The following is a 55,659-nucleotide window of genomic DNA, read 5'->3' as shown; positions in this document are numbered from 1 at the left end:
CAGAGCTGCGCAACTGGATGCAGAACCTCAAGGTGCGCAACGCGGCCGAATCGATCAAGAACGGCCTTGATCTGGCGCGCATGGAGGCTTTGCGGCGAAATGCCCGGGTCGGGCTGTGGCTGGTCGCCGACAGTGCCAAGGTGCCGACAGACAACTGTTCTCTCTCTTCCTCGTCGCCCGCCTGGGTTGTTGCCGTGGACAGCCCAGAAGGAAAGTGCGGGGCGCAGCCCTCGGTGTCTGATTCGCCTCAGCTGGTGCAGCGTTCCGGGGCGCTGGAGAACGCCGCAGGGTTGACAGTGTCTGCTGCGGACGCAGGCGGCGCCGCCGCCAACCGCGTGATCTTCAACGGGCTGGGTCAGGTGCAGCCGGTGGCCGGAGCCGTCAGCATCCAAACCGTCGATATCGAAGGCGCGAGCGGCGGCACCCGCCGGCTGCGCGTGGTGGTCGAGGCGGGCGGCGCGATCCGCATGTGCGATCGCGATGTCGCGGCTGGCGATCCCAGAGCCTGTCCGGCCCTCTGAAGGGAACACCCTGCCATGCGTCATCTTCAGTCAACTTCGACTCGCAGGCCCCAGAGGGGCATTGCGCTGATCGAGGCCTTGATCGGCATCCTGATCTTCGCCTTCGGTGTGCTTGGGCTCGTGGGTCTTCAGGCCTCGATGACCGCCGCCCAGACCTCCGGCAAGTTCCGCGCCGACGCGGCCAACCTGGTCTCGGACCTTTTTGCATTGATACAGACCGACCACTTCGCGAACATGTCCCAGTACGACAACGCCAACTGCGCCGGCTACGCGCGCTGCAGCGACTGGAAGCGCAAGGCCGAGGCGGCCCTGCCCGATGTGGAGGTGGCAACCATCGTCAACGCGGCCGCCGGAACGGTGACGGCGACGGTGAGCTGGCGCCAGGGACAGGAGGGGCGCAACAGCTTCTCCTCCACGATGAGCTGGCAGCAATGAACGGCGACGGAGCGACCATGTATCAGCGATCCAGCTTGCGCATGAGGACCCGGCCACAGCAGCTGGCCGGATTCACCTTGATCGAGCTGATGGTGGGCGTCGTGGTCGGCCTGCTGGCCACGCTGGTGATCAGCAATGTGTTGTCCTATTCCGAGGGGCAGCGGCGCAGTTCGACTTCCGGTTCCGACGCGCAGGTCAGCGGCGGTCTGGCGATTCACGAACTTCAGCGGAATCTCAAGATGGCGGGCTATGGCCTGAGCACCGAGGGTCGCACCCTTGGCTGCCTGCTACAGGCCCGCTACAAAGGGGGTGCTGCGCCCGCCTCCATGCCACCCACCCTTGCCCCGGTGATCATCACCGCGGGTGCAAGTGGGGCGCCCGACTCGCTGCGAATTTTGTCCAGTTCGAAGCCGACGTTCTCGCTGCCGGTGAGCGTCACCGGTGCCTATGACCCCGATGTACCCGCCAACGCCAACCGCTTCCAGGTGGCTACGACCATTGGTGCAGCGCAAGGTGATTTGATGGCCCTGGTCTATGGTGCCGATCAGGCCTGCCAGATCTTCCAGGTCAGCGCGGCACCTGCCGTGGCCGGGCGCATCGATAGGCTCGACGCCGGCGACTGGAACGATGTGAAGTTTCCCAGCATGGCATTGGGCGCCAACAGCGGCACCTACCTGGTCAACCTAGGTGCGCTCAACGATGTCACCTACTCGCTCACGGCTGATTTCAGGCTCCGTCAAACCTCGACGCAGCTTGCCACGCAGAACAGCGTGACGCGTGATCTGCAGTCCAACATCGTGTCCCTGCGGGCCTTCTACGGCAAGGATACTGATGGCGACGATGCTGTAGACACCTTCGACGCCGTTACCCCGGTCAATAACGCCGGCTGGCTGCAGGTGCGAGCGATACGCGTGGCGGTACTGGCTCGCAGTGGCCAGTTCGAGAAAGAAGAGGTCACCACCGCGCTGCCCCAGTGGGATGTGGGCACCTTCGCCAGCGTGACCGGTAGCGTGACCTGCGGTAGCAGCCGTTGCATCGAGCTGAAGGCGGATGTGACTGACGACTGGAAACACTATCGCTACAAGGTCTTCGACATGCTCGTGCCCTTGCGCAACCAGATCTGGCGCGCCGATTTCGTGGCTGGCACTGCCTCGGCGGCCTCAGCACCCTAGGAGCCGCGTCATGAAGGCACGCGACATGACCCAATTGAATTCCCGCGCAAGAACGCTGCAGCGTTTGGCCAGGCGCGAAGGACAGCGCGGCATCTCTCTGCTCTTCTCACTGATGGGGCTGGTGGTGCTGACTCTAGGCGCCGTCGCACTGATCCGTTCCGTGGATACGGGCTTGCTGGTGCTGGGCAATCTGGGCTTCAAGCAGGACTCGCTTTCCGCCACCTCGGCCGGAACAGAGGCGGCCATTTCTTGGCTGCAGACGCAGTCCGCCGATGCTCTGGCCAATGACAACGTGCCGATGGGCTATTCATCGGTTGCGATCGAGGCTCTGGAGCCCACTGGTCCTCGCGCAGGCATGCCGGCAAACACGCCCGCCATTCTGGTGGACTGGACGGACAAGGGCTGTGCCAGCCAGCCTGGCCTCAACGGCCGGGCCGTGTCGGCCTGTCTGACTGCCTCTGCGCCCATCTCCGTGGCGGGCGGTAACACGGTGCGCTATTTCATCACCCGCCTTTGCGCGGCCACTGGCTTGGCAGGGGGCAATGACTGCATGAAGGCCGTGGTGCTCAGCTCCGGCACGTCCACCTCGCAGCGCGGTACCGTGAGCTACGGGACGAACCAGCGCTTCGTGGAGATCAGCGCCGGCACCTACTACCGCATCGTGGTGCGGGCCGAAGACAGGCGCGGCACCGTGAGTTTCTCCGAGACCCTGGTGCACTTCTGACGCGCATCGCGCAGTCACCGTTCAGCGAGGTTCAACCATGAACGCAAAGATCCACCGCATCACCGGGCTGCTCAGCGTCATGCTGGCGTCCTTCCTGTCGCTCGGGGCCTCAGCGCAGCAAACCGAGATCGCGTCCTCACCGCTGTATACGACGCAAGTCACCAAGGTCAAGCCCAACGTGCTGTTCGTGCTCGACGATTCGGGCTCGATGGCCTGGGACTTCATGCCCGACGATGCCGAGTTCAGCGACAGCGGCCGCAACTACAGCTACGGTCGCCGGTCCATCCAGTGCAATGGGCTGGCCTTCAATCCGGACGAGAACGACGGCAAGTACACGCCCCCGGTGGACGCCAGCGGTGCTTCGGTCGGCAATGCCAGCATGGCCTTCCTGTCTGGAACCTCGACCTCGTCCGGAAGCCCGAACTACCTGTCGAGCGGGTCGGTGACGCGTACAGCGAACATCACGGCGGTGAGTAGCCCCAGTTCGCTCAGCGTCGTCAGCAGTGGCTCGGTCGCTGTCACCATGTCCAGCGGCTTCAATGACTACCACAGCGGCATGGTGGTGAGCCTGTTCGGCGGCAGCAGTGGCAGCTACAGCAGCACCCGCTACATGATCGGCAAGGTCTCGAATTGGAATGCGAGCACCCGGGTGCTGACGATCGACATTGCGATGTCTGTCGGCTCGGGCACGCTGAGCAGCCCGTACAACGTGGGCGTCGGCTCGCCTATCGACAATGTCTACTACACCTACACGGGCGACAAGACCGTCACTCCCCCGCGCAGCTTCGACTACAGCAGCGGTACGCTGAACAGGGAAGCCGACTTCTTCAAGGAATGCAATAGCGCGCTGGGTTCCGATCCGGGCAAGTCGAAGTTCACCGCCACCATCGTGACGCCGGGCTCGGCGGACGCGCAGCGCTACGCGAACTGGTTCTACTACTACAGCACCCGCATGCGGATGATGAAGACCAGCCTGACGCATGCATTCAGCGGCATCGGCGACAAGTTCCGCGTCGGCTTCAGCACCATCAACGAGAACACCGGCGGCATCCTCGACGTCAAGGACTTCGACAGCACGCAAAAGACCACCTTCTACTCACGGGTCAATGGCGCCAGTGCCGATAACAGCACGCCGCTGCGTCGGGCGCTCTCGAAGGCGGGTTCCTACTACGCCAAGAAGGTCAGCGGTCAGACCTATGACCCGGTGCAGTACTCCTGCCAGAAGAACTTCACCATTCTTTCGACGGACGGCTACTGGAACAGTTCGGCCGGCTACAAGCTCGACGGCACCGCTGTCGGCCAGCAGGACGGGGGCGCGACGGCGCGGCCGATGTACGACGGAGGTTCACAGAAATCGACCACCGTCAGAACCTGGACCACCACCGACACCGGCACGCGGACGGCGGTGACGCAGCGCACGACCGTGAGCTCGACCACCTCGCGCGCGGTGCAGACGACCTCGACGCCGCGCACGGCGACGAGCTACCGCAAGCTGTTCACCGCCAATATCAGCAGCGTCAGCCGCTGCGGAGGCGGCACCTTTGGCCCCTGCACGATCACGGTCAATACCGGCATCAATCATGGCTATGCGACCGGGGACCGCATCACGGTGGACGCCTCGATCAATGCCTACGACGGCACCTTCCCGATCACGGTGATCGATGCCAACACCTTCACCTATGTCTTGCCCAGCCGGCCGAGCAGCCCGAGCGGCATTTCCGGCACGGTGCGCCCGGAGAACAACAGCTGTGCGACGGCGGGTCAGGGTCAGCTGATCACGACGCAGCAGACCTATACCGCCACCAGCACGCAGAACACCGACACCACGGTGACGACGACGACCCCCGGCACGTCGACCACGGTCTACAACCTGACTCGCACGACGCCAAAGACTCGCACCATTGTCTATGTCGACGGTGTCCTGCAGTCGGACAACACCGCGACGGGCACGGCGACGGTCACGGTCGGCTCGGTCGTCAGCGGCCCCACGGTGGTCAACGGAACGCCCAACCCCCAAACGACCACAACCGTCTCGACATCCACCGTCAACAGCGCGCGGGTGACGAGCCCGGGGTTCCCGACCTATGGCTCCTGCGGTACGGGCGCTGTGCCTGCCGATACCGATGTGGCCGGTACCAGCACGGTCACGAACAGCGGTCCGACACAGATCGGCACCACCGGGCCGACCACCACGAATGGGGCAACCACAAACACCGATAGCTACGCCAGCACTACGGACGGCACGCCTACCGAGACGACCACAGTGACCAACACCGGCGGCAGCGAGGACTCGCTGGCTGATGTGGCCATGTACTACTACCAGACCGATCTGCGCGATCCGAGCCTGTCCAACTGCACCGGCTCGCTGGGCAACGATGTCTGCGAGAACAACGTCAAGACCACCGAGAAGGACACGGCGAAGTGGCAGCACATGACCACCTTCACGCTCAGCCTCGGGATGAGCGGCATGTTGAAGTACACGCAGGACTACGAGACCAATCCGCTCAGCGACTATGCCGGCCTGAAGTCGGGGTCGAAGAACTGGCCGGTGCCAGCTTCCGGAGCCGGTCCGCAGAACATCGATGACCTCTGGCATGCCGCAGTGAATGGCCGCGGGCTCTTCTTCAGCGCCACTGATCCGGCCTCGCTGGCTGCCAGCCTGACGGCGGCACTGACCACGATCGACGGCATGGGCGGATCCTCTTCGGCCGCGGCGACCAGCACGCTGCAGCCGGTGGAGGGGGACAACGGCGTCTATATCGCGCAGTTCAAGTCCGAGGAGTGGACCGGCGATCTGCGTGCCTATTCGATGAATGTCGATACCGGCAGTGTCGCCACCTCGACCTTGAACAGCAAAGGCGAGGCTGTCGACACTGCAAGCTGGTCGGCCAGCGAAATGTTGACCACCTCGACGGTGCGCAAGATCTTCTATGCCTCGTCCGGCGGTGGCGCCACAGGTGGGCTCAAGCCCTTCACCTATGCCAATCTGTCGGCGGACGGACTGAACGGCTATTTCGACAACAGCTGCACCAAGGCGCCGATGCTGTCTCAATGCGCCGGTGCAAGTGCGGCGACCTTGGCCAGCCTCAACTCCGGGGCGAACATGGTCGACTTCCTGCGGGGCCAGCCTCAGAGCCAGTACCGGACACGGCAGCGCATCCTCGGCGACATCGTCAACTCCTCTCCGGTCTACGTGGGCAAGCCGGCCTTCAACTACAGCGATACCGGCTACGCAGCATTCAAGGCCAGCAAGGCCAACCGGGGCAAGACCCTGTATGTCGGCGCCAATGACGGCATGCTGCACGCGTTCAACGCCGACGACGGCACCGAACGCTGGGCCTATGTGCCGCAGCTGGTGATGAACAAGCTCTACCGGCTTGGCGACGCGTCTTACGCGACCAAGCACATCTACACCGTCGATGCGACGCCGGTGGTGGGTGACGTCTTCGACGGGACGAACTGGCGGACCATCCTGGTCAGTGGTCTGAACGCGGGCGGCAGCGGCTACTTCGCGCTGGACGTCACCGATCCTGAAAATCCACAAGGCCTCTGGGAGTTCAGCAATGCCAACCTGGGCCTGAGCTACGGCAATCCGGTGATCACCAAGCGCAAGGACGGCACCTGGGTGGTGGCCTTCACATCGGGCTACAACAATGCCGATGGGCAGGGGCATCTGTTCGTCGTCGATGCCATCAGCGGCACCCTGCTCAAGGACATCAGCACCGGTGTGGGTTCGGCTGGCAGTCCCAGCGGCCTGGGCAAGCTCAATGCCTGGCTCGATGTGGACAGCGACAACACGGCTCTGCGCTTCTATGCCGGTGACCTGAAGGGCAATATCTGGCGCTTCGACATCGATGGCATCACCGAGCCCAAGAACAGTGCCTTCAAGGTGGCGCAACTGATCAAGGACGGTGTCGAGCAGCCGATCACGACACGGCTGGAACTGGCCGAAGTCGAGGCCAATGGCGGCAAGCACGTCGTCGTTTATGCCGGCACCGGGCGCTACCTGGGGGCGGGCGATGTCTCGAACACGGCGGTGCAGAGCATCTATGCGATCAAGGATGCCCTGAGCACGACCAGCCTAGGCAATGTGCGCAGCGGCGGAACCCTGGTCCCGCAGACGGTGGTAGAGAGCGGCGGCCTGCGCAAGATCGATCCTCCTGCGCCGGTGAACTGGGCCACGCAGAACGGCTGGTATGTCGATCTGATTTCGCAGCGTGAGCGCGTCAATGTCGACATGCAGCTGGCGTTCAACAAACTCACCGTCGCGGGCAACATTCCCGGCGATGGCGCGACCGATTGCACGCCGGCCGGACGCGGCACGGCCTGGATCTACCAGCTCGATGTCGTCACCGGGGGCCTGAAGACCAGCACGGAACTGGGCTCGATGGTGGCGGGTCTGAGCACGGTCCAGCTGAAGGACGGCACTGGCGTGACCATCGTCACCAAGACCGATGCCACGCAGCCGGTGCCGGTGACCGTGCCGCCGAGCGCCCAAGGCATCGGCAAGGCTCGCCGCAGCTCCTGGCGCGAACTGCTGGACTGAGAGGGTGAACGGATTGACGCATCCGTCGTCGTGACTGCGCGCGCTGCCTTGCTCGCCTGTGTCGGCACCTCGGTGCTGGCGCATGCGGCCCTGGTTGGCTACCTCGCCTGGCCCGGTGGCGGCGAGGGCGCGGCGCGGCGTCAGCCGCAAGGGCATGCGGCCGCAATGCAGGTGCGTGTGGCGATGCCGTTGCCAGCTGCCAACGCCGCTGCCGGGAGCGGCGCTCTGGTGGAGGTCGTAGCTGCCTCTTTCGACGTCGGACCGGGCCAGCGGTCGAAGTCCGAGATGCCGGTGCAGCCTCAGCCTCCGGCACCGACGACAGTGTCCCTGCCTGTCTCGGGCAGCCCGTGGTTCGATGAAGAGGCCTACCTTCCCCGCCCCAAGCTCACCGTGCCGCCGGTTGCGCAGCAGCCTGTGCTGCTGTCCTGGCCTGACGAGGATGCGCCGCCGGCGGGGCAGTATGTTGGCGTGCTGAGTCTGTTCATCGATGAGTTCGGTGTGGTGCAGCGCGTGCGTGTCGAGGGCGACGACATGCCGGCGGTGCTGCGTGAGAGGGCGCGCGCGGCCTTCGTCGGGCTGCGCTTCTCGCCCGGCCAGGTGCAGGGTCAGGAGGTGAAGTCGCGTATCCGTGTCGAGGTCCGCTTCGATGCCGACCCCCGCATGGTCCGCGGCGCGGCGGGCTCTTGAGCGTCGCCCGACCTGATCTCGGTGTTTCCCCTATGATGGCGCCTTCGTTTTCTGCGCAGACCGCCCCGTCCGTCAGGGCCCATGGCCGCTCTACCGTCTTCCTCTCCGACCGCCCCCCCCGAGTCCTCCGCGCTGATCGAGCTGCGTGAGCTCAGCTGCGGCTATGGCGACCGCGTCATCCTTCAGGATGTCAACCTGCGTCTGGAGCGGGGCAAGATCCTCGCGCTGATCGGCACCTCCGGTGGCGGCAAGACCACGGTGCTGCGCCTGCTGGGCCGGCAGATCCGGCCGTTCAAGGGGCAGGTGCTCTTCGATGGTCAGGATCTGGCCACGCTGGACAACCGGCAGCTCTACGCGGTGCGCCGTCGCATGGGCATGCTCTTCCAGTTCGGCGCGCTGTTCACCGATCTGTCGGTGTTCGAGAACGTGGCCTTTCCGCTGCGCGAGCACACCGACCTGCCGGAGGCGATGATCCGCGATCTGGTGCTGATGAAGCTCAACGCCGTGGGTCTGCGTGGTGCCCGCGATCTGATGCCCAACGAGGTGTCCGGCGGCATGGCGCGCCGCGTGGCGCTGGCCCGTGCGATTGCGCTGGACCCCGATCTGGTGCTGTACGACGAGCCCTTCGCGGGCCTGGATCCGATCTCGCTGGGCGTGGCGGCGCGGCTGATCCGCGACCTCAACGATGCGCTGGGCCTGACCAGCATCGTCGTCTCGCACGATCTGCATGAGACCTTCGCCATCGCGGACCAAGTGGCGATGATTGCCAATGGCCGGGTGGTCGCCCAGGGCACGCCGGACGAGCTGCGCCACAGCGAGGATCCGCTCGTGCAGCAGTTCGTCGGCGCGCAGGCCGACGGACCGGTGCGCTTCCATCAGCCGGCGCTGCCGGTGGCGCGCGACTTCGGTCTGGACCTCGCGGCTGGGGGGGGCGCATGAAGCTCGTTCCACAACGCATTGGCCGCGGTCTGCGCCTGCAATTGGCCGAGATCGGCTGGAGTGCGCGGCTGCTGCTGCAGATCCTGCTGCGCACGCCGCAGGCGCTGCTGCGCTTCGCGCTGGTGCGCGAGCAGATCTATTTCCTCGGCAACCACTCGCTGTCCATCATCAGCGTCTCGGGTCTGTTCGTCGGCTTCGTGCTGGCGCTGCAGGGCTACTACACGCTGCAGCGCTATGGCTCCAGCGAGGCGGTGGGCCTGCTGGTCGCGCTGAGTCTGGTGCGCGAGCTCGGGCCGGTGGTGGCGGCACTGCTCTTTGCCGGCCGGGCGGGCACCTCGCTGACGGCGGAGATCGGCCTGATGAAGGCCGGTGAGCAGCTCACCGCGATGGAGATGATGGCGGTGGATCCGCTCACCCGCGTGCTGGCGCCGCGCTTCTGGGGCGGCGTGATCGCGATGCCGCTGCTCGCGGCCGTGTTTTCGGCGGTGGGCATCCTGGGCGGCTGGCTGGTCGCCGTGGTGATGATCGGCATCGACGAAGGCGCCTTCTGGTCGCAAATGCAGGCCGGCGTCGAGGTCTGGGCCGATGTGGGCAATGGCGTGATCAAGAGCTTGGTGTTCGGCGTGACGGTGACCTTCGTCGCGCTGCTGCAGGGCTATGCCTGCAAGCCCACGCCCGAGGGCGTGTCGCAGGCGACCACGCGGACCGTGGTCACGGCCTCGCTGGCGGTGCTGGCGCTGGACTTCGTGCTGACCGCAATGATGTTTTCGATCTGACAGGGAGAGCAAGAGTGCAAAGCTCGCGCCATGACACTTTGGTAGGTCTGTTCGTGCTGCTCGGCTGCGCGGCGCTGCTGTTTCTCGCCTTGAAGGCTGGCAATCTGCTGAGCATGAGCTTCGACGAGACCTATCAGCTGGTGGCCAAGTTCGACAATATCGGCGGCTTGAAGGCGCGTGCGCCGGTGAAGAGCGCTGGTGTGGTGATCGGCCGTGTCGAGTCGATCAGCTTCGACGACAAGACCTTCCAGGCCAAGGTCGTCATCAATCTTCACAAAGGCCTTGCATTCCCGAAAGACAGCTCGGCGAAGATCCTCACCGCCGGCCTGCTCGGTGAGCAGTACATCGGCCTGGAGCCCGGCGCCGAGGAGAAGAATCTGGAGGCCGGCGACGTCATCAAGCAGACGCAGTCGGCCGTGGTGCTGGAGAACTTGATCGGCCAGTTCCTCTACAACAAGGCAGCCGACAGCGGGACGCCGGCGGAGGCGAAGTAATGATGTGCATGAGCGGATGCGATCTGGAAGCGGGCTGGCGTCGCCTGATGCTGCGCCTGGGTGCTGCCGCCCTGCTGCTGGCGCTGGGTGGCTGCGCCAGCCTGGCCGGGCCGGGCCCGTCCGGCCACAAGCGCGATCCGTGGGAGAACTGGAACCGCAAGGTCTTCGCCTTCAACGAGGCGGTGGACGAGGCGCTGCTCAAGCCGGTGGCCACGGCCTACAGCGAACTGGTGCCGCGGCCGGTGCGTCTAGGCGTGGACAACTTCTTCGGCAACATCGGCGATGCTTGGTCCTCGGTCAATCTGTTCCTGCAGGGGCGGTTGAAGAGCGGTCTGAACCAGACCCTGCGCTTCGCCGTCAACTCGACCATGGGCTTCGGCGGCGTGATCGATATCGCCGGCGAGGCGGGCCTTGAGCGCAACAGTGAGGACATGGGTCGCACCTTCGGCCGCTGGGGCACGGGCACGGGCGCCTACATCGTCTGGCCGATCTTCGGACCTTCGTCGATGCGCGACACGCTGGCCATGCCCTTCGACATGCTGGCCAGCCCTTCGGCCCTGGTGAGCGATGGCGGGGCGCGGGTCGGCATCGCGAGCCTGCGCGTGATCAACGCGCGAGCCAATCTGCTGAGCGCCGGCCGCATGCTCGACGACATCGCTCTGGACAAATACACCTTTGTGCGCGACGCCTATCTTGCGCGGCGCAATGTGGTCGAGGACGAATCCGACGACGATTACGAGCCCATCGTGCCCGAGAAGGGCACTCCCCAGGCAGGGCCGTGAACCGAACGCCCGCCTGCTGCGTTATGGATGTCGGCTGGGCATCGCGGGCCGTGCTCGGCAATGAACGAAGCGATAGAAAGGACTATTCCATGTGGTTTGATGTTTCCAGGCGTGCACTGCTGCGTGGCCTGCTGGCGCTGGGCATTGGCGCTGCACCGCTGCCTGCCGCTCTGGCTGCCGATGCCAGCGCGCCTGATACGCTGATCCGACAGCTGTCGATCGAGACCATCGAGACGATCAAGTCGGACAAAGCCATCCAGGCTGGCGATCTGCAGAAGATCATCACCCTGGTCGACACCCGGCTGATGCCCCATGTGAACTTCCAGCGCATGACGGCATCGGCGGTGGGGCGCTTCTGGCGCCAGGCCAGCCCGGAGCAGCAACAGCGCCTGCAGGCCGAGTTCAAGACCCTGCTGGTGCGCACCTATGCCGGCGCGCTGGCCCAGGTGCGGGACCAGACCGTCGCGCTCAAGCCGCTGCGTGCGTCGCCCGAGGACACCGAGGTGGTCGTGCGCACCGAGGTGCGCGGCAAGGGCGACCCGATCCAGCTCGACTACCGGCTGGAGAAGTCCGGCAATGTCTGGCGCATCTACGATCTGAACGTGCTGGGCATCTGGCTGGCCGATCAGTACCGCAACAGCTTTGCCCAGGAGATCGGCGCCAAGGGCATTGACGGGCTGATCCAGACCCTGGCGGAGCGCAACGCCCGCGTCGCGTCCAGCAACGGCGGCGGCAAGTCCTGAGCGGGCTTCGCAGAGGACCTCCCCATGCTCAAGCTGCCCGAATCGGTACGCCTGCACGAGGCGCGCGCGTTGTGGAACACCCTGGAGGGCAGCCTGCGCGCCGAGGCCGCTCAGATCGGTGACGCGGCCGGCCGGCAGGTGCGGCTCGACGCGTCGGCGCTGCAGCGCTTCGACTCGGCCATGCTGGCGCTGCTGTTGGCCGCGGCGCGGCTCTGCAGCCGGCAGGGCCTGAGCTTGCAGGTGGACAACGCGCCGCCCACGCTGCGCGAGCTGGCGCGGGTCTACGGCGTCGAGGAACTGCTCTGGCCGGCACAGGCCGCCGGAGCCTGAGCGCCGTCAGTCCACGTAGCGCTTGTTGCGCAGCGTGCGCTTGATCTCCTGCAGCATGGGCCTGAGCTTGGGGCCCAGCGCCAGCGCCACGCCGGTGGCCAGCACGTCCAGCGTGACCAGGTGCAGCAGCCGCGAGACCATGGGGCTGTAGCGGTCGAAGTCCTCGGGGTGATCGACCGGCAGGAAGATCTGCCCGGGCTGCTGGGCCAGCGCCGCCAGCGGCGAGCCACTGGCCGCCAGCACGAGTGTCGTCGCGCCCTTCTTGCGCGCGAGTTCCGCCACATCGACCAGGTCGCGGCTGCGCCCCGAATTGCTGATGATGACCGCACAGTCGCCCGGGCCCAGCATCGTGGCGCTCATCAGCTGCACATGGCCGTCGCTGGCCGCGGCGGTATTGATGCCGAGGCGGAAGAACTTGTGCTGCGCATCCTGCGCGACGATGCCCGAGTTGCCGACGCCGTAGAACTCGATGCGTCTTCCATTGCGGCCGGCGTCGGCCAGTGCGGCGATGGCGCGCTCGATGGCATGTGTGGCCGCCTCGTTGCGGTAGTGCAGCAGCGCGGCGACGGTGTTGTCGATCACCTTGACGACCAGGTCGCCGGGCTTGTCGTCCTCGTCGACGGCGCGGTGCACGAAGGGCACGCCCTCGTTGACGCTGCCGGCCAGCTTGAGCTTGAAGTCGGCCAGCCCGTCGTAGCCGACGCTGCGGCAGAAGCGCACCACCGTCGGCTTGGAGACATGCGAGCGGTCGGCGAGTTCGCTGACCGGCAGCTGTGCAAACGCCCGCGGGTCGGCGAGCAGCAGCTTGGCCACACGCTGCTCTGCCGGCGGCAGGGCAGGCAGGGCGGCCTTGACACGATCTAGCATGCTCATCGCTGCCCCTCGTCCGAATCCTTGAGACGGCCCATTGCCGCGCGGCTGCTCATTGCTCCTCCGCCCAGGCGAAGCCATCGCGCGCCACCAGCGCGCTGGCGGCGGGCGGTCCCCAGCTGCCGGCGGCGTAAGGACGCGGACCGGTACCGTCATGCTTCCAGGCCTCCAGGATGGGCTCGACCCACCGCCAGGCCTGCTCCTGCTCGTCGCTGCGCACGAAGAGGTTGAGCTTGCCGGCGATGGCATCGAGCAGCAGGCGCTCGTAGGCGCCGACGCGCTGGCTGGCCGAGAAGGCCTTGTCGAAGTCCAGGTCCAGTGACACCGGCGCCAGTGCCTCGCTGTGCGCGCCGCCCTTGGCGGCGAGCAGGTGCAGCTCCAGACCATCCTCCGGCTGCAGTTTGATCACCAGCTTGTTGGGCTGGCTGGTGCCCGGGAAGATCGGGTGCGGCACGGGGCGGAAGTTGACGACGATCTGCGCATCGCGCGCGGCCAGGCGCTTGCCGGTGCGCAGGTAGAAGGGCACGCCGGCCCAGCGCCAGTTCTGCACCTCGGTGCGCAGCGCGACGAAGGTCTCCGTCTGGCTGCCTGCTGGCACCTTGCCCTCGTCCAGATAGCCGGGCACGGCCGTGCCGCCGACGCTGCCGGCACGGTACTGGCCGCGCACCACGTCGCGAGCGACGCTGTCGGCGGTGAAGGGCTTCAGCGAGCGCAGCACCTTGAGCTTCTCGTCGCGGATGGCGTCGGCATCGGCGGTGGAGGGCGGCTCCATCGCGATCATCGTGAGCAGCTGCAGCGCATGGTTCTGCACCATGTCGCGCAGCGCGCCGGTGGCGTCGTAGAAAGGTCCGCGCGTGCCCACGCCCAGCGATTCGGCCAGCGTGATCTGGATGTTGGCGATGCTCTCGCGTCGCCACAGCGGCTCGAACAGCGCATTGCCGAAGCGCAGCGCCATCAGGTTCTGCACCGAGGGCTTGCCCAGGTAGTGGTCGATGCGGAAGGCCTGGCTCTCGGCGAACACAGAGCGCACCACGCGGTTGATCTGCTGCGCGCTGGCGAGGTCGTGGCCCAGCGGCTTCTCCAGCACCACGCGCACGCGCGGCTCGTTGAGGCCGGCGGCGCCGAGCTGCTCGCAGATCTGCGTGAACAGATGGGGGCTGGTGGCCAGGTAGAGCAGCACGGTATCGGCCTGGCGCTCGCCCAGCCACTCCTTGAGACGCTGGTAGTGCTCGGGCTGCGAGAGGTCCATGCGCCGGTAGTGCAGCAGCGTGGCGAAGCGTGCGAACTCCTCGTCGCTGGGACGCTTGGAGCCTTCGACTTCGCGGAAGCGCTCGTGCAGCCAGTCGCGGTAGCGCTCGTCGCTCATCTCGTCGCGAGCGACGGCGAGGATGCGGCCGCCCGCCGGCAGCTTGCCGTGGCGGAAAGCCTGGAACAGCGCAGGCATCAGCTTGCGCCAGGTGAGATCTCCGGTGCCGCCGAAGAAGACGAGATCGAATGACATGCGGTCGTGAAGCCTCGCGCCCCCAGCAGGGGTCGCAGTTTGAGCTCTTGATGTAACAAAGTTTCTGGAATTATCATGCAGGAGTTTCTTCAGGCGGTCAATCCGGCGCTCAGGCGACGCGGTTCTAATCAGGCCTGAACCTCCCCCGCTACCCGAAGCACTCCGATGAACCAGCTCGAACAACTGAAGGCCTACACCACCGTCGTTGCCGATACCGGCAACTTCCTGCAACTCGCGCAGTTCGCGCCGCGCGACGCGACGACCAATCCCTCGCTGATCCTCAAGGCCGTGCAGTCGCCGGATTACGCGCCGCTGCTGCAGCAGACGGTGGCCGCGCATCGTGCCGAGCCGCTCGACGAGATCGTCGACCGTGTGCTGGTGCGTTTCGGGCTGGAGATCCTCAAGGTGGTGCCGGGCCGTGTGTCCACCGAGGTCGATGCGCGGCTGAGCTTCGACAAGGCCGCGACGATCGCGCGCGCCAAGCGCCTGATTGCGCTCTACGAGGCGGCTGGCATTGCGCGCGAGCGCGTGCTGATCAAGATCGCCGCCACCTGGGAGGGCATCCAGGCCGCAGGTGAGCTGGAGCGGGAAGGCATCCGCTGCAATCTCACGCTGCTGTTCTCCTTCTGCCAGGCGGTCGCCTGCGGCGAGGCCGGTGTGCAACTGATCTCGCCCTTCGTCGGCCGCATCTACGACTGGTACAAGAAGGCCGCCGGTGCGGCCTGGGACGAGGCGGCGAGCGCCGGCCTCAACGATCCCGGCGTGAAGTCGGTGACGCAGATCTTCAATCACTTCAAGAAGCATGGCGTGAAGACCGAGGTGATGGGCGCGAGCTTCCGCAATGTCGGTCAGATCCAGGCGCTGGCCGGCTGCGATCTGCTCACCATCAGCCCCGAGCTGCTGGCGCAGCTGCAGGCCAGCGAGGCGCCGCTGTCGCGGGTGCTGGACGCCGATGCCGCGCGTGCGATGGACCTGCCGGCGCTCAGCTACGACGAGGCGGGCTTCCGCTGGGCGCTGAACCAGGACGCCATGGCCACCGAGAAGCTGGCCGAGGGCATTCGCGCCTTCGCGGTCGACGCGGGCAAGCTCGACCAGATGATCCTCGCCGCCCGCTGACGCGCCATGGATGCACAGCGCTGCGATCGCACGGCGACCTGGCCGGCACTGCAGGCCCACTATGAGGCCGCAGGTCGCAACTTCGACCTGCGCTCCGCCTTCGCCAGCGATGGGCAGCGTTTCGCTGCGCTGTCGCTGCAGGCGCCCGAGGTGTTCGTCGACCTGTCCAAGAACCTGCTCGATGCGCCGACGCTGGGGTTGCTGCTGCAGCTGGCGCGCGACTGCGCGATCGAGTCGCAGCGCGATGCGATGTTCGCGGGCGAGCCGATCAACCGCAGCGAGGGCCGGGCGGTGCTGCACACCGCACTGCGCGCGCCGGCCGGCGAGGCGCCGTTCAGCGAAGAGGTGCAAGCCTCGCTGGCGCGCATGCTGGACTTCGCCGAGCAGGTGCGCGATGCGGCAAGCAGCGGCATCCGCGACATCGTGCACATCGGCATCGGCGGCAGCGACCTAGGCCCAGCCATGGTGGTGGCTGCGCTGCAGAGCGCGGGCGACCGCTGGTGCCAAGCTGGGCAGCAGCTGCATTTCGTCTCCAACGTCGACGGGCATGACCTCGCCCCGCTGCTCGCGCGGCTGGAGCCGGAGCGCACGCTGTTCGTCATCGCCTCCAAGACCTTCACCACGCAGGAGACGCTGGCCAACGCGACCACCGCGCGCGACTGGTACCTACAGCGTGGCGGGCAGGATGTGGCTGGGCATTTCGTCGCGACCACCAGCAATGCGCAGGCGGCGGCAGCCTTCGGCATTGCCACCACCTTCGGCTTCTGGGACTGGGTGGGGGGACGCTACTCGCTGTGGTCGGTGATCGGCCTGCCGATTGCGATCGCGATCGGCGCCGAGAACTTCCGTGCCCTGCTCGCCGGCGCGCATGCGATGGACGCGCACTTCCGCAGCGCACCGCTCGCGGGCAATGCGCCGGTGCTGCTGGGGCTGCTGGACGTCTGGTACCGCAACTTCCATGGCTTCAGCAGCCGCTGCATCGCGCCCTACCACCAGGGCCTGCGGCGTCTGCCGGCCTATCTCCAGCAGCTCGAGATGGAGAGCAACGGCAAGCATGCGGACCGCGAGGGTCAGGTCTTGCCGTTCGGCAGCAGCCCGGTGGTCTGGGGCGAGCCGGGCACCAACGGCCAGCATGCCTTCTTTCAGATGCTGCACCAGGGCACGGACGTGGTGCCGGTGGAATTCATCGCCGTGCGCCGGCCGCTGCACGGCAGCCATGTGGCGGGCGAACTGGCGGAGCGGCTGCAGGACCAGCATCGCAAACTGCTGGCCAACTGCCTGGCGCAGTCGCAGGCGTTGATGGTCGGCAAGACGGTGGAGCAGGCCTTGCAGGAGCAGCGGGCCGGCACCTCGGGAACCATGTCCCCGCTGGCGCTGGCCCGGCAGCGCAGCTTCCCTGGCAACCGCCCCAGCACGACGCTGCTGCTGGATCAGCTGACGCCGCGCTCGCTGGGCGCGCTGATTGCGCTGTACGAGCACCGGGTCTTCGTCAGCGGCGCGCTGTGGGGCATCAACAGCTTCGACCAATGGGGCGTGGAGCTGGGCAAGAGCCTGTGCCAGGCGCTGCTGCCCCGCCTGGACAGCGGCGACACTGCAGGGCTGGACGCGTCGACGGCCGGCCTGCTCGAACAGATCAGACAGCACGGATGAATATCGTCTTCGACTTCGGCGGCGTGGTGTTCCGCTGGCACCCGCCCAGCTTTCTGGCGCGCGTCTGGCCGCATCGCGTCCCCGATCTGCAGCGCGGCAAGGTCGTGGCGGCCGAGTTCTTCCAGAACTACAGCGGCGACTGGGGCGCTTTCGACCAGGGCCTGGCCGGCGCCGAGGAGACCATCGCCCGCATCAGCGCGCGCACTGGCTGGCCTCGCGAGGAGGTGGCGCAGGTGCTGCATGCGGTGCCCGACGAGTTGCAGCCGGTCCCCGGCACGGTGGCGCTGATCGAGGCGCTGCAGGCCGCCGGCCACCGGCTCTTCTACCTGTCTAACATGCCCGAGCCCTATGCGGACTATCTGGAGCAGCACTACCCGCTGGCGCGGTGGTTCGAGGCGGGGGTGTTTTCCGGCCGCGTGAAGCACTCCAAGCCGAGGCCGGAAGTGTTCCGGCTGGCCATCGAGTGCTTCGGTGTCGAGCCGGCGAGCTGCCTGTTCCTCGACGACCATCCCGCGAACATCGAGGCCGCGCTTGGCTTGGGCTGGCAGGCCGAGCTCTTCACGACGCCGGAGGCCGCGGCGGAGGCGCTGCGGCGGCGCGGTCTACTGGGCTAGCTCGGGATCGTCGCTGGGCGGCGTGGCCTCGACGCGGAAGCTCTCGCTGGCCCAAGCGCCCAGGTCGATCTGTCGGCAGCGCTCGCTGCAGAAGGGGCGCCAGGGATTGCTGGGGGCATAGACGCTGTCGCCGCCGCAGGTCGGGCAGCGCACCGTGCGTGTGGCTGTCTGAACCGGCGCCGCAGCGCCTGCCGGCTTGGGCGGCACGCTCATGTGCACAGGGTCAGCTCGAAGCTGGCGTCCTGTGGCGCGAGCTTGAGCCGGCCTTCCTCGTCCTGACGCATCAGGCGGATCGAGACCATCAGCCGGTGGCCGCTGATCTCCGGAATCAGCCCCAGGCTGGGGTCGATGCGCAGGCGCAGCAGCTGGTAGGTGCGCCCCTGCGGCAGGCTCTGCTGGTATTGGCCGTTCTGCGCGACGACCTTGTGCGGCGAGCCGGAGTCGCGCAGCAGGCCGAGCAGCACGCCCAGCGCCTCGCCCATCGGCGTGAGCGTCTGCGTCCACTGCATCAGATCGTTGCGCCGGCGTGCCGGCAGGAACTGCTGCCAGGCATAGTAGGCGGGCAGGTCGAACTCGCAGGTGCCGCCGGGGATGCTGATGCGGCTGCGTATGCTCATCAGCCAGTCGTTGGCGGCGAGCGCCTGGCCAGCCTTGCCGCTGACCTGATTCAGCCCGGCATAGGCGCGATCGATGCGCTGGATCACCTCGTCAAGCACGGCCTCGGAGATGGCCGGATTGCCGCGATAGCTGTTGAGCTGGGCCTTGTGGCGCTCCAACTCCTTCAGCAGGTCCGACTTCAGGTCGGCGCGCGAGGCGACGTCCATGATCTCGAACAGTGTGACGAGGGCGAAATGGTGATCCAGCGGCGTTTCACGCGGGATCAGCTGCCCCAAACGATCGAACAGGTGTTCCAGCCGGAGCATCGTGCGAATGCTCTCGTTGAACGGGTATTCGTAGAGGACCAAGGCGGCCTTTCCTCGTCGGTGAGCTTGGGTGTGGGCGCTGTCTCGCGCCCTGCCGCGATTGTTCCACAGCCTGTGGCCTGCCAGCCTGGGCCTTGCCCTCAGTTCGCGCGATTTCGCCAGTGGGTTGCGAGGGCCAGGACTTGCTCATGCAGCAGTTCGACACTGCAGTCCTCGTTGTAGAGCACGGCGTCGGCTGCGGCACGACGCTGCGCGCGCGAGGCCTGCTGGGCCAGCACCGCCTCCACCGCGCCGCGTGACCAGCCGGAGCGTCGCATCACGCGAGTGATCTGCGTGTCTTCCTCGCAGTCCACCACGAGCACGCGATGCACACGCTGCCGCCAGCGGCCGGATTCGACGAGCAGGGGTACGTCGAAGACGATCATGTCGCTGCCAGCCGCGACGGCGGCAGCGGCGCGTCGCTCGGTCTCGGCAGAGATCATCGGGTGCAGGATGGCTTCGAGACGGTGGCGCGCGTCGGGGTCGGCGAACACCAGTGCGCGCATATGCGTGCGGTCCAGTGCGCCATCGGCCGCGATCGCGCCGTCGCCGAAGGCAGCAGCGATCGCGGGCAGCGCGGCGCCGCCAGTCGCGGTCAGCTCACGCGAGATCGCATCGGCATCGATGATGGTCGCACCGACCTGCTGCAGGCCGGCTGCGACCGTGCTCTTGCCGCTGCCGATGCCGCCGGTCAGCCCGACGAGCAGCGGCGGCCGCGGAGAGCTCATGCCCAGCCCAGCCAGCCGAGCACGCGCTCGGTGCCGGCGAACATCACCACCAGGCCGCCGCCGGCGAGGAAGGGTCCGAAGGGCACGTAGCGGCCTTCACGCAGGCTGGCGGAGAGCTTCATCGCGATGCCCACCACGGCGCCCAACACCGAGGCGCCGAGCACGATGGGCAGCACCATCTGCCATCCGAGCCAGGCGCCCAGCGCCGCGAGCAGCTTGAAGTCGCCATAGCCCATGCCTTCCTTGCCGGTGGTCAGCTTGAACAGCCAGTACACCGACCACAGCGACAGGTAGCCCACCAGGGCACCCATGAGCGCCTGGTTCAAGGGAATGGTCCAGCCCAGCAGCGCGGCCAGCAGGCCGGCCCAGAGCAGGGGCTGGTTGATCGAGTCCGGCAACAAGGTGGTGTCCCAGTCGATCAGCGCCAGCGTCAGCAGCGCGGCAGCGAAGCCGCACCACAGCAGCGCCGCCGGCACGGCGCCGAAGCGCCAGCCGATTGCCGCGAACAGCAGGCCGGTGCTCAGCTCTACCAGCGGGTAGCGTGCGGAAATGCGCGTCTTGCACGACGAGCAGCGCCCGCCCAGACGCAGCCAGCCCAGCAGCGGCAGGTTCTCGTGCCAGGCGATCTGGTGACCGCACTGCGGGCAGCGCGAGCGCGGCCTGGCGATGCCCAGGCGGGGCTGCTGTTCAAGATGCTTGGCCAGGTCCCCGGCCATGATGGACAGCTTCTCCGCCTGTGCCTTGGGCATTGATGCGCTGCGCTGCAGTGCATCGATGTCAGCCAGTTGCATCGATGCATCGGCCATCCACTGCCGCTCCATGATGCGCGGCAGGCGGTGGACCAGCACGTTGAGGAAACTGCCGATGCACAGGCCCAGCAAGCCCAGTCCCCAAGGGGTGAGCAACCAATCGAAGTCGAGCGTCATGTTCTTGCGCGAAGGCTCAGACCACCTGGCCGAGCTTGAAGATGGGCAGGTACATCGAGACGACGATGCCGCCGATGATCGTGCCCAGGATCACGATGATGAAGGGCTCCATCAGGCTGGACAGCGCCTTCACCGCCTCGTCCACCTCGTCCTCGTAGAACTCGGCGGCCTTGGACAGCATGTGGTCAAGCGAGCCGGATTCCTCGCCGATCGAGGCCATCTGCAGCACCATGGTCGGGAAGATGGCGGTGCCCTGCATCGAGGTAGTCAGCGCCGAGCCGGTGGAGACCTCGCGCTGGATCTTCTCGGTCGCCTCGGCGAACACGGCATTGCCGGATGCGCCACCCACCGAATCCAGCGCCTCGACCAGCGGCACGCCGGCGGCGAACATGGTGGCCAGCGTGCGCGTCCATCGCGCTACCGCGGACTTGTAGAGCAGGTCGCCGAAGACTGGCAGCTTCAGCAGCAGCCGGTCCATCGCCTTTTGCATCTTCTCGGAACGCTTCCAGGACTGAATGAAGAAGTACAGGCCGCCGCCGATGAAGCCGAAGATCGCCCACCACCAGGCGACGAAGAACTCCGACATCGCGATCACCGCCAGCGTCGGCGCCGGCAGGTCGGCGCCGAAGGAGGTGAACACATCCTTGAAGGCCGGCACCACGAAGATCATGATCACCGCCACGACGACGAAGGCGACCACCATCACCGCGATCGGGTAGGTCAGCGCGGACTTGATCTTGTTCTTGATCGCGACCGTCTTCTCCTGATAGATCGCCAGGCGATCCAGCAGGGCTTCGAGGATACCGCCCGCTTCGCCGGCCTCGACCAGGTTGCAGTACAGCGCATCGAAGTACATCGGATGCTTGCGGAAGGCCGATGACAGGCTGGTACCCGTCTCGACATCCTGACGGATGTCGTTGAGCAGCCGGGTCAGACGCGGGTTGGTGCTGCCGCGGGCGACGATGTCGAAGGACTGCAGCAGCGGCACGCCGGCGCGCATCATCGTCGCCAACTGGCGTGTGAAAACCGCGATGTCCTTCTGCTTGATGGCCTTGCCGCCGCTGACGCGGCGCTTCTTGACCTTGCTGACCAGGATGCCCTGGCGGCGCAGCTGGGCGCTGACCATCGCTTCGCCACCGGCACGGATCTCGCCGCGCACGATCTTGCCGTTGCGGTCCTTGCCTTCCCACTCGAATACGAAGTCCTTCACGCCCTTGGCGCTCGCGCTTGTCGCCATATCACCTCCTGGGGATTGCCTGCGGGGCCGCTGGCGGCCTGCTTGAGTTCGGGGTGCCGCGGCCCGGCTGCTGGCACTTATTCATTGGTTGCAGATAGCACTTCTTCGAGTGTCGTCACGCCGGCCCTGACCTTGACCAGGCCCGATTGGCGCAGGTCACGCACACCATCCGAGCGCGCCTGAGCGGCGATGTCCATCGCCGTGCCTTGCGACAGGATGATGCGCTGGATCGCCTCGCTCACCGGCATCACTTGGTAAAGGCCCACGCGGCCGCGATACCCGTTGTTGCAACTCGAACAGCCGACCGCGCGGTAAGGCTTCCAACTGCCGTCGAGGTCCTCTTCGGCGAAGCCGGCGCGCAGCAGCGCGTCGTGGGGATAGTCGGCCGGTGTCTTGCAGTTCTCGCACAGGCGGCGCGCCAGGCGCTGTGCGGTGATCAGCAGCACGCTGGAGGCGATGTTGAACGGCGCCACGCCCATATTGAGCAGGCGCGTCAGCGTGGTGGGCGCGTCGTTGGTGTGCAGCGTGCTCATCACCATATGGCCGGTCTGCGCCGCCTTGATGGCGATATCCGCCGTTTCCAGGTCGCGGATCTCGCCGACCATGATCACGTCCGGATCCTGGCGCAGGAAGGCCTTCAGCGCCGCAGCAAAGGTCAAGCCGGCCTTGTCGTTGACGTTGACCTGGTTGATGCCCGGCAGGTTGATTTCGGCTGGATCCTCGACAGTCGAGATATTGACGCCCGGCTGATTGAGGATGTTCAGGCAGGTATAGAGCGAAACCGTCTTGCCCGAGCCGGTCGGCCCGGTGACCAGAATCATGCCGTAGGGGCGGTGAATGCAGGCCAGCAGGCGCTCCTTCTCGATCTTCTCGTAGCCCAGGGCATCGATGCCGAGCTTGGCGGACGAGGGGTCGAGGATACGGATGACGATCTTCTCGCCGAACAGCGTGGGCAGCGTGCTGACACGGAAGTCGATCGCCTTGGCGCCGAACTTGAGCTTCATGCGCCCGTCCTGCGGCACGCGGCGCTCGGCGATGTCCATGCGCGAAATGACCTTGATGCGCGAGGCCAGCTTGTCCTTGATCGCCACCGGTGGCTGGGTGATTTCGCGCAACTCGCCGTCGATACGGAAGCGCACGCGGTAGTTGTACTCGTAGGGCTCGAAGTGCAGGTCGGACGCGCGCATATTGATCGCGTCGATGAGCATCTTCTGCAGGAAGCGCACCACCGGCGCGTCTTCCACCTCCGACATGTCGGCAGCTTCCTGCGTGGTGCCGGCATCCTCTTCGGCGATGTCGAAGTCGAAGTCGCCGCCGGCGATGGCCTCCAGCGCTTCGCTTGCATTGACGCCGCTGCCTGCCAGCAGCTTGGCGAGCTTGTCGTGCTCGACGATGACCCACTCCGGTGCTAGCTGGGTCGTGAACTTGATGCGCTCGACGACCTCCTGGTCGGTGGGGTCCGCCGCGCCGATGAACAGCCGGTTGCCCCGACGGCCGAGGGCCACGACCTGGTACTGCAGCGCCAGCTTGGCGTCGATGATGTTGGTCGGCAGGCGCTGCGTATCGAGCGCGTTGAGATCGAGCAGCGGCAGGGCCAGCGCGGTGGACAGGGTGTGGGCGAGGTCGACCGCCGAGATCGCGCCGGCCGCGACCGCCGTCGGCACGAAGCCGGTCTTTTTCTCCCTGGCCTGCCGCACCAAGTCCTCTGCGACCTTGGCCTGCAGCTTGCCAGCATTGACGAGCACGCGAGCCACGCCCGAAAGCGTGGATTGCGCTGGCTCGCTCAGAGAGTTGTCCACTTGCATAGATTCGACGGTACCGGCCATCCCGAGCGGCTCACCGATGCGCGCGCTGGCGGGGCATGATGGCCCAAGCATCCCACACTGTAAACCGAGGCCTACCCGGCCACCTGCGCGGTCCGTGGTACGGCGCACGAATGCTGCATCCGGTTACAGCAGGCTGATGCGTCTAGGCTGCACTCTGCTGCCTCGATCGCGGTCTGCCCTAGGTCTGTAAGCTCCGCAATATCCGGCTCGGCTAATATTCATGGGCGCCGGCCATCATTCTCGGCGCCGCCTGGACGGATGAGACGTGGAGATGGGGGTGAAGATGATGCGATTTGCGGTGATGGGCGGTCTGCTTGCGGCGGCCATGGGAGCCAATGCGCAGGGCCTTGGTGCAGCCGAGCTGGCGCGGGTCGAGGAAATCGTGCAGGGCAAGTGCTTTCTTTGCCACGGCGTCGACGGCGAGAGCTCTAGCCCGGTGTTCCCGCGGCTGGCAGGGCAGCACGCCGTCTACGTGGCGAGGCAGCTCGGCGACTACCAGTCAGGTCGGCGCAAGAGCACGACCATGCAGCCGATGGTTGAAGGGCTAACGGCGTCCGACTTCCAGTTGCTTGGACGCTACTTCGCCTCGCGCCCGGTACAGCCGCACGCGGTGGAGGATGCCGAATTGGCCCAGGTGGGCCGCTTCATCTTCCAGCGCGGCAATCCCTTCAGCGGTGTTGCCTCCTGCGCCAGCTGCCACGGCGCCCAGGGGCTCGGCAACGAGCATTTGCCCCGCCTGGCGGGGCAGCATGCCCAGTACATCGAGACGCAGCTGCGCCAGTTCAATAAGCGCGAGCGCAACAACGACAACGCGGTGATGCACAGCATCGCGAGCAAGCTCAGCGAACTGGAGATCAAGGCGGTTTCCGCCTATGCGAGCGGGCTGAACTGAGGAAAAGAAGAGGCGGCGCACTCTGGCGCCGCCTCGGGTTCTCTCTCAGCTCTCGCGCTCAAAGGCGCTCGGACTTTCGCCCGGTGTCGGGCAAGCCGCAGGGCTTGCCCTCGGTCCGGGCTCAGCCCAGCATGTCGTTCCAGATGTTCTGGGCCCATGACAGCGCGTAGCCGCCTTCCAGCTGGTTGGCTGCCGCAGAGACGCCGCCCGAGCCGGGAACGGTCTTGAAGGTCTTCTCGGCAGCGTCGTACTGGTGCACCGACGCCACATGCACCACGTCGCGGGCGGTGACGAAGCTGTAGCAGGTGTTCATCACCACCGGCGTGGCACTCACCGGTTCGCCCTTGAGCAACTGGATGATCGCTGCTGCGGCCACCTTGGCATGCTGGTTGGCCATGTGGCCCGACTTGGGCATGGCCGGCGCCGAGAAGGTGGCATCGCCCAGCACGTGAATGCCAGGCGCCGCGGTCGACTCCATCGTCAACCAGTTGACTCCAACCCAGCGGTTGTTCATGTTGACGAGTCCGGCCGACATGGCCAGATCGGCGGCGCGCTGCGGCGGAATCACGTTCAGCACATCAGCCTTGACATCCTCGAACTCGAGCTTGGCCAGCTTGCCGCCGTTGGCAACTTCCTTGAGTTCTGCGTTCGGCCGGTATTCCAGGAGGCCGTCATAGTGCTGCTTGAAGGCGCGCTCGAACAAGGCCTTCTTTGACTGGATCTCCGCATTGGCGTCGAGCACCAGCACCTTGGACTTCGGCTTGTGCTGCTTCAGATAGCTGGCCACCATGCAGGCGCGCTCGTAGGGGCCAGGGGGGCAGCGGTAGGGCACCTTGGGAATGCTCATCGCGAACACGCCACCATCCGGCATGGCTTCGAGCTGGCGGCGCAGGGCGACAGTCTGCGGGCCGGCCTTCCAGCTGTGCTGAACCTGGCCGGCATCGACGGCAGCCTTCAGTCCGCCGACTTGCTCGAACATGAAATCGATGCCGGGCGAGAGCACGAGGCGGTCGTAGCTCAGCTCACTACCATCGGCGAGGCGCACCCTCTTGCCTACAGCGTCGATGCGCGCCACCTCACCCTGGACTATCTTGACGCCCATGGCGCGCAGGCCGTCGTAGCCTCGCGTGATGTCGTTCATCTGCTTGTGCCCGCCTAGAACCAGGTTGGAGATCGGGCAGGAAACGAAGCTGGTGTTGCGCTCGACCAGGGTGACGTCCACATTGCCACCCCAGAGCTTCAGGTAGCGCGCTGCGGTCGCTCCGCCAAAGCCGCCGCCGATGATGAGCACGCGGCCGATGGAAGGTCCGCTGCCCAGGCTGGCGCAACCCGGCAGGCCGGCCGCTGCGAGCAGGGCGCCCGCCGCGAGAAGGTGACGGCGATTGAGTCCGGTTTCTTGTGTCATCGCTTGTCTCCTCACTTGGCGGCGGGTTGTGCGGCGAAGAAGCCAGCCACCAGACGAACCTGCTCGTCGGTGTAGCCCTTGCTGATCTGATGCATGATGGTCGCAGGGCGTGCGCCACTGCGGAACTCGTTCATGAGTTGGATGAGTTCGGCGGCAGGACGGCCTGCCAATGACTTCATCTCGCCCTTGGCGATGCCGTTGGTGCCATGGCAATTGGCGCAGGTGGCGGCGAGATTACGGGCCAGGTTGACATCCTGCGCCTGGGCGCCGGAGAAGCCGGCAAGCAGGGCCAGCGGTATCAGCAGTCTAGTCTTGATCATGAGGTCTCCTCTGTTGTGAGCGACGGATTACTGGGGCGCGGGTCGAACATTGCGCCGCCACGCGGGCGGCCGGCCAGACGCCATTCCTCTTCGGCTTGCGGCGCGCTGACTCCGCATCGCGGGTGCGTCGAGCCCACCCTGGACAGCAAGTATCCGGCGATGTCAGACGACTGCGCCCGCAGGGCTTTCCCCGGGTGCGCCGAGTATCGACGCGACCAAGCTTAGCAGCGCAGCACGCTCATGGGCAGGGTCGAACTGTGTTGCCAACTGGGTACATTCGCTTTGAAGCTGATCAAGGTAGGCCGGCTCGTCTCGTGCTCGGCTGATCGCGCGGGCAAGTTCTTGCGCATCGTCGCAGGCGACATAGCCCGCATAGTGCTCACCCAGCAGCCCGACATTGCCGGCAATGTGCGATGCGATCACTGGCGTGCCGCTACGGATCGCCTCCACGATCACCGTGGCGCCACCCTCCAGGCGGCTCGGATGCACGAGCACATGCGCCGCTTGTATGCGCGCCCGCGCCCGCTCGTGAGGCAGCGGTCCAAGCCAGCGGTAGCTCGGGCAATCTTGGGCGAGTGCTCTGGCTTCGGCGCCGAGTGCCGGGTCCAGCGCCGCGCCGATGTGGTCGAAGAGGATGTCCTTGCGATGCTGCAGCAGGCGGACTGCGTCGAAGTAGGTGCGCGGCGACTTCTCGGCGCGCAGATGACCCGCCATAAGCACACGCAGATGGCGCGAAGTCTTGCGACGAGTCTGTCGCTCGGGGCAGGACGGCAGGCAAAGCGTTGTCTTGCTGCGAACATCTTCTGGCAGGGCAGCGAGGGCGCAGCGGTTCAGCACGATGAGCCGATCGGCCAAGTTGATCGACTGCTGCATCGCAGCGTCGGCGTTGCTCTGACCATAGAGGTCGGTGCCGGTCAGCGCGAGGACTAAGGGGCGGTCAGGATGGTGTGTGCGCCAGGCCTGCATCGACGCCGCGGACTTGAGGGCATGCAGCGCGATCATCAGCTGCTCGCTGCCCGCGACCCAGTGGTCGGTAATGTGCACCTGATACCGCGCTGATAGGAACTGAGCCCAGCGACGAGCTGTATGCCAGTTGCCTGAGTTGGCGCTGGCGAGGGTCGGCGTGACGATGACTAGTCGAGGGGAGGACACGAAGCCAGCTTAGCGGATTGCCACTGCGGGGCGTCGGTCAAGCACAAGCGCGCAGCAAGTGACGTGCGCGATGCGGATCGGTCAATAAGGAAAGTTGGTCGGGGTGAGAGGATTCGAACCTCCGGCCTCTACGTCCCGAACGTAGCGCTCTACCAGGCTAAGCTACACCCCGATTGCAGGCAGCGCTTGAAGAACTCAAGGGCCCGCGGATTCAGTCGTCTGGTTTTGGCTCAAAAAGAGCGTTCAACCGACTGAGCACAAAATTCTAGCAGAGCTTCGCGCCAAATAGAAGCGGGCAGCAAATCAATTGCTGCTCTAGCTCGTTCCGCTTCGGCGCGCGCCACAGTGCGCGTCGCATCCAGTGCGCCGGTGCGGCGCACGATGTCCACGATCTCGTTGAGGCGCTCGACCTCGCCGTGTTCGATCGCGTGCCGTATCAGGGCGCGCTCGGCGTCGCTACCGCGCTCCATCGCTACCAGCAGCGGTAGCGTGGGCTTGCCTTCGCGCAGATCGTCGCCGACGTTCTTGCCGAGCGCGGCGGGATCACCCTCGTAGTCGAGCACGTCGTCGATCAGCTGGAAGGCCGTGCCCAGTGCTCGACCATAGGTTGCGCAGGCCTCTTCGATCTCGCTGCCACTCCCGGCCAGCACCGCGCCGAGTCTCGCGCTGGCCTCGAAGAGCTTGGCTGTTTTGAAGCGGATGACGCGTAGATAGTTCTCGACGGTGATGTCGGGATCGTGCATGTTCATCAGCTGCAGCACCTCGCCCTCAGCGATCACGTTGGTCGCATCGGCCAGCACCTCGAGCACGCGCATCGCGTTCACCGAGACCATCATCTGGAAGGCGCGCGAATACAGGAAGTCTCCGACGAGCACGCTCGCAGCATTGCCGAACAGTGCATTGGCGGTCTTCTTGCCGCGACGCATTGACGACTCGTCGACCACATCGTCATGCAGCAATGTCGCCGTGTGGATGAACTCGACCACGGCTGCCAGCTCAAATCGCTCGGCCGAAGAGAAGCCGAGCGCGTTCGCGAAGAGCAGCACGAGCTTCGGGCGCATGCGCTTGCCGCCCGCATGGACGATGTATCCCGCGATCTGGTTGATGAGTGCGACTTCCGAGCTCAGGCGTTGGCCGATGACGGCGTCGACCTCGCGCATTTCTTCGGCCAGCTTGGCGAGCGCCTCGGCGACAGGGGAGGGGGACGAGGCGGAGGCAGCGTGCACACTCAGCTCACTTGTTGGAGAAGTGCTGATTATAGAAATAGGCATTCGCCTCCAGCCGAACGCAGGCTGCTGGTCATTGCAGGGCCGCTCGTCCGCCTGCATTGTTCCTGACTGCTTTGGGTCCGGCGTTGTATGTGCTATAGTTTCGGGCTCCGTGCGCTTGGGTGCATGGAGTTTTGCCTTGTGTCGTGGCTTTGCTGGCGCAGGGTTCGAGCATAGAAAGGGCTGATATGTACGCGGTCGTAAAAACCGGCGGCAAGCAATACAAAGTTGCTGCTGGCGAAAAGATCAAGGTAGAACAGATTGCTGCGGACGTTGGCCAAGAGATCGTGCTGGATCAAGTTCTCGCCGTGGGTAACGGCGCTGAGCTGAAGGTCGGCACTCCCTTGGTTGCTGGCGCAAGCGTCAAGGCCACTGTGGTGGCGCATGGCAAGCACGACAAGGTGCGCATCTTCAAGCTGCGTCGTCGCAAGCACTACAAGAAGAGTCAGGGTCATCGCCAGTGCTACACCGAGCTGTCCATCAGCGCGGTGAACGCCTAAGTCCTGCTTTCGCCAATAGTTCAAGGAGCTAATCCATGGCACAGAAAAAAGGCGGCGGTTCCACGCGGAACGGCCGCGACTCCAAGCCCAAAATGCTGGGCGTGAAGGTCTTCGGCGGTCAGACCGTCCCGGCCGGTTCCATCATCGTGCGTCAGCGCGGCACCCGTTTCCACGCTGGCACCAATGTCGGCATGGGCAAGGATCACACGCTGTTCGCATTGGTTGACGGCACGGTGTCCTTCACCACCAAGGGTGAGCAGAACCGTTCGACAGTGGTTGTCACCCCGGTCTGATCGTCATCACGACACATCACAGACCTGAATCGCCGACGGAGGGCAGCAGCCGACCGTCCGGCGAGACGAATGCAGCAAGCCCCGGTACGCCGGGGCTTTTGCTTTGCAGGCTGCGCCGGCGCAGGCCCCATGGGGCTGGCCGTGACTTACCATCGCCTATCCAGGCGCGAGCGCAGAGCGACAAGACATGAAGTTCGTAGACGAAGCCACCATCGACATCGTGGCCGGTAATGGCGGCGCCGGTTGCGCGAGCTTCCGGCGCGAGAAGTTCATCCCCTTTGGTGGCCCGGACGGAGGCGACGGTGGTCGCGGCGGCAGCGTCTATGCCGTCGCTGACCTCAACCTCAATACGCTGATCGATTACCGCTACGCACGGCGCCACGAGGCACGCAACGGCGAAGCGGGGCGTGGCTCCGACCAGTATGGCGCGGCGGCCGACGACATCGTGCTCCGCATGCCGGTCGGCACCATCGTGCGCGACCTCGAGACTGACACGGTCATCGCCGAATTGCTGGAGCCGGGCGTCAAGGTGCTGCTCGCCAAGGGTGGCGATGGCGGCTTCGGCAATCTGCACTTCAAGAGCAGTACGAACCGCGCGCCGCGGCAGAAGACTCCCGGCTGGCCCGGCGAGGCGAAGAAGCTCAAGCTGGAGCTGCGCGTGCTGGCCGATGTGGGCCTGCTTGGGCAGCCTAACGCCGGCAAGTCCACGCTGATCGCCGCGATTTCCAATGCGCGGCCCAAGATCGCCGACTACCCGTTCACGACGCTCCATCCCAACCTGGGGGTGGTGCGTGTCGCTCCTGAGAAGAGCTTTGTCGTCGCGGACATTCCCGGCCTGATTGAAGGCGCCGCGGAAGGCGCCGGTTTGGGGCACCAGTTCCTGCGCCATCTGCAGCGTACGCGGCTGCTCCTTCATGTGGTTGACCTGGCGCCCTTCGACCCGAATGTCGACCCGGTCGCCGAGGCCAAGGCCATCGTCAAGGAGCTGAAGAAGTACGACCAGTCGCTCTACGACAAGCCGCGTTGGCTGGTTCTCAACAAGCTGGACATGGTGCCGGCCGAGGAGCGAGCCGCGCGCGTGAAGGACTTCGTCAAGCGCTTCAAGTGGAAGGGGCCGGTGTTTGAGATCTCGGCGCTGACGCGCGAGGGCTGCCAGCCATTGATTCAGGCGATCTATGAGCATGTTGCCGCCGAACAGCGCCACCATGTGGAGCCGGATGTGCGCTTCTCGTCGGCCGATGGCGACGCACAGCAGGTCGAAGGCAAGAGCTGACAAGATCATGAGGGGTGTTCTCGAGGACGCACGACGCATCGTCGTCAAGGTCGGCTCCAGTCTGGTTACCGACGAGGGGCGCGGTGTCGATGCCGAGGCCATCGGCAACTGGTGCCGTCAGCTCGCCGCACTGGCAGCCGATGGTCGCCAGGTGGTGATGGTTTCCAGCGGCGCGATTGCCGAAGGCATGAAGCGGCTGGGCTGGGCCGTGCGGCCCAAGGAACTGCACGAACTGCAGGCTGCTGCGGCCGTCGGGCAGATGGGCCTGGTACAGATGTACGAGACCAAGCTGCGCGAGCATGGCATGCGCAGTGCACAGGTGCTGTTGACGCACGCCGACCTGGCCGACCGCGAGCGCTATCTCAACGCGCGCTCGACGCTGCTGACGCTGCTGCATCACGGCGTGCTGCCAGTGATCAATGAGAACGACACGGTCGTCAACGACGAGATCAAGTTCGGCGACAACGACACGCTGGGCGCGCTGGTCGCCAACCTGGTCGAGGCTGATGCGCTGGTGATCCTGACCGACCAGCGCGGCCTGTATTCCGCTGATCCGCGAAAGAACCCCGACGCACGTTTCATCGACGAAGCGATCGCCGGCACGCCCGAACTGGAAGCCATGGCCGGCGGTGCCGGCTCTTCCATCGGTCGCGGCGGCATGCTGACCAAGATCCTTGCTGCCAAGCGCGCGGCAGGCTCCGGTGCAAGCACAGTGATCGCCTGGGGACGTGAGCCTGACGTGCTGCTGCGCCTGGCGGCAGGCGAGTCCATTGGTACCGCGCTGCGCGCGAGCACTGCGAAGCTGGCGGCGCGCAAGCAGTGGATGGCCGATCATCTGCAGATGCGTGGTGCCGTCGTCGTCGATGCCGGCGCTGCGGCCAAGCTGCTCGACGAAGGCAAGAGCCTGTTGCCCATTGGCGTCCTCGAGGTCCAAGGCGAGTTCCACCGTGGTGACGTGATCGCCGTGCGCGATGCGACTGGTGGCGAGCTGGCTCGCGGCCTGACCAACTACTCCAGTGCTGAAGCGCGTCTGATCGCGCGCAAGCCCTCGAACGAGTTCGAGCGTGTGCTCGGCTATGCGGCCGAGCCCGAGCTGATCCACCGGGACAACCTGGTGCTCGCTTAAGCAAGTACCAAATCGCAGCGAAGCTCATGTCGCGCAGCGACGTGGTCTGGTGCGCAGACCTCATTTGCCCGAGCGAGTACGAGCTTCTAGCGAAGCCTTCCCAAACTACTGGCCGTCCGCTCCGCCGCTCGCCGGCTCGCCCTCCGGGGCGGGCCGGTCGTCGCCCTGCCGCAGCGGTCCGTCCATACGATGCTGCTGAGGCCGCATGCCGGCACGCAGATAACGGTTGTGCTGGTTCTGGCGCGGCAGGTAGCGCGCCAGCTCGGTCAGTGCCATCTGGTAGACGCCCCGCTTGAACTCGATCACCGACTCCAGCGGCACCCAGTACTCGCTCCAGCGCCAGGCATCGAATTCCGGATGGTCGGTGGCGCGCAGGTTCATGTCCGAGTCGCGCCCAATGAGCTGCAGCAGGAACCAGATCTGCTTCTGGCCTTTGTAGTGGCCGCGCGCGTCGCGGCGGATGAAGTGCTCGGGCACCTCATAGCGCAGCCAGTCACGAGTGCGCGCAATGATGCGCACATGTTCGGCGTGCAAGCCCACTTCCTCGTGGAGCTCGCGGTACATCGCCTGCTCGGGCGTCTCGCCGTGCTTGATGCCCCCTTGCGGGAACTGCCAGGAATGGGTGCGCAGGCGCTTGCCCCAGAACACCTCGTTCCTGTGGTTGAGCAGGATGATGCCGACGTTGGGGCGGAAGCCTTCACGGTCGAGCATAATCAACCTCGAATCTATAGTTGGATTGATTATTGCATTGGGGCCCCCGCCGGGTGGCACCCTCGCTAACCCTCAGGACGCCAGCCGCTCCGGCCAAGGTCGGATGCCGCGGTGTTCCGTTGCTCCTGCATTCCCATGAAAGCCAGCCAGTTCTTCATCTCCACGCTGAAAGAAGCCCCCGCCGACGCCGAAGTGGTCAGCCACAAGCTGATGATGCGTGCCGGCATGATCAAGCGCCTGGGCGCGGGCATCTACAACTACATGCCGATGGGCCTGCGCGTGATCCGCAAGGTGGAGGCCATCATCCGCGAGGAAATGAACCGCGCCGGCGCCGTCGAGCTGCTGATGCCTGTCGTGCAGCCGGCCGAGCTGTGGCAGGAGACCGGACGCTTCGAGAAGATGGGCCCCGAGCTGCTGCGGGTGAAGGACCGCCATGAGCGCGACTTCATCATCCAGCCGACCTCGGAAGAGGTGGTGACGGACATCGCGCGCCAGGAGCTGCGCTCCTACAAGCAGCTGCCGAAGAACTTTTATCACATCCAGACCAAGTTCCGCGACGAGCGCCGGCCGCGCTTTGGCGTGATGCGCGGCCGCGAGTTCACGATGAAGGACGCCTACTCCTTCGACCGCGATGAGGCCGGCGCGAGCAAGAGCTATCAGGCCATGTTCGAGGCCTACAAGCGCATCTTCGACCGCTTCGGCCTGGAGTACCGCGCGGTGGCTGCCGACACTGGCGCCATCGGCGGCGACCTGTCGCACGAGTTCCAGGTCATCGCCGACACCGGCGAGGACGCGATCGTCTACTGCCCGACCAGCGATTACGCGGCCAATATCGAGCTGGCCGAGGCGCTGTCGCTGCTGCCCAGCCGCGCTGCAGCCACGCAGGCGCTGACGAAGACGCCCACACCGGGCAAGAGCACCTGTGCCGATGTCGCCGAGTTGCTGGGCCTGCCGCTGCAGCAGACGGTGAAGTCGCTGGTGCTGGCCACCGACGAACTCGACGAACAGGGCGTGATCAAGAAGAGCACCGTCTGGCTGCTGCTGGTGCGCGGCGATCACGATCTCAACGAGGTCAAGGCCGGCAAGGTCGAGGGCCTGAAGGGCGGCTTCCGCTTCGCCACCGTCGCCGAGATCGAGGAGCACTTCGGCTGCAAGCCCGGCTACCTGGGTCCGATCGGCCTGAAGAAGCCGGTGAAGGTCGTTGCCGACCGCACCGTGGCGAACATGGCCGATTTCGTCTGCGGCGCCAACGAGGCTGACTTCCACATCACCGGCGTGAACTGGGGCCGCGACCTGCCGGAGCCCGATGTGGTGGCCGACATCCGCAATGTCGTCGTCGGCGATCCCTCGCCGGACGGCAAGGGCGTGCTCGCGATCCAGCGCGGCATCGAGGTTGGCCATGTGTTCTTCCTCGGCACCAAGTACTCCAAGTCCATGAATGCCACCTTCCTGGACGAGACCGGCAAGCCGCAGCTGATGCAGATGGGCTGCTACGGCATCGGCGTGACGCGCATCCTCGGCGCGGCCATCGAGCAGAACCATGACGAGCGCGGCATCATCTGGCCCGACAGCATCGCGCCGTTCACGCTGGCGATCTGCCCGATCGGCATGGACCGCAACGAAGAGGTCAAGGCCGCCGCGACCAAGCTCTACGAAGAGCTGCTCGCGCTGGGCGTGGATGTGCTGCTCGACGACCGCGGCGAGCGCCCCGGAGCGATGTTCGCCGACTGGGAGCTGATCGGCGTGCCGCACCGCGTGGTGCTGTCCGACCGCGGACTCAAGGAGGGTCAGGTCGAGTACCAGGGCCGCCGCGACAGCGCGGCCACCAAGCTGGCGCTGGCCGATGTGCTCGCCCATCTGAAGGGCAAGCTCGGGCTTTGAGCAGCGCAGGGATCGCCCGCCGCGCGCTGTTGCTGGCGGCCCTGGCGGCGCCAGTGCTGCCGGCGCGCGCCGGCAGGCAAATCGAGGAGCCGCTGGCCGATGCGGTGCGCTCGGCGCTATCGGCCGCGGTACGGCAGAGTGCGCCGCCCAAGCCGCGCTTCGACAGCACCGATGAGCGTCTGGCCTATCTGCGCTGGCTGGGCACGATGAGCGAGCGGCTCAAGTCGCGCATGTCGGAAGCGATCACGCGCATCGAGTTCCTGGAGACTGTCTGGTATGAGAGCAAGCGCGCCGGGCTGGAGCCCAGCCTGGTGTTGGGTCTGATCCAGGTGGAAAGCGGCTTTCGCAAGTACGCGATCAGCAGCGCCGGCGCGCGCGGCTATATGCAAGTGATGCCGTTCTGGGCCAAGCTGATCGGCGACGGCCATGCACCGCACCTCTTCCATATGCAGACCAATCTGCGCTTCGGCTGCGTGATCCTGCGCCACTATCTCGACATTGAGCGTGGCGACATGTTCATGGCACTGGGGCGCTACAACGGTAGTCGCGGCCGGCCCGAATATCCGAACGCGGTGTTCGCGAACCGTCGCAACTGGCTGATGCCGGGGGAGAGTTAGCCCACACCCAACGGCCTGCGGCCGCCCCCTCAAGGGGGCAAGCCCGTAGGGCTGGCGGAGCCGGACCCTCGGGCATCGCTCGGACAGCCCCGGGCGTACGCTTGCGGGGTGAGGCTCAGTTGCGCAGGCCTTCCCAGGCCTTGGGCGACGCGCCAGCGACACCGGCCAGTTCCAGCGCCCGCTCGGCGCTCTCGTTGACCAGTTCTTCGATGCTGCTGGGCCGGTGATAGAAGGCTGGCAGCGGCGGGAAGACGATCGCGCCCATCTCGGTGGCGGCCGTCATATTGCGCAGATGCGCCAGGTTCAGCGGTGTCTCGCGCACCATCAGCACCAGGCGGCGGCGCTCCTTGAGCGTCACGTCCGCGGCGCGGGTCAGCAGGTTGTCGCCGAAACCATGGGCGATCGCGGCGAGGCTCTTCATCGAGCAGGGCGCGACGATCATCGCCGCGGTGGCGAAGCTGCCGCTGGCCACGCAGGCGCCCACGTCGGCAGGCGAGTAGGCGGCGCTGGCCTCGTGCTCGAAGGTCTGGCGATCGAGGCCCAGTTCGTGATGCACGTTGAGCACGCCGGCCGGCGTGACGATCAGATGCGTCTCGACCCCGAGCTCGCGCGAGCGACGCAGCAGGCGCAGCGCATAGGCCGCGCCGGTGGCGCCGGTGACGCCGACGACGAGGCGCTGCCGGCTGCTCGCGCTCATTCTCAGGCGGCGAGCAGCTGCTGCAGCTCGCCCGACTCGTACATCTCCATCATGATGTCCGAGCCGCCGACGAACTCACCGTTGACGTAGAGCTGGGGGATGGTCGGCCAGTTGGCGTAGTCCTTGATGCCCTGGCGGACAGCCTCGTCCTCCAGCACATTGAAGGTCTTCAGGTCAGTGACGCCGCAGGCCTTCAGGATCTGCACGGCGCGGCCGGAGAAGCCGCACATCGGGAACTGGGCCGTGCCCTTCATGAACAGCATGACGCGGTTGCCTTTGACCATATCGTCGATGCGCTGCTGGACTTCGTTCATATCGGTTTGCCTGGCTGAGGAATGCACTGCGGAAGGGGGCGCGACGCGTGTCTGCGTCGCAAGTGCGCATTATCGGCGAGGCCCGGCAACCATCCCGATGTGGGTCTATTGCGCGAACTGGCAGCAGAGGCTGGAGCGTTCAGTAGCTGTAGCTCAGTCCGAAGTGCAGCACCGGACGCAGGCGCAGCTCCATCAGCGTGTCTTCCAGTGTGGGCTGCAGTGCATTGCGGCCCAGGCGCAGGCCCAGGTCGGCGCTGAATCCCCAGCCGCCGCGCAGCGACTGACCGGTATAGCCGATGCCCAGATAGGCGGAACTCTGGTTCGGTTCCTGCTCGCCGCCCAGCCCCCCGAGGCTCAGCTGGCGCTGCCCGAAGCTCAGCGCCTGATGGCGCGCCAGCGAGCTGTTGCCCAGCGCCAGGCCGCCACTGCTCTGCGCCAGTGAGGCCGCGCCCAGCATCACGCCGCCGGTGGCGCGCAGGCCGCCACGCACGTTCTGGCCGAGACCGGAGCTGGTGAGGTAGTAGTCGCCGAGAACATTGGCGCTCAGCAAGCGTGAACCGGCGCTGCGGTCCAGGCTGCTCAGCTGCACCCGCGCCTGCCAGCGCAGCTCGGCAGCATCGTCGGGGCTCAGCCTGATCCCTTCGGCCACGGCTGGCTTGGCCAGCGTGAGCAAGGCGGCCGAGAGCAGAGCGGTGGCCCCAAGCACGACAAGGCGCGGGGCGGCGGGGTGACGGCAGGCGAGGTGACGAGCGATGCGGACCATGACAAGCTCCTCGGGACAGCATGCCAGCCCGACGAGCCGGGCTGGCTGGTCCGATTGATACTACGCCTGCAGCGCCGCCATGGCGCAAGGATGTGTAAGAGAAACGACGCGCTGTTGGGGCTTTCTAGGCGCCTGCCCGTCCATTCGTGGGGCCTGGCCAGCGCCCACCGCTGACACGCGGCTGGCCGCCCAGATCAAGGCGACAGGCGATGTCCGTGAAACCTGCCACGGCCAGCGCCTGTGCCACCGGCTCGGCCTGGTCGTAGCCATGCTCCAGCAGCAGCCAGCCGCCAGCGCGCAGATGCGCCGGCGCACCGTCGATCAGCGTTTGCAGCGCGGACAAACCGTTACCTTCCGGGGTCAGGGCTTGCCGGGGTTCGTGGCGAAGCGCCGGCAGGTGCGGGTCGTCGCCGGCGATATAGGGCGGGTTGCTGACGATCAGGTCGAAGCACCGGCCGGCCAGCGGCTCCCACCAGCTGCCCTGGTGGAAATGCACCGCCAGCCCGAGCCGTTGGGCATTGGCGCGCGCCACCGCCAGCGCGCCTTCGTTGAGGTCCAGCGCCTCGAGCTGCGCGGCTGGGTGGCGCTGCTTGATCGCCAGCGCGATCGCGCCGCTGCCGGTGCCGAGGTCGATCACCGCCGGCTGGGGCAGCCCGCTGGCGGCCAGCAGCTCCAGCGCCCAGTCCACCAGCGTCTCGGTATCGGGGCGCGGTACCAGCGTGTGTTCGTTGACCTGCAGCGTCAGGCCGTGGAATTCCTTCTCGCCGAGCAGGTAGGCGATCGGCACCGCGTCGCGCCGCTGCGCGATCCAGGCGGCGAAGCGCTGCGCCTGCTCCGGCGTCAGTGGCGCTTCGTCGTGGATCATCAGCCAGCTGCGCGATTGACCCAGCAGCGCGCCGAGCAGCAGCTGCGCATCGAGCCGGTCCACGCCCTGGGCGCGGGCATGGGCCATCGCCGTGCCGACATCGGCCGGCAGCGCCGCGGCTCCCGAATCGCTCATCAGCGGCCTTCCAGCGTGGCCAGCTGCTCGGCCGCCTGTGCGGCCTGCAGGGCCTGGATCACGTCGCCGAGATCGCCGTCCATGATCGCGCCGAGCTTGTAGAGCGTCAGGTTGATGCGGTGATCGGTGAGCCGGCCCTGCGGGAAGTTGTAGGTGCGGATGCGGTCGCTGCGGTCGCCGCTGCCGATCAGGCTCTTGCGCTGTGCGGCCTCCTTGGCGGCGCGCTCGTTCTTGTCCTTGTCTCGCAGTCGCGCGGCCAGCACGGCCATGGCCTTGGCCTTGTTGCGGTGCTGGCTGCGGTCGTCCTGGCACTCGGCGACCAGGCCGGTGGGCAGGTGGGTGATACGGATCGCCGAGTCGGTCTTGTTGACGTGCTGGCCGCCGGCACCGCTGGCGCGGAAGGTGTCGATGCGCAGTTCGGCCGGGTTGAGCTGGATCTCCTCGGCCTCGTCGGGCTCGGGCATCACCGCCACGGTGCAGGCGCTGGTGTGGATGCGGCCTTGGCTCTCGGTGGCCGGCACGCGCTGCACGCGGTGACCGCCGGACTCGAACTTGAGCAGGCCATAGACCTTGTCGCCCTCGATGCGCAGCACCAGTTCCTTGTAGCCGCCGAGGTCCGACTCGTTGGCCGAGAGGATCTCGGTCTTCCATCCCTGGCTCTCGGCGAAGCGCATGTACATGCGCGCCAGATCGCCGGCGAACAGTGCCGACTCGTCGCCGCCGGTGCCGGCGCGGATTTCCAGGAAGGCTGGGCGCTCGTCGTCGGGATCCTTGGGCAGCAGCGCCAGCTGCAGCTCCTCGTGCAGGCGGGCGATGTCGGCCTCGGCGGCGGCGATCTCCTCGCGGGCCATCTCGGCCATCTCCGGGTCGGCGAGCAGCTCTCGCGCCGCGGCCAGGTCGGCCTCGCGCTGCTGGTAGCGGCGGTAGCGCTCGACCAGACCGGAGACCTCGGACTGTTCCTTGGTCAGCGCTCGATAACGCTTCATGTCCGCGGCGACTTGGCCGTCGGCCAGTGTGGTGTCCAGCTCGGCCAGGCGCAGGGCGAGGCGTTCGAATTGCTGGCGCAGCGAGTCTTTCATGCAGGCGGTCCGGTGAGCAGGAACGGGGCGGCAGCAGATGGCGCGCCGCGCGGCAGGGCTGGGATGCCGTCGTCGCTAATGCTCGGCCGGATCGCGGGGACTGTTGCGCAGGAACAGGCGCGAGACCGTCTGCGCCAGCTGCACGCGCTGTTCGCCGTCGGCGGCATGCAACTCGGCCAGCGCGCCGTGCAACATTTTCTGTGTCAGGCCCTTGGCCAATGCCTCGAGCGCGGTGTCCAGGTCCTCGCCACGGGCGAGCAGCTTGCGGGCGCGGGCGATCTCGTGCTCGCGCCAATCCTCGGCCTGGGCATGCAAGGCCTGGATCAGCGGCACGGTGTGGCGCTGGCCCAGCCAGTGCACGAAGCTCTGCACACCCGCCTCGACGATGGCCTCGGCCTGCTGCACCGCGGCCTGGCGCTTTTCGCCGGCGGTCTGCACCAGCGCCGAGAGGTCGTCGACGGTGTAGAGGTAGACATCGTCGAGCTGCGCGACCTCGGGCTCGATATCGCGCGGCACCGCCAGGTCGACCATGAACATGGGGCGGTGGCGGCGGGTCTTCAGCGCGCGCTCCACCGCGCCCAGGCCGATCAGCGGCAGGCTGGAGGCGGTGCAGGACACGACGGCATCGAACTCATGCAGGCGCTGCGGCAGGTCGGACAGGCGGATCGCCTCGGCGCCGAGGCGCCCGGCCAGCTTCTCGCCGCGCTCCAGCGTGCGGTTGGCCACCGCCATGTGCCTGGGCGTCTTGGCGGCGAAGTGCGTGGCGACCAGCTCGATCATCTCGCCGGCACCGACGAACAGCACCTTGATGGTGGCAAGATCCTCGAACAGCTGCGCGGCCAGGCGCACCGAGGCCGCAGCCATGCTGATCGAATGCGCGCCGATCTCGGTGGAGCTGCGTACTTCCTTGGCGACCGAGAAGCTGCGCTGGAAGAGCTGATGCAGCGTGGTGCCCAGCGTGCCGGCGTGGCCGGCCTGCTGCACCGCCTGTTTCATCTGGCCGAGGATCTGCGGTTCGCCCAGCACCATCGAGTCGAGGCCGCTGGCCACGCGGAAGGCATGGCGCGCTGCGGCGCCGCCCTCCAGCACATAGGCATGGTCGAGCAGCGCGCTGCTGCCAACGCCGCCGACCTCGGCCAACCAGTCCACCGCGGGCTGCACGAGGGCAGGGCTGCCGGCCACATAGAGCTCGGTGCGGTTGCAGGTCGAGAGGATCGCCGCTTCCGGCAGGGCCGGGTCGCGCTTGGGCAGGCGGGTCTGCACTTGCTGGCGGAAGCCCAGCAGGGTCGGTGCCAGCTGCTCGAGCGAGAACGCGAAACGACCACGCAGGTCCACCGGCGCGGAGTTGTGGTTCAGACCGAGGGCGAACACAGACATAAGCGAATTATAAAATTTGCTGATGAGCCCTCTGGACGCACTGTGGCACCTCGTCAACCTGTTCGCACCCGCGTGGGTGGTCGCCGCGCTGATGGCCATGGGGCTCAAGCTGCTGTGGCGGCGTGAGCTGAAGAGCCTGCCCTGGAAGCGCTTGGCCCTGTGGGGAGGCCTGGGTGGATGCCTGGGCGTCGTCGCCGCGCTGGCCCTGCTGGGCCGGGACGGCAAGATGGCTGGCTACGGCCTGATGATTGTGGCCATCGCGCTGCCCCAGTGGGGCCTGACGCTCAGGCGTTGAGCGAGGTTGCCTCGGCTCCTTCCGTCACCGGCACCTCAGCGCGTAGCGAGTGCGCGAAGGCCTGTGTGATCGTCACGTCGATCAGCTGGTTCATCAGCCGCGGATGACCCTTGAAGTTGACGATGCGGTTGCACTCGGTGCGCCCCATCAGTTCGCTAGCATCCTTGCGCGCATTGCCGGTGACGAGGATCTTCTGCGTCGTGCCGACCAGGGTCTCGCTGATGCGGATCGCGTTGGCCTCGATCGCCGCCTGCAGCTGCTGCAGGCGGTTGACCTTGGTCTCGTAGGGCGTCGTGTCTTCCAGGTTCGCCGCTGGCGTGCCGGGGCGCGGGCTGAAGATGAAGCTGAAGGAGGCGTCGAAGCCCACGTCCTCGACCAGCTTCATCAGCTTGGCGTGGTCGTCCTCGGTCTCTCCCGGGAAGCCAACGATGAAGTCGCTGGCGATGCGGATGTCGGGACGGATCGCGCGCAGCTTGCGGATGATGCTCTTGAATTCCAGCGCGGTGTAGCCGCGCTTCATCGCCATCAAGATGCGGTCGCTGCCATGCTGCACCGGCAGGTGCAGATGATTCACCAACTGCGGCACCTTGCCGTATGCCTCGATCAGCCGCGGGCTGAACTCGTTCGGATGGCTGGTGGTGAAGCGCAGACGGCGGATGCCGGGGATCTCGGCCGCGTACTCGAGCAGCAGCGCGAGGTCGGCGTACTCGCTGGTGTCGCCCATCCTGCCGCGGTAGGCATTGACGTTCTGGCCCAGCAGGTTGATCTCCATGACGCCCTGGTCCGCAAGGCCGGCGATCTCGGTCAGCACGTCCTCGAAGGGGCGCGAGACTTCGTCGCCGCGCGTATAGGGCACCACGCAGTAGCTGCAGTACTTGGAGCAGCCTTCCATGATGGAGACAAAGGCGCTGGCGCCTTCCACCTTGGCCGGCGGCAGATTGTCGAACTTCTCGATCTCCGGGAAGCTGATGTCCACCTGCGGGCGGCGTTGCTCCTGGCGCGCGGCCAGCATCTGCGGCAGGCGGTGCAGGGTCTGCGGGCCGAACACCACGTCCACATAGGGCGCGCGCTCGATGATGGCGGCGCCTTCTTGAGAGGCCACGCAACCGCCAACGCCGATCAGCACGCCCTTTTCCTTCAGGTGCTTGACGCGGCCTAGGTCGGAGAACACCTTCTCCTGCGCTTTCTCGCGCACCGAGCAGGTATTGAAGAGGATCAGGTCGGCTGCTTCCGGGTCGTCGGTCTTTTCGTAACCCTGGGCAGCGCCCAGTACATCGGCCATCTTGTCCGAGTCGTACTCGTTCATCTGGCAGCCGAAGGTCTTGATGTAAACCTTCTTCATTTGGGCCTCGTTACTGCTCATCTCGGTCTCCGTCGCGGTCAGCGCTTTAGCCAGGTCTGCGTGCCGGCATCGAAGGCCCAAGTGGCTGCTTCCTGCGCGGTCCGGGGCCAGGTCTTGTTGGCCAGTTCGGCAGCGTTGAGCACCCACACGTCCAGCAGCATGCCGCTCACAGCTTCCACCGTGTAATGCACGGACAGCTTCTGTCCGGCGATGCTGGCGGGTGTGAGCAAGATGTTGTTGTCGCTACGAATGCGAGCGCCGGGCGCGAGCTTGGCGGCGCGGCCATTCAGCGTGGCATCGGGTGTCTGCAGGACGACCAGTTCGCCACGCAGTGCATGGGCTGGGAACTGGCGGTGCACCTGGGCTTCAGCAGAGATGCAGACCGTGGCAGCCGCAAAGGCGGCGAGGGTGGAGGCACAGCGGTACATGGTATGTGTCCAGTGGCTGCGTTGATGAAGTCGAGCAAGCAAGCGGCGGGCTAATGCAAAACGGCCCGAGCAGTGCTCGGGCCGTCGGCTTCTTGTTCTGGTGGCGCTTCAGGGATTCGAACCCCGGACCTGCGGATTATGATTCCGTCGCTCTAACCGACTGAGCTAAAGCGCCTAAGAGCCTGCCATTATAGCCACAGATTTCGGAGACAATGCAAGCCCTGCGTTCGGCGCGATGAATCCACCTGCGGTGCTGTCAGTCTGTGTCACTGGCGGCTCCACTTCACGAGTCCCTGATGTTCAGTTTCTTCAAGAAGAAGTTTGGCGGTGGCGCGACGCCCGCTGCGCAGCCGGCAGCTGAGGCGCCCGCCGCCGATGCTCCGGCTGCGCAAGACCTGACCCCGGCCGCCCCGTCGTCGGCCGAGGCGCTGCCTGTTGCTGCCGCGCCGGAAGCGCCGCAACGCAAGAGCTGGCTGGACAAGTTGCGCCAGGGTCTGCGCAAGACCGGCTCGAGCATCGCCCAGGTTTTCACCGGCACGCAGATCGATGACGATCTATACGAAGAGCTGGAGGCCGCGCTGCTGATGGCTGATGCTGGCGTGAAGGCGACCGAGTTTCTGCTCGAAGACTTGAAGCGTCGCGTCAAGGAAGCCAAGGCCACCGATCCGGCTGCCGTTCGCGGCCTGCTCGTCGAGGCGCTGAGCGATCTGCTGCGCCCGCTGGAGAAGTCGCTGGTCGTCGGCGAGCACAGCCCCACGGTGATGATGGTGGTGGGCGTCAACGGCGCCGGCAAGACCACCAGCATCGGCAAGCTGACCCGCCACCTCGCCGATGCAGATCAGAAGGTGTTGCTCGCTGCGGCCGACACCTTCCGTGCTGCGGCGCGTGAGCAGTTGCATGTCTGGGCCGACCGCAACCGCGTGGAGATCGTCAGCCAGGAGGGTGGCGACCCCTCCGCGGTGACCTTCGATGCTGTGGTCGCCGGTCGCGCGCGTGGCTGTGACGTGGTGATCGCTGATACCGCCGGCCGTCTGCCCACGCAGCTCCATCTGATGGAGGAGCTCAAGAAGATCAAGCGCGTCATCGCCAAGGCCCAGGAGGGCGCGCCGCATGAGGTGCTGCTGGTCGTGGATGGCAACACCGGCCAGAACGCACTGGCGCAGGTGAAGGCCTTCGACGATGCGCTGGGCCTGACTGGTCTCGTCGTTACCAAGCTCGATGGCACCGCCAAGGGCGGCGTGCTCGCGGCGATCGCGCGCGAGCGGGCCATTCCCGTCTACTTCATCGGCGTTGGCGAGAAGCTCGAAGACCTGCAGACCTTCAGCGCGCGCGAGTTCGCGCAGGCGCTGCTTGAATGATGCTGATTCATTGATCGAGCGAAGCTCGACGATCCGGCTCTGCCGGGCCGCCGATGCAGCAAGGCCCAGAGGCCTTGCCCCTCGTCAGTCACAAACCATCCTCAGGACGGTTTGAGTCCAGGCTCGGCCCCCTTGAGAGGGCGCGCGCAGCGCGTAGGGGTTGGGCTACTTCAAGCCCGGCGGCATCATCCCGCCCAGGCCCTTCATGCCGCCCATCTTCTTCATCATCTTCATCAGGCCGCCGCCCTTCATCTTCTTCATCATCCCCTGCATCTGCTCGAACTGATTGAGCAGGCGGTTGACGTCCTGGATCTGCACGCCAGCGCCGCTGGCGATGCGGCGCTTGCGGCTGGCCTTGCTCTTGCCGTCGAGCAGCAGCGCGGGGTTGGCGCGCTCCTTGGCGCTCATCGCGTTGAGGATGCCTTCCATGCGCTTCATGTCGCGCTCGGCCTTGTCCATATCGGCCTGGCCGGCCTTGGCGGTCATCTGCGTCGGGAGCTTGTCCATCAGGCTGGACAGGCCGCCCATCTTCTTCATCTGCGAGATCTGCGCGAGGAAGTCGTTCAGGTCGAAGCCGTCGCCGCTCTTGAGCTTGTTGGCCAGCTTCTCGGCGGCCGCGAGGTCCACGCCCTTGGTGACCTCCTCGACCAGCGCGACGATGTCGCCCATGCCCAGCACGCGGCCGGCATGGCGTTCGGCGTCGAAGACTTCCAGGCCGTCGATCTTTTCGGACACGCCGGCGAACTTGATCGGCGCGCCGGTGACCTGGCGCACCGACAGCGCCGCGCCGCCGCGCGAGTCGCCGTCCAGCTTGGTCAGCACCACGCCGGTCAGCGGCAGTGCGTCCTTGAAGGCCTTGGCGGTGTTGACGGCGTCCTGGCCCTGCATCGCGTCGACGACGAACAGCGTCTCGACCGGATTCAGCACCGCATGCAGGTCCTTGATCTCGGCCATCAGCGCTTCGTCGATGGCCAGGCGGCCGGCGGTGTCGACCAGCAGCACATCGAAGTAATGGCGCTTGGCGTAGTCGATCGCGGCCAGCGCGATGTCGTGCGGCTTCTGCTCCGGTGCGGACGGGAACCACTCGGCGCCGGCCTGCTTGCTGACCGTCTTGAGCTGCTCGATCGCCGCGGGGCGGTAGACGTCAGCCGAGACGGTGAGTACCTTCTTCTTGCGCTTTTCGATCAGGTGCTTGGCCAGCTTGCCGGTGGTCGTGGTCTTGCCGGCGCCCTGCAGGCCGGCCATCAGGATCACCGCCGGCGGCTGCGCAGCCAGATTGATGTCGGACACGCCCTCGCCCATGGTGGCAGCGAGTTCCTTGTGCACCACCGAGACCAGCACCTGGCCGGGGTTCAGCGAGCCGACCACCTCCTGGCCCAGCGCCTTTTCCTTGACGCGGGCGATGAAGTCGCGCACCACGGGCAGGGCCACGTCCGCTTCGAGCAAGGCCATGCGCACCTCGCGCAGCATGTCTTGCACATTGCTTTCGGTGATGCGGGCCTGGCCGCGCATCGTCTTGACGAGCTGGCTCAGGCGGTCGGTCAGGGTGGAGGCCATAAATAGGCACGCCGACTGAAAAGGCCGGTCGCGCAAAAGTACACTTTGGCCATGAGTTTATCGTTCGCCACTCCCGGTGCTGCCGGTGCGCTGCTGGCCCTCGCCAGTCTGGCCGCGTTGCTGGCCTATGGCGGTGCGGCTGCCGTCGCGAGCGATACCCGTGGCACCGTGCCAGCCGAGGGCGGCTCGGGCGGCCGGCGTGTCGTGCAGTTGCTGCTGGTGCTGGGTTGGCTTGCGCATCTGTTCGCACTCATCGTCGACATAGCCGGCCTGGGCATCGAGCCGCGCAGCGCGCGGTTCGGTTTTGCGCCGGCGCTGTCGATGACGCTCTGGTTGGTGATCGCGGTTTATCTGATCGAGAGCCGGCTGGTGCCCTTGCCCGGCGTGCGGCGTGTGCTTGCCGTGCTGGCCGCGTTGGGCGTGGCTCTGGCCTGGGGCTTCCCTGGCGAGGCAAGGCCGCAGGCCGCATCGCCCTGGGCCCCGCTGCACTGGGCGTTGGGACTGGCTTCCTATGGGTTGTTCGGCGTGGCCGTGCTGCACGCGGCCATGCTCAATCGCGCCGAGCGGCTGCTGCGCCAGAAGAAGCCGCCGACCACGCTGGGCATGCCTTTGCTCCGGCTGGAACGCCTGACTTTCCAGTTCGTTGCCGCCGGCGTGGTGGTGCTGTCGCTGGCGCTGCTGCTCGGCTGGTGGTTCACGCCACAGTGGCGCTGGGATCACAAGACCCTGCTGTCGGTGCTGGGCTGGGTGGTGCTGACCGGCCTGGTCACCGGTCGGCGCGTGTTCGGCTGGCGCGGCCGGCGCGCGACGCGCTGGCTGTACTTCGGCGCTGCCTTGCTGCTGCTGGCGTATGCCGGATCGCGCTTCGTGATCGAGGTGCTGTTACAACGCAGCGCCGGCTACTGACTCGAGCCCAGGCTCCCATGAAATTCCTTCTGCTGATCCTCGGGCTGGGACTGGTGGCCTTGCTGCTGGGCTTCAAGAGCGCGCGCCCGCGCATGCCGCGTGGCAAGACCGAAATGCCAGGGGCTGAGGCAGCGAAGCCGGGGGCCCAGGAGATCGTCGCTTGCGCTGAGTGCGGGCTGCATCTGCCGGTGGACGAGGCCCTGCCGGGCCGCGGGGGCTACTTCTGCAGCGCTGCGCACCGCACCGCACACGAGGCCAGACATCCCTCATGAGCGGACCCTTCCGTCCCGACGCGCAGCGCAGGGCGCGCGCCGAGACCGGCGACAGTGGCTTGTCCTGGTTCGGGCCCAGCCGCCTGGACGAGGGTGACGAGGTCGCGTGGGGGCCTGCCGCCTCCGCTCCGAGCGCCAACGAAGACTCGCAGTTCTTCTTCTCCAAGCCGCAGCGGCGCTCGACGAGCCGCGGTGGGGCCTTTCAGCGCCTGTACCGTGCTTTCCTCGCCGCGCGCTCGGCCCTCGGCCTGATCCTTTTGGCCATGCAGACCATCGCCAGCCTGATGGGCGTGGCGACGCCGCGCTGGGCGCTGCCCCTGTCCGCGCTGTATGCCGTGGCGGCACTGGCTATGTGGCTGCTGCCGGCCCTGCACCGCGATGCCTCGGCGCACGCGATGGCGCGGCTGAGCAGTCCCCAATGGCTGGCCACCATAGGCCTGGACCTGCTTGTCTTCGGCGGCCTGCATGCGCTGGACGGCAGCGGCAGCGTCAGCTATAGCGCGCTTTTCGTGCTGCCGGTGCTGATGGCCGGGGTTCTGACACCGCGGCTGCAGGTGCTGGCGACTGCGGCGATGGCTGCGCTGGGCCTGCTGGGCGTGGCGTGGTGGGCGGTGCTGGGCGGCGCCGATCCGGGCCTGAGGCTCACGCAGGCTGGTTTGGCCGGAAGCGGGCTGTTTGTCATCGGCTTGCTGGCGAGTGAACTGGCGAGCCGGCTGGCCGGAGAGGAGCGCGCGGCGCGCGGCAGCCTGGAACTGGCGCGCCAGCAGGCACAGCTGAGCCAGCTGGTGATCGACGAGATGCAGGAGGGCGTGCTGGTCGTCGACCGGCGTGGCCGCGTGCGTGCAGCCAACCCCGCGGCGCGGGCGCTGCTGGCCGGTGCTGGCGGCACCCCGGCCCGTCGGGCGCCCTTCCAGCTTCGCGGCGTGCCGGCTTGGGCATCACTGGTACAGGCCGTCGAGCGTGCCTTCGGCGAGCGGGGCTGGCCGGAGGAGGGCCGCGACGTGCAGCTCGATTTCGGGGGCGGGCTGCAGCGCGCGCTGCGGCTGCGCATGCGCTTCACCCGCCAGCGAGAGCCGCAGGCGAGCGAGGATCTGTGCGTGCTCTTCATCGAGGACCTGCGCACCGTGCAGGCGCGCACGCGGCAGGAGAAGCTGGCGGCGATGGGGCGTATCTCGGCCGGTATCGCGCACGAGATCCGCAATCCGCTGGCGGCCATCGACCAGGCCAACGCGCTGCTCGCCGAGGATTGCGCCTCGGCGCCGCAGCGGCGGCTCACCGAGATGGTGGCCTCCAATGTGCAGCGATTGAAGCGCATCGTCGACGATGTGATGGAGGTGGCGCCCGGCATTGCGCCGCAACCGGTGCCTCTCGATGCGACGGCGCTGGTCGCCGAAGCCTGCGCTGACTGGGCGCAGACCAACAAGCTGCCCGGCGGCGCCGACAGCCCCCTGCTTTGCAGTCTGCCGCCGCAGCCGCTGGTGCTGCTGTTCGATACCGAACATCTGCGACGCGTGCTGGTCAATCTGCTCGACAACGCGCTACGCCATGCGGAGCCCGGCCCGGGCAGCGTGCGCGTGAGCCTGCAGGCGGTGTCGGAGCAGAGCGCCGAACTGGCGGTACTGAGCCGCGGCCCGGCGATCGCTCCCGAGGTCGAACGCCATCTGTTCGAGCCCTTCTTCTCGACGCGCAGCCGCGGTTCCGGGCTGGGTCTGTATATTTGCCGCGAGCTGTGCGAACGCTATGGTGGACGCATCGACTATCGCCGCCGCGACGATGCGGACCTGGCCGGCAACGAGTTCGTGCTCAGCCTGCGACGCATCCCGACCCCGCACAACACTGCGACATGACCGATCATTTCAGCCTCCTGGTCGTCGACGACGAGCCCGATCTGCGCACGCTCTATGAGCTGACCCTGCTGCGCGAGGGCTACGAGATGGATACCGCCGGCTCGGTGGAGGAGGCAATCGCGCATCTGCAGCAGCACGCCTACAGCGCGGTGATCACGGACATGCGACTGCCCGATGGCACGGGCCTGGATGTGCTGAACTGGCTGGAGCAGCAGGGTCGTGCGGAGAAGGCGCTCGTCATCACTGCCTACGGCTCGGCCGAGAACGCGGTGGAGGCACTCAAGGCGGGCGCCTACGACTACCTCACCAAGCCGGTGGACCTGCGGCAGTTCCGCAGCGTCGTCGCTTCGGCTCTGGGCCGCTTGCCGCCTCCGCAGACGGAGCCGGTGGCGCGCAACCCGCGCGGCGAGGCGCGCAGCGCGCGCACTCGGGCCAGCGACCGCGGCGGTTCCGGCGGCGTGGCGAGCGGCGCGCTCGGGCGTCTGGTCGGCGAGTCGGCGGCGATGCAGCAGGTGCGCGCACTGATCACCAAGGTGGCCAGGAGCATGGCTCCGGTGCTGCTGCACGGCGAGTCGGGCACCGGCAAGGAACTGGTCGCGCGCGCCATCCACGAGGTGAGTGCGCGTGCCGAGCAGCCCTTCATCGCGGTGAACTGCGGCGCGATTCCCGAGCAGCTGCTGGAGGCCGAGTTCTTCGGCTATCGCAAGGGCGCGTTCACCGGCGCGAACGAGGACCGCGAAGGCTTCTTCCAGGCCGCGCAGGGGGGCACGCTGTTCCTCGACGAGATCGGCGACCTGCCTCTGGCCATGCAGAGCAAGCTGTTGCGCGCCATTCAGGAGCGCTCGGTGCGTCCGGTGGGAGCGGTGGCCGAGGCGCCGGTGAACACGCGCATCGTCAGCGCCACGCACAAGGATCTGGCCGCCGAGGTGGCGGCCGGGCGTTTCCGCCAGGACCTGTTCTACCGGCTCAACGTGATCCAGATTCGCGTGCCGCCGCTGCGCGAGCGGCTGGAGGATCTGGCTGCGATCAGCGAGCGGGTGCTGCAGCGCATCGCGGAGGACGCCGGTGTCTCGCCGGCACCGCGGCTCACGCCGGCGGCGCTGAGCCAGATGCAGCGCTACGCCTTTCCCGGCAATGTGCGCGAGCTGGAGAACCTGCTGCATCGCGCGCTGGCACTTTCGGGAGGCGAGCAAATCGGCCCCGAGGATCTCGGGCTGCCCGAGGCCCTGCTGGACGATTCGCAGTTCGGCGCGCTCGACGTGCCGGAGGGGCCCAGCACGATCGCGCCCGCAGCGCAAGCTGCCGCTCAGCCTGCAGGCGACGCTGGTCAGGCCGAGCTGCCGGCGGACCTGGCCGTCTATCTGGACGAGGTGGAACGCAGCATCCTGCTGCGCGCGCTGGCACGCCATCGCTTCAATCGCACCGCGGCTGGCGCGGCGCTGGGGCTGTCGCTCCGACAGATGCGCTACCGCATGGCGCGCCTTGGCATCAGCGAGGACAGCGCGAGCTGATCGCGCCGGCAGGTCCGGCGAAGCTGTGACGCATTGTTTCCGCGCGTGACGCGCGCTGTCAGGGCTGGCGCACGGCCTGCAGCGCTGCGGTCTGGCAGGAGCTCAGCATTGATGCGGTCTGGCAGGCGATTTCGCGCTGTGGGCCGCGTGCTTTCTAGGCCCGGAATGCGCTGCACCGATGGCGTCGATGCACAACGCCGTTTCAAGGGCTGCAGGGCGAGCGTGGCGCGCTACTTACGGCCCGCGGGCTAGTGCTTTCCGTGCTCCGGGTCAATGGGGTTCGCACGCTATTGGTAGTGCTTGAAGGCCCTGAGGGCCCCAGATATAGTGTCCTTCCATGCTATCCTGCTGACCGAGCAAACAAGCCATGCGCTCTCACTTTGCCGCCTTCGTCGACTGCGTCGCAGCACCTGCTGCTGGCGCGCGGGGTGGCAGCGGTGAGGCGAAGGCGAGCGGGACCGATGCCGAGGTCCGCCGCTCGCCCAATTACCCCACTTTGCATGAGCGATTCCCGCGCACGCTCTGAGCGTGCCGGGTCTTGCTATTGCCGAGCGACACACAAGAACCCATCAGACGAGGAAACCTATGCAGAGCATCGCCGTCCAATCGCACGCGGAACCCTTGCCCGGTGCCCAGGCAGCCGAACCGACCGCCAAGCACTCCGCCTACGAGGCCTATCAGATCATCCGCCGCAATGGCGCGGTGGTGGCCTTCGAGCCGAGCAAGATCGCGGTGGCGCTGATGAAGGCCTTCCTCGCGGTGCACGGCACCACGGGTGCGGCGTCGGCGAGCGTGCGCGAGACGGTGGATGGCCTGACCGAGGCGGTGGTGCGTGCGTTGCTGCGCTCGCGTCCGAGCGGCGGCACCTTTCATATCGAGGATGTGCAGGATCAGGTCGAACTGGGCCTGATGCGCGGTGGCCATCACGAGGTGGCGCGCGCCTACGTGCTCTATCGCGAGCGCCGTGCGCAGGAGCGTCTGGCCAAGGGTGAGGCGGCGCAGGCCGCGGTGCAGGAAGCCGGCCTGATGGTCACCGACAAGGGTCAGCGCGTGCCGCTGGACCTCGCCAAGCTGTCGGCGCTGATCAGTTCCAGCTGCGAGGGCCTGGGCGCCGACGTGAAGCCCGAGCCCATCCTGGCGGAGACCAAGCGCAATCTGTACGACGGCGTGCCCATCGACGAGGTCTACAAGGCCGCCATCCTGGCCGCGCGCACCTTGATCGAGAAGGACCCGGCCTACACGCGCGCCACCGCCCGCCTGCTGATGCACACCATCCGCAAGGAGATCCTCGGCGAAGAGGTGACGCAGGCCGAGATGGTCACGCGCTACGCCGAGTACTTCCCTCAGTTCATCAAGAAGGGCGTGCAGGCCGAGCTGCTGGACGACAAGCTGCAGCAGTACGACCTGGCCAAGCTGGGCGCTGCGCTGAAGGCCGAGCGCGACCTGCAGTTCGACTATCTGGGCCTGCAGACGCTGTTCGACCGCTACTTCCTGCATGTGGACGGCACGCGCATCGAGATGCCGCAGGCCTTCTTCATGCGCGTGGCCATGGGCCTGGCGCTCAACGAGATCGACCGCGAGGCGCGCGCCATCGAGTTCTACGAGGTGCTGTCCAGCTTCGATTTCATGAGCTCGACGCCGACGCTGTTCAACTCCGGCACGCGCCGCTCGCAGCTGTCCAGCTGCTACCTGACCACGGTGTCCGACGACCTCGAAGGCATCTACGAGGCGCTGAAGGAGAACGCGCTGCTGTCCAAGTTCGCTGGCGGCCTGGGCAACGACTGGACCCCGGTGCGCGCGCTGGGCTCGCACATCAAGGGCACCAACGGCAAGAGCCAGGGCGTCGTGCCCTTCCTGAAGGTGGTCAACGACACCGCGGTGGCCGTCAACCAAGGCGGCAAGCGCAAGGGTGCGGTCTGCGCCTATCTGGAGAGCTGGCACCTGGACATCGAGGAGTTCCTCGAGCTGCGCAAGAACACTGGCGACGACCGCCGCCGAACGCACGACATGAACACCGCAAACTGGATTCCGGACCTGTTCATGCGCCGCGTGATCGAGGGTGGTGACTGGACGCTGTTCTCGCCGTCGAGCTGCCCGGACCTGCATGACAAGTTCGGCAAGGCCTTCGAGGAAGCCTATGTGGCCTACGAGGCCAAGGCCGACCGCGGCGAGATCAAGCCCTTCAAGCGCATGCAGGCCAAAGACCTGTGGCGCAAGATGCTGACCATGCTGTTCGAGACCGGCCATCCCTGGATCACCTTCAAGGATGCCTGCAATGTGCGCTCGCCGCAGCAGCATGTGGGCGTGGTGCATTCGTCCAACCTGTGCACCGAGATCACGCTGAACACCAACGACAACGAGATCGCGGTCTGCAACCTGGGCTCGGTGAACCTGGCCCAGCATCTGAAGGACGGCGGCATCGACCATGAGAAGCTGAAGAAGACGGTGTCGACGGCGATGCGCATGCTCGACAACGTCATCGACATCAACTACTACGCGGTCAAGAAGGCGCGCGATTCCAACTTGCGCCACCGTCCGGTGGGTCTGGGCGTGATGGGCTTCCAGGATGCGCTGTACCAGCTGCGCACGCCCTATGCGTCGCAAGCCGCGGTGGAGTTCGCCGATCGCTCGATGGAAGCCGTCTGCTACTACGCCTACTGGGCCTCGACCCAACTGGCCGAGGAGCGCGGTCGCTACTCCAGCTACCGCGGCTCGCTGTGGGACCGCGGCATCCTGCCTATCGATTCGCTGGACCTGCTGGCCGAGCAGCGCGGCGGCTACGTCGAGGTCGATCGCTCGACGACGATGGACTGGAACGCGCTGCGCCAGCGCATCGCCGCCCACGGCATGCGCAACAGCAACTGCGTGGCGATTGCGCCGACCGCGACGATTTCCAACATCATCGGCGTCGACGCATCGATCGAGCCCTGCTTCGGCAACCTGTCGGTGAAGTCCAACCTCTCCGGCGAGTTCACCGTGGTCAACGAGTACCTGGTGCGCGATCTGAAGAAGCTGGGCCTGTGGGACGACGTGATGGTCATGGACCTCAAGCACTTCGACGGCTCGCTGCGCCGCATCGACCGCGTGCCCGAGGAGCTCAAGGCCTTGTATGCGACGGCCTTCGAGGTGGAGCCGGTGTGGCTGGTGGAAGCCGCTGCGCGACGCCAGAAGTGGATCGACCAGGCGCAGAGCCTGAACATCTACATGGCCGGTGCTTCGGGCAAGAGGCTGGACGAGACCTACAAGCTGGCCTGGGAGCGCGGCCTGAAGACGACCTACTACCTGCGCACGATCGGCGCCACTCATGCCGAGAAGAGCACGGTGTCCAAGGCGGGACAGCTCAACGCAGTGTCGGCATCGGCACCGGTGATGGCATCGGCGCCGGCTGCAGTGGCAGCGGCAACGGAAGAGGCGGTGCCCGCCACCGACATCAAGTTCTGCTCCATCGACAACCCGGACTGCGAGGCTTGTCAGTAAGGCCGTGAGTGGGCGATGAGAAAGATGCTCATCGCCCGTTTGCCCCGTGTTCATCGGCTTGTCCGGCCGATGGGTCTGCACCGAAGGACGATGCCGAGGACTTTGTGCCTGATGCATTTCGATGCAACTCAGCAACAGCGCGATGCGCGCGCTGTCAAGAAGTCCTTGGTGTTTTCGACACAACACTCTGATAATTCGACTCGATAGGAAATCCACCATGCTGGTTTGGGAAGACGACCTGAAGCCCTCTCACAGCGCTGCATCTAGCGCCAGCCCCAACATCGCTCCGGCACTGCAGCCGGTGGCGGCGGCTACGGTCTCCGCTTCTCACGCGCCCCAGCGCCAGACACAAGCTGCCTCGGGCACTGCGGTCGACAAGTCGCAGCGTCGCGTCAACGTCGCAGACAAGCGCATCATCAACGGCCAGACCGACGTCAACCAACTGGTGCCCTTCAAGTACAAGTGGGCCTGGGAGAAGTACCTCGCCACCTGCGCGAACCACTGGATGCCGCAAGAGATCAACATGTCTCGCGACATCGCGCTGTGGAAGGACCCGAACGGACTGAGCGAAGACGAGCGCCGCATCATCAAGCGCAACCTCGGCTTCTTCGTCACGGCCGATTCGCTGGCTGCGAACAACATCACTCTGGGCACCTACCGCCACATCACCGCGCCCGAGTGCCGCCAGTTCCTGCTGCGCCAGGCCTTCGAAGAGGCCATCCACACGCACGCCTATCAGTACATCGTCGAGTCGCTCGGTCTGGACGAGAGCGAGATCTTCAATGCCTATCACGAGGTCTCGTCGATCCGCGACAAGGACGAGTTCCTGATCCCCTTCATCGACGCGATCATGGACCCGCACTTCCGCACCGGCACGCCCGAGGCGGACCAGACCCTGCTGAAGTCGCTGATCGTCTTTGCCTGCCTAATGGAAGGCCTGTTCTTCTACGTCGGCTTCACGCAGATCCTGGCGATGGGCCGGCAGAACAAGATGACCGGTGCCGCCGAGCAGTACCAGTACATCCTGCGTGACGAGTCCATGCACTGCAATTTCGGCATCGACTTGATCAACCAGATCAAGTTGGAGAACCCGCATCTGTGGAATGCCGAGTTCAAGGCCGAGATCAAGGCGCTGTTCCTGAAGGCCGTCGAGCTCGAGTACCGCTATGCCGAGGACACCATGCCGCGCGGCGTGCTGGGTCTGAATGCCTCGATGTTCAAGGGCTACCTGCGCTACATCGCGAACCGTCGTGCCACCCAGATCGGGCTGGAGGAACTCTTCCCTAACGAGGAGAATCCCTTCCCCTGGATGAGCGAAATGATTGACCTGAAGAAGGAGCGTAACTTCTTCGAGACGCGCGTCATCGAATACCAATCGGGTGGTGCGCTGTCGTGGGACTGAGCCTGGACACAAGACAAGCCCTGCGGTTTGTCTTGTGCCTGGCGAAGGCCAAGTCGCCTGCAAGCGACTTGGCTGAGTAAGCGAAGGCCCTTTGCCGTCGCCCTCAGCTCACTTTGTATTTTTGTTTGGAAGTCGTTGAGATTGGCAGTGCCCGTGACCCTGGCCACAGAAGCCGGGGCGAGGGTGCTGCAAACCGATTCACCGCACCGGAGCGCTCCTCCTGGGCGACTTTGGGTGGTGAATAGCTGCAGCGTGGCGGACCGGTCTGCCGCGTGCAGTGATCTTGCAACTTGATCAAGGAGAACTGTATGGCAACTGCAAAGAAGGCCGCTCCGGCCAAGAAGGCTGCTCCCGCGAAGAAGGCTGCAGTCAAGAAGGCCGCCCCGGCGAAGAAGGCCGCTCCGGCCAAGAAGGCTGCGCCGGCGAAGAAGGCTGCTGCTCCGAAGAAGGCCGCACCGGCGAAGAAGGCTGCTGCTCCGAAGAAGGCTGCACCGGCGAAGAAGGCTGCTGCTCCGAAGAAGGCTGCACCGGCGAAGAAGGCTGCTGCTCCGAAGAAGGCCGCACCGGCGAAGAAGGCTGCTGCTCCGAAGAAGGCTGCACCGGCGAAGAAGGCTGCTGCCCCGAAGAAGGCTGCACCGGCCAAGAAGGCTGCTGCGCCCAAGAAGGCTGCTGCCCCCAAGAAGGCTGCTGCCCCCAAGAAGGCTGCTGCCCCCAAGAAGGCTGCAGTGAAGAAGGCTGCCGCCAAGCCTGCTGCTGCGTCGAAGCCGCCTGCGAAGAAGGCCGCCAAGAAGCCGGCTGCCAAGAAGCCTGCCCCTGCGCCTGCTGCTGCGCCCGCTGCGGCTCCTGCTGCGCCGGCCGCGAAGACCGCGCTGAGCCCGCAAGCTGCCTGGCCGTTCCCGACCGGCAACAAGCCCTAAGCAGGCTTAAGAAGCCGAGCTTTGGCTCGCATGAGACCCGGCCTCGGCCGGGTCTTTTTTTGCCTGGGATTTTCTCGAGCGCTGAGCCCTGAGCGCGAGT

General features: G+C 66.2%; 53 protein-coding genes and 2 tRNA genes (1 of these 55 cut by a window edge). 31 read left to right on the top strand and 24 right to left on the bottom strand.

What is annotated here, in order from left to right:
- The 12 genes from AC2EBS_RS14050 to AC2EBS_RS13995 all read left to right on the top strand — a co-directional run.
- Nucleotides 1–521 carry the 3' portion of a GspH/FimT family pseudopilin gene (locus AC2EBS_RS14050; RefSeq protein WP_484729041.1) on the top strand. It extends 58 nt beyond the left edge of the window, so the window shows 521 of its 579 coding nt (coding positions 59–579); the start codon falls outside the window, past its left edge; it ends in the stop codon at nt 519–521.
- A gap of 15 nt (nt 522–536) precedes the next feature.
- Complete coding sequence (locus AC2EBS_RS14045; protein ID WP_484729040.1) at nt 537–956, top strand: type IV pilus modification PilV family protein; 420 nt, start codon at nt 537–539, stop codon at nt 954–956.
- A gap of 17 nt (nt 957–973) precedes the next feature.
- Nucleotides 974–2,128, top strand: coding sequence for a PilW family protein (locus AC2EBS_RS14040; protein ID WP_484729039.1), 1,155 nt, complete (start codon nt 974–976; stop codon nt 2,126–2,128).
- A 10-nt stretch (nt 2,129–2,138) separates the two neighbouring features.
- Nucleotides 2,139–2,852 carry a pilus assembly PilX family protein gene (locus tag AC2EBS_RS14035; protein ID WP_484729038.1) on the top strand — a complete coding sequence of 238 codons (714 nt, stop codon included), beginning with the start codon at nt 2,139–2,141 and terminating at the stop codon, nt 2,850–2,852.
- A 37-nt stretch (nt 2,853–2,889) separates the two neighbouring features.
- A complete protein-coding gene (locus tag AC2EBS_RS14030) occupies nt 2,890–7,398 on the top strand; it encodes a pilus assembly protein (protein WP_484729037.1) in 4,509 nt (1,502 codons plus the stop codon).
- 30 nt (nt 7,399–7,428) lie between these two features.
- Nucleotides 7,429–8,085 carry an energy transducer TonB gene (locus AC2EBS_RS14025; protein ID WP_484729036.1) on the top strand — a complete coding sequence of 219 codons (657 nt, stop codon included), beginning with the start codon at nt 7,429–7,431 and terminating at the stop codon, nt 8,083–8,085.
- An 81-nt stretch (nt 8,086–8,166) separates the two neighbouring features.
- Nucleotides 8,167–9,024, top strand: a complete 858-nt coding sequence (locus AC2EBS_RS14020; protein ID WP_484729035.1) for an ABC transporter ATP-binding protein — start codon at nt 8,167–8,169, stop codon at nt 9,022–9,024.
- Nucleotides 9,021–9,800, top strand: coding sequence for a lipid asymmetry maintenance ABC transporter permease subunit MlaE (gene mlaE, locus AC2EBS_RS14015; protein ID WP_484729034.1), 780 nt, complete (start codon nt 9,021–9,023; stop codon nt 9,798–9,800). Before AC2EBS_RS14020 ends, mlaE begins: the two co-directional genes overlap by 4 nt.
- 14 nt (nt 9,801–9,814) lie before the next feature.
- Entirely contained in the window at nt 9,815–10,294 is a 480-nt protein-coding gene (mlaD, locus tag AC2EBS_RS14010) for an outer membrane lipid asymmetry maintenance protein MlaD (protein ID WP_484729033.1), read from the top strand.
- Between the two features lie 8 nt (nt 10,295–10,302).
- Nucleotides 10,303–11,076 carry an MlaA family lipoprotein gene (locus AC2EBS_RS14005; protein ID WP_484729032.1) on the top strand — a complete coding sequence of 258 codons (774 nt, stop codon included), beginning with the start codon at nt 10,303–10,305 and terminating at the stop codon, nt 11,074–11,076.
- Nucleotides 11,077–11,165: 89 nt separating this feature from the next.
- On the top strand, nt 11,166–11,819 hold the full coding sequence (locus AC2EBS_RS14000) for an MlaC/ttg2D family ABC transporter substrate-binding protein (protein ID WP_484729031.1): 654 nt from the start codon (nt 11,166–11,168) through the stop codon (nt 11,817–11,819).
- Between the two features lie 24 nt (nt 11,820–11,843).
- Nucleotides 11,844–12,149 (top strand): STAS domain-containing protein, encoded by a 306-nt coding sequence (locus AC2EBS_RS13995; RefSeq protein ID WP_484729030.1) that lies wholly within the window; start codon nt 11,844–11,846, stop codon nt 12,147–12,149.
- 6 nt (nt 12,150–12,155) lie between these two features.
- Here the strand turns inward: AC2EBS_RS13995 and AC2EBS_RS13990 are convergent, their stop codons facing one another.
- Both AC2EBS_RS13990 and zwf read right to left on the bottom strand, forming a co-directional pair.
- Complete coding sequence (locus AC2EBS_RS13990; protein WP_484729147.1) at nt 12,156–13,016, bottom strand: MurR/RpiR family transcriptional regulator; 861 nt, start codon at nt 13,014–13,016, stop codon at nt 12,156–12,158.
- 55 nt (nt 13,017–13,071) lie between these two features.
- Nucleotides 13,072–14,520, bottom strand: a complete 1,449-nt coding sequence (gene zwf / locus AC2EBS_RS13985) for a glucose-6-phosphate dehydrogenase (protein WP_484729029.1) — start codon at nt 14,518–14,520, stop codon at nt 13,072–13,074.
- A gap of 165 nt (nt 14,521–14,685) precedes the next feature.
- Between zwf and tal the strand changes: the two genes are divergently transcribed.
- Genes tal through AC2EBS_RS13970 form a run of 3 tightly spaced genes read left to right on the top strand, consistent with a single transcriptional unit; the run spans nt 14,686 to nt 17,900 of the window.
- A complete protein-coding gene (gene tal, locus AC2EBS_RS13980) occupies nt 14,686–15,636 on the top strand; it encodes a transaldolase (protein WP_484729028.1) in 951 nt (316 codons plus the stop codon).
- 6 nt (nt 15,637–15,642) lie between these two features.
- Nucleotides 15,643–17,286: a glucose-6-phosphate isomerase gene (gene pgi / locus AC2EBS_RS13975; protein ID WP_484729027.1), complete on the top strand. Its 1,644-nt coding sequence runs from the start codon at nt 15,643–15,645 to the stop codon at nt 17,284–17,286.
- On the top strand, nt 17,283–17,900 hold the full coding sequence (locus AC2EBS_RS13970) for an HAD family hydrolase (RefSeq protein WP_484729026.1): 618 nt from the start codon (nt 17,283–17,285) through the stop codon (nt 17,898–17,900). The genes pgi and AC2EBS_RS13970 overlap by 4 nt, the downstream gene beginning before the upstream one ends.
- Here AC2EBS_RS13970 and AC2EBS_RS13965 read toward each other — a convergent pair.
- From AC2EBS_RS13965 to pilB, 6 genes are all read right to left on the bottom strand, one after another.
- The gene (locus AC2EBS_RS13965) at nt 17,889–18,113 is read right to left on the bottom strand and encodes a DNA gyrase inhibitor YacG (RefSeq protein ID WP_484729025.1); all 225 of its coding nucleotides are present in this window, start codon (nt 18,111–18,113) and stop codon (nt 17,889–17,891) included. The two genes, AC2EBS_RS13970 and AC2EBS_RS13965, sit on opposite strands and share 12 nt — an antisense overlap.
- Nucleotides 18,110–18,865, bottom strand: coding sequence for a cell division protein ZapD (zapD, locus tag AC2EBS_RS13960; RefSeq protein ID WP_484729024.1), 756 nt, complete (start codon nt 18,863–18,865; stop codon nt 18,110–18,112). Before zapD ends, AC2EBS_RS13965 begins: the two co-directional genes overlap by 4 nt.
- A 98-nt stretch (nt 18,866–18,963) precedes the next feature.
- The gene (gene coaE / locus AC2EBS_RS13955; protein ID WP_484729023.1) at nt 18,964–19,590 is read right to left on the bottom strand and encodes a dephospho-CoA kinase; all 627 of its coding nucleotides are present in this window, start codon (nt 19,588–19,590) and stop codon (nt 18,964–18,966) included.
- Nucleotides 19,587–20,516 carry a prepilin peptidase gene (locus AC2EBS_RS13950; RefSeq protein ID WP_484729022.1) on the bottom strand — a complete coding sequence of 310 codons (930 nt, stop codon included), beginning with the start codon at nt 20,514–20,516 and terminating at the stop codon, nt 19,587–19,589. The genes coaE and AC2EBS_RS13950 overlap by 4 nt, the downstream gene beginning before the upstream one ends.
- A gap of 16 nt (nt 20,517–20,532) precedes the next feature.
- Nucleotides 20,533–21,753, bottom strand: coding sequence for a type II secretion system F family protein (locus AC2EBS_RS13945; RefSeq protein WP_484729021.1), 1,221 nt, complete (start codon nt 21,751–21,753; stop codon nt 20,533–20,535).
- Nucleotides 21,754–21,830: 77 nt separating this feature from the next.
- Nucleotides 21,831–23,552, bottom strand: a complete 1,722-nt coding sequence (gene pilB, locus AC2EBS_RS13940; RefSeq protein WP_484729020.1) for a type IV-A pilus assembly ATPase PilB — start codon at nt 23,550–23,552, stop codon at nt 21,831–21,833.
- 298 nt (nt 23,553–23,850) lie between these two features.
- On the opposite strand from pilB, the gene AC2EBS_RS13935 reads away from it, so the two are divergent.
- Nucleotides 23,851–24,471, top strand: coding sequence for a c-type cytochrome (locus AC2EBS_RS13935; RefSeq protein WP_484729019.1), 621 nt, complete (start codon nt 23,851–23,853; stop codon nt 24,469–24,471).
- Between the two features lie 121 nt (nt 24,472–24,592).
- Here AC2EBS_RS13935 and AC2EBS_RS13930 read toward each other — a convergent pair whose 3' ends face one another.
- The 5 genes from AC2EBS_RS13930 to AC2EBS_RS13910 all read right to left on the bottom strand — a co-directional run bounded on the left by AC2EBS_RS13930 (nt 24,593) and on the right by AC2EBS_RS13910 (nt 28,508).
- Entirely contained in the window at nt 24,593–25,876 is a 1,284-nt protein-coding gene (locus AC2EBS_RS13930) for an NAD(P)/FAD-dependent oxidoreductase (RefSeq protein WP_484729018.1), read from the bottom strand.
- Between the two features lie 11 nt (nt 25,877–25,887).
- Nucleotides 25,888–26,196, bottom strand: a complete 309-nt coding sequence (locus tag AC2EBS_RS13925; RefSeq protein ID WP_484729017.1) for a c-type cytochrome — start codon at nt 26,194–26,196, stop codon at nt 25,888–25,890.
- Nucleotides 26,197–26,358: 162 nt separating this feature from the next.
- Nucleotides 26,359–27,348 (bottom strand): selenoneine biosynthesis selenosugar synthase SenB, encoded by a 990-nt coding sequence (gene senB, locus AC2EBS_RS13920; protein ID WP_484729016.1) that lies wholly within the window; start codon nt 27,346–27,348, stop codon nt 26,359–26,361.
- 95 nt (nt 27,349–27,443) lie between these two features.
- A tRNA-Pro gene (locus AC2EBS_RS13915) sits at nt 27,444–27,520 on the bottom strand.
- A 58-nt stretch (nt 27,521–27,578) separates the two neighbouring features.
- Nucleotides 27,579–28,508, bottom strand: coding sequence for a polyprenyl synthetase family protein (locus tag AC2EBS_RS13910; RefSeq protein WP_484729146.1), 930 nt, complete (start codon nt 28,506–28,508; stop codon nt 27,579–27,581).
- Between the two features lie 296 nt (nt 28,509–28,804).
- Between AC2EBS_RS13910 and rplU the strand changes: the two genes are divergently transcribed.
- From rplU to proB, 4 genes are all read left to right on the top strand, one after another.
- Entirely contained in the window at nt 28,805–29,116 is a 312-nt protein-coding gene (rplU, locus tag AC2EBS_RS13905; RefSeq protein WP_484729015.1) for a 50S ribosomal protein L21, read from the top strand.
- A 35-nt stretch (nt 29,117–29,151) separates the two neighbouring features.
- On the top strand, nt 29,152–29,409 hold the full coding sequence (gene rpmA / locus AC2EBS_RS13900; protein WP_484729014.1) for a 50S ribosomal protein L27: 258 nt from the start codon (nt 29,152–29,154) through the stop codon (nt 29,407–29,409).
- A 187-nt stretch (nt 29,410–29,596) separates the two neighbouring features.
- The gene (gene cgtA / locus AC2EBS_RS13895; protein ID WP_484729013.1) at nt 29,597–30,682 is read left to right on the top strand and encodes an Obg family GTPase CgtA; all 1,086 of its coding nucleotides are present in this window, start codon (nt 29,597–29,599) and stop codon (nt 30,680–30,682) included.
- A gap of 7 nt (nt 30,683–30,689) precedes the next feature.
- On the top strand, nt 30,690–31,808 hold the full coding sequence (gene proB, locus AC2EBS_RS13890; protein WP_484729012.1) for a glutamate 5-kinase: 1,119 nt from the start codon (nt 30,690–30,692) through the stop codon (nt 31,806–31,808).
- A gap of 105 nt (nt 31,809–31,913) precedes the next feature.
- Here proB and AC2EBS_RS13885 read toward each other — a convergent pair whose 3' ends face one another.
- On the bottom strand, nt 31,914–32,519 hold the full coding sequence (locus AC2EBS_RS13885) for an RNA pyrophosphohydrolase (protein WP_484729011.1): 606 nt from the start codon (nt 32,517–32,519) through the stop codon (nt 31,914–31,916).
- 135 nt (nt 32,520–32,654) lie between these two features.
- Between AC2EBS_RS13885 and AC2EBS_RS13880 the strand changes: the two genes are divergently transcribed.
- Nucleotides 32,655–34,400, top strand: coding sequence for a proline--tRNA ligase (locus tag AC2EBS_RS13880; RefSeq protein ID WP_484729010.1), 1,746 nt, complete (start codon nt 32,655–32,657; stop codon nt 34,398–34,400).
- Nucleotides 34,397–35,017, top strand: a complete 621-nt coding sequence (locus AC2EBS_RS13875) for a lytic transglycosylase domain-containing protein (protein ID WP_484729009.1) — start codon at nt 34,397–34,399, stop codon at nt 35,015–35,017. The genes AC2EBS_RS13880 and AC2EBS_RS13875 overlap by 4 nt, the downstream gene beginning before the upstream one ends.
- Before the next feature lie 115 nt (nt 35,018–35,132).
- Here the strand turns inward: AC2EBS_RS13875 and AC2EBS_RS13870 are convergent, their stop codons facing one another.
- From AC2EBS_RS13870 to hemA, 6 genes are all read right to left on the bottom strand, one after another.
- Entirely contained in the window at nt 35,133–35,714 is a 582-nt protein-coding gene (locus AC2EBS_RS13870) for a UbiX family flavin prenyltransferase (RefSeq protein WP_484729008.1), read from the bottom strand.
- A gap of 2 nt (nt 35,715–35,716) precedes the next feature.
- Nucleotides 35,717–36,028 carry a Grx4 family monothiol glutaredoxin gene (grxD, locus tag AC2EBS_RS13865; RefSeq protein WP_484729007.1) on the bottom strand — a complete coding sequence of 104 codons (312 nt, stop codon included), beginning with the start codon at nt 36,026–36,028 and terminating at the stop codon, nt 35,717–35,719.
- Nucleotides 36,029–36,167: 139 nt separating this feature from the next.
- Nucleotides 36,168–36,791 carry a hypothetical protein gene (locus tag AC2EBS_RS13860; protein WP_484729006.1) on the bottom strand — a complete coding sequence of 208 codons (624 nt, stop codon included), beginning with the start codon at nt 36,789–36,791 and terminating at the stop codon, nt 36,168–36,170.
- Nucleotides 36,792–36,915: 124 nt separating this feature from the next.
- Nucleotides 36,916–37,791, bottom strand: coding sequence for a peptide chain release factor N(5)-glutamine methyltransferase (gene prmC, locus AC2EBS_RS13855; RefSeq protein WP_484729005.1), 876 nt, complete (start codon nt 37,789–37,791; stop codon nt 36,916–36,918).
- Nucleotides 37,791–38,870: a peptide chain release factor 1 gene (prfA, locus tag AC2EBS_RS13850; RefSeq protein ID WP_484729004.1), complete on the bottom strand. Its 1,080-nt coding sequence runs from the start codon at nt 38,868–38,870 to the stop codon at nt 37,791–37,793. The genes prmC and prfA overlap by 1 nt, the downstream gene beginning before the upstream one ends.
- 75 nt (nt 38,871–38,945) lie before the next feature.
- Nucleotides 38,946–40,247: a glutamyl-tRNA reductase gene (gene hemA / locus AC2EBS_RS13845; protein ID WP_484729003.1), complete on the bottom strand. Its 1,302-nt coding sequence runs from the start codon at nt 40,245–40,247 to the stop codon at nt 38,946–38,948.
- A 22-nt stretch (nt 40,248–40,269) separates the two neighbouring features.
- Between hemA and AC2EBS_RS13840 the strand changes: the two genes are divergently transcribed.
- On the top strand, nt 40,270–40,542 hold the full coding sequence (locus tag AC2EBS_RS13840) for a hypothetical protein (RefSeq protein ID WP_484729002.1): 273 nt from the start codon (nt 40,270–40,272) through the stop codon (nt 40,540–40,542).
- Here the strand turns inward: AC2EBS_RS13840 and miaB are convergent.
- The 3 genes from miaB to AC2EBS_RS13825 all read right to left on the bottom strand — a co-directional run bounded on the left by miaB (nt 40,532) and on the right by AC2EBS_RS13825 (nt 42,487).
- Nucleotides 40,532–41,884: a tRNA (N6-isopentenyl adenosine(37)-C2)-methylthiotransferase MiaB gene (gene miaB / locus AC2EBS_RS13835; protein WP_484729001.1), complete on the bottom strand. Its 1,353-nt coding sequence runs from the start codon at nt 41,882–41,884 to the stop codon at nt 40,532–40,534. The genes AC2EBS_RS13840 and miaB overlap by 11 nt on opposite strands.
- A 38-nt stretch (nt 41,885–41,922) precedes the next feature.
- Nucleotides 41,923–42,312, bottom strand: a complete 390-nt coding sequence (locus tag AC2EBS_RS13830) for a hypothetical protein (protein ID WP_484729000.1) — start codon at nt 42,310–42,312, stop codon at nt 41,923–41,925.
- A 98-nt stretch (nt 42,313–42,410) separates the two neighbouring features.
- Nucleotides 42,411–42,487, bottom strand: a tRNA-Met gene (locus AC2EBS_RS13825).
- A 121-nt stretch (nt 42,488–42,608) separates the two neighbouring features.
- Here AC2EBS_RS13825 and ftsY point away from each other — a divergent pair.
- Nucleotides 42,609–43,670 (top strand): signal recognition particle-docking protein FtsY, encoded by a 1,062-nt coding sequence (gene ftsY / locus AC2EBS_RS13820; RefSeq protein WP_484728999.1) that lies wholly within the window; start codon nt 42,609–42,611, stop codon nt 43,668–43,670.
- A 165-nt stretch (nt 43,671–43,835) separates the two neighbouring features.
- Here ftsY and ffh read toward each other — a convergent pair whose 3' ends face one another.
- Complete coding sequence (gene ffh, locus AC2EBS_RS13815; protein ID WP_484728998.1) at nt 43,836–45,227, bottom strand: signal recognition particle protein; 1,392 nt, start codon at nt 45,225–45,227, stop codon at nt 43,836–43,838.
- Nucleotides 45,228–45,278: 51 nt separating this feature from the next.
- Here ffh and AC2EBS_RS13810 point away from each other — a divergent pair, with 51 nt between their 5' ends.
- From AC2EBS_RS13810 to AC2EBS_RS13780, 7 genes are all read left to right on the top strand, one after another.
- Nucleotides 45,279–46,133 (top strand): cytochrome C assembly family protein, encoded by an 855-nt coding sequence (locus AC2EBS_RS13810; RefSeq protein ID WP_484728997.1) that lies wholly within the window; start codon nt 45,279–45,281, stop codon nt 46,131–46,133.
- A gap of 17 nt (nt 46,134–46,150) precedes the next feature.
- On the top strand, nt 46,151–46,405 hold the full coding sequence (locus AC2EBS_RS13805) for a PP0621 family protein (protein WP_484728996.1): 255 nt from the start codon (nt 46,151–46,153) through the stop codon (nt 46,403–46,405).
- On the top strand, nt 46,402–48,252 hold the full coding sequence (locus AC2EBS_RS13800; RefSeq protein ID WP_484728995.1) for a sensor histidine kinase: 1,851 nt from the start codon (nt 46,402–46,404) through the stop codon (nt 48,250–48,252). Before AC2EBS_RS13805 ends, AC2EBS_RS13800 begins: the two co-directional genes overlap by 4 nt.
- Nucleotides 48,249–49,763 carry a sigma-54-dependent transcriptional regulator gene (locus AC2EBS_RS13795; protein WP_484728994.1) on the top strand — a complete coding sequence of 505 codons (1,515 nt, stop codon included), beginning with the start codon at nt 48,249–48,251 and terminating at the stop codon, nt 49,761–49,763. The genes AC2EBS_RS13800 and AC2EBS_RS13795 overlap by 4 nt, the downstream gene beginning before the upstream one ends.
- 585 nt (nt 49,764–50,348) lie before the next feature.
- On the top strand, nt 50,349–53,240 hold the full coding sequence (locus tag AC2EBS_RS13790; protein ID WP_484728993.1) for a ribonucleoside-diphosphate reductase subunit alpha: 2,892 nt from the start codon (nt 50,349–50,351) through the stop codon (nt 53,238–53,240).
- 217 nt (nt 53,241–53,457) lie between these two features.
- Nucleotides 53,458–54,642, top strand: coding sequence for a ribonucleotide-diphosphate reductase subunit beta (locus AC2EBS_RS13785; RefSeq protein ID WP_484728992.1), 1,185 nt, complete (start codon nt 53,458–53,460; stop codon nt 54,640–54,642).
- Between the two features lie 308 nt (nt 54,643–54,950).
- The gene (locus AC2EBS_RS13780; RefSeq protein WP_484728991.1) at nt 54,951–55,559 is read left to right on the top strand and encodes a histone; all 609 of its coding nucleotides are present in this window, start codon (nt 54,951–54,953) and stop codon (nt 55,557–55,559) included.
- Nucleotides 55,560–55,659: the final 100 nt, after the last annotated feature.

The sequence above is a fragment of the Roseateles sp. T103 genome (genome assembly GCF_057219915.1).
The sequence above is the reverse complement of the archived record's forward strand: the minus strand, read 5'-3'. Positions and strand labels throughout refer to the sequence as shown.

Bases quoted from the DNA above. Each gene is read 5' to 3' on its own strand.
- AC2EBS_RS14045 (WP_484729040.1), top strand. From the start codon at position 537: ATGCGTCATCTTCAGTCAACTTCGACTCGCAGGCCCCAGAGGGGCATT.
- AC2EBS_RS14040 (WP_484729039.1), top strand. From the start codon at position 974: ATGTATCAGCGATCCAGCTTGCGCATGAGGACCCGGCCACAGCAGCTG.
- AC2EBS_RS14035 (WP_484729038.1), top strand. From the start codon at position 2,139: ATGAAGGCACGCGACATGACCCAATTGAATTCCCGCGCAAGAACGCTG.
- AC2EBS_RS14030 (WP_484729037.1), top strand. From the start codon at position 2,890: ATGAACGCAAAGATCCACCGCATCACCGGGCTGCTCAGCGTCATGCTG.
- AC2EBS_RS14020 (WP_484729035.1), top strand. From the start codon at position 8,167: ATGGCCGCTCTACCGTCTTCCTCTCCGACCGCCCCCCCCGAGTCCTCC.
- mlaE (WP_484729034.1), top strand. From the start codon at position 9,021: ATGAAGCTCGTTCCACAACGCATTGGCCGCGGTCTGCGCCTGCAATTG.
- AC2EBS_RS14005 (WP_484729032.1), top strand. From the start codon at position 10,303: ATGAGCGGATGCGATCTGGAAGCGGGCTGGCGTCGCCTGATGCTGCGC.
- AC2EBS_RS14000 (WP_484729031.1), top strand. From the start codon at position 11,166: ATGTGGTTTGATGTTTCCAGGCGTGCACTGCTGCGTGGCCTGCTGGCG.
- AC2EBS_RS13995 (WP_484729030.1), top strand. From the start codon at position 11,844: ATGCTCAAGCTGCCCGAATCGGTACGCCTGCACGAGGCGCGCGCGTTG.
- AC2EBS_RS13990 (WP_484729147.1), bottom strand. From the start codon at position 13,016: ATGCTAGATCGTGTCAAGGCCGCCCTGCCTGCCCTGCCGCCGGCAGAG.
- zwf (WP_484729029.1), bottom strand. From the start codon at position 14,520: ATGTCATTCGATCTCGTCTTCTTCGGCGGCACCGGAGATCTCACCTGG.
- tal (WP_484729028.1), top strand. From the start codon at position 14,686: ATGAACCAGCTCGAACAACTGAAGGCCTACACCACCGTCGTTGCCGAT.
- pgi (WP_484729027.1), top strand. From the start codon at position 15,643: ATGGATGCACAGCGCTGCGATCGCACGGCGACCTGGCCGGCACTGCAG.
- AC2EBS_RS13970 (WP_484729026.1), top strand. From the start codon at position 17,283: ATGAATATCGTCTTCGACTTCGGCGGCGTGGTGTTCCGCTGGCACCCG.
- AC2EBS_RS13965 (WP_484729025.1), bottom strand. From the start codon at position 18,113: ATGAGCGTGCCGCCCAAGCCGGCAGGCGCTGCGGCGCCGGTTCAGACA.
- coaE (WP_484729023.1), bottom strand. From the start codon at position 19,590: ATGAGCTCTCCGCGGCCGCCGCTGCTCGTCGGGCTGACCGGCGGCATC.
- AC2EBS_RS13950 (WP_484729022.1), bottom strand. From the start codon at position 20,516: ATGACGCTCGACTTCGATTGGTTGCTCACCCCTTGGGGACTGGGCTTG.
- AC2EBS_RS13945 (WP_484729021.1), bottom strand. From the start codon at position 21,753: ATGGCGACAAGCGCGAGCGCCAAGGGCGTGAAGGACTTCGTATTCGAG.
- AC2EBS_RS13935 (WP_484729019.1), top strand. From the start codon at position 23,851: ATGGGGGTGAAGATGATGCGATTTGCGGTGATGGGCGGTCTGCTTGCG.
- AC2EBS_RS13930 (WP_484729018.1), bottom strand. From the start codon at position 25,876: ATGACACAAGAAACCGGACTCAATCGCCGTCACCTTCTCGCGGCGGGC.
- AC2EBS_RS13925 (WP_484729017.1), bottom strand. From the start codon at position 26,196: ATGATCAAGACTAGACTGCTGATACCGCTGGCCCTGCTTGCCGGCTTC.
- AC2EBS_RS13910 (WP_484729146.1), bottom strand. From the start codon at position 28,508: ATGCGCGAGGTCGACGCCGTCATCGGCCAACGCCTGAGCTCGGAAGTC.
- rplU (WP_484729015.1), top strand. From the start codon at position 28,805: ATGTACGCGGTCGTAAAAACCGGCGGCAAGCAATACAAAGTTGCTGCT.
- rpmA (WP_484729014.1), top strand. From the start codon at position 29,152: ATGGCACAGAAAAAAGGCGGCGGTTCCACGCGGAACGGCCGCGACTCC.
- cgtA (WP_484729013.1), top strand. From the start codon at position 29,597: ATGAAGTTCGTAGACGAAGCCACCATCGACATCGTGGCCGGTAATGGC.
- proB (WP_484729012.1), top strand. From the start codon at position 30,690: ATGAGGGGTGTTCTCGAGGACGCACGACGCATCGTCGTCAAGGTCGGC.
- AC2EBS_RS13885 (WP_484729011.1), bottom strand. From the start codon at position 32,519: ATGCTCGACCGTGAAGGCTTCCGCCCCAACGTCGGCATCATCCTGCTC.
- AC2EBS_RS13880 (WP_484729010.1), top strand. From the start codon at position 32,655: ATGAAAGCCAGCCAGTTCTTCATCTCCACGCTGAAAGAAGCCCCCGCC.
- AC2EBS_RS13870 (WP_484729008.1), bottom strand. From the start codon at position 35,714: ATGAGCGCGAGCAGCCGGCAGCGCCTCGTCGTCGGCGTCACCGGCGCC.
- grxD (WP_484729007.1), bottom strand. From the start codon at position 36,028: ATGAACGAAGTCCAGCAGCGCATCGACGATATGGTCAAAGGCAACCGC.
- AC2EBS_RS13860 (WP_484729006.1), bottom strand. From the start codon at position 36,791: ATGGTCCGCATCGCTCGTCACCTCGCCTGCCGTCACCCCGCCGCCCCG.
- prmC (WP_484729005.1), bottom strand. From the start codon at position 37,791: ATGAGCGATTCGGGAGCCGCGGCGCTGCCGGCCGATGTCGGCACGGCG.
- prfA (WP_484729004.1), bottom strand. From the start codon at position 38,870: ATGAAAGACTCGCTGCGCCAGCAATTCGAACGCCTCGCCCTGCGCCTG.
- hemA (WP_484729003.1), bottom strand. From the start codon at position 40,247: ATGTCTGTGTTCGCCCTCGGTCTGAACCACAACTCCGCGCCGGTGGAC.
- AC2EBS_RS13840 (WP_484729002.1), top strand. From the start codon at position 40,270: ATGAGCCCTCTGGACGCACTGTGGCACCTCGTCAACCTGTTCGCACCC.
- miaB (WP_484729001.1), bottom strand. From the start codon at position 41,884: ATGAAGAAGGTTTACATCAAGACCTTCGGCTGCCAGATGAACGAGTAC.
- AC2EBS_RS13830 (WP_484729000.1), bottom strand. From the start codon at position 42,312: ATGTACCGCTGTGCCTCCACCCTCGCCGCCTTTGCGGCTGCCACGGTC.
- ftsY (WP_484728999.1), top strand. From the start codon at position 42,609: ATGTTCAGTTTCTTCAAGAAGAAGTTTGGCGGTGGCGCGACGCCCGCT.
- ffh (WP_484728998.1), bottom strand. From the start codon at position 45,227: ATGGCCTCCACCCTGACCGACCGCCTGAGCCAGCTCGTCAAGACGATG.
- AC2EBS_RS13810 (WP_484728997.1), top strand. From the start codon at position 45,279: ATGAGTTTATCGTTCGCCACTCCCGGTGCTGCCGGTGCGCTGCTGGCC.
- AC2EBS_RS13805 (WP_484728996.1), top strand. From the start codon at position 46,151: ATGAAATTCCTTCTGCTGATCCTCGGGCTGGGACTGGTGGCCTTGCTG.
- AC2EBS_RS13800 (WP_484728995.1), top strand. From the start codon at position 46,402: ATGAGCGGACCCTTCCGTCCCGACGCGCAGCGCAGGGCGCGCGCCGAG.
- AC2EBS_RS13795 (WP_484728994.1), top strand. From the start codon at position 48,249: ATGACCGATCATTTCAGCCTCCTGGTCGTCGACGACGAGCCCGATCTG.
- AC2EBS_RS13790 (WP_484728993.1), top strand. From the start codon at position 50,349: ATGCAGAGCATCGCCGTCCAATCGCACGCGGAACCCTTGCCCGGTGCC.
- AC2EBS_RS13785 (WP_484728992.1), top strand. From the start codon at position 53,458: ATGCTGGTTTGGGAAGACGACCTGAAGCCCTCTCACAGCGCTGCATCT.
- AC2EBS_RS13780 (WP_484728991.1), top strand. From the start codon at position 54,951: ATGGCAACTGCAAAGAAGGCCGCTCCGGCCAAGAAGGCTGCTCCCGCG.